53 protein-coding genes (1 of these 53 cut by a window edge) are annotated in these 56,517 nt (G+C 63.2%); 28 read left to right on the top strand and 25 right to left on the bottom strand.

The genetic code is table 11. From position 1 onward, the window contains the following. Positions 1-291: 291 nt before the first annotated feature. A complete protein-coding gene (locus tag AADW18_RS14455; RefSeq protein WP_337344284.1) occupies positions 292-2,313 on the bottom strand; it encodes a TonB-dependent receptor in 2,022 nt (673 codons plus the stop codon). Positions 2,314-2,829: 516 nt separating this feature from the next. After that, positions 2,830-3,267: a transposase gene (locus AADW18_RS14450; protein WP_337344094.1), complete on the bottom strand. Its 438-nt coding sequence runs from the start codon at positions 3,265-3,267 to the stop codon at positions 2,830-2,832. 733 nt (positions 3,268-4,000) lie between these two features. Here AADW18_RS14450 and AADW18_RS14445 point away from each other — a divergent pair. Next, positions 4,001-4,582 carry a diffusible signal factor-reguated Ax21 faimly protein gene (locus AADW18_RS14445; RefSeq protein WP_337344093.1) on the top strand — a complete coding sequence of 194 codons (582 nt, stop codon included), beginning with the start codon at positions 4,001-4,003 and terminating at the stop codon, positions 4,580-4,582. A 328-nt stretch (positions 4,583-4,910) separates the two neighbouring features. Here the strand turns inward: AADW18_RS14445 and AADW18_RS14440 are convergent, their stop codons facing one another. The 5 genes from AADW18_RS14440 to AADW18_RS14420 all read right to left on the bottom strand — a co-directional run bounded on the left by AADW18_RS14440 (position 4,911) and on the right by AADW18_RS14420 (position 8,098). Continuing rightward, entirely contained in the window at positions 4,911-5,933 is a 1,023-nt protein-coding gene (locus AADW18_RS14440) for an NAD(P)H-dependent glycerol-3-phosphate dehydrogenase (RefSeq protein ID WP_337344092.1), read from the bottom strand. Positions 5,934-5,984: 51 nt separating this feature from the next. Continuing rightward, positions 5,985-6,503, bottom strand: coding sequence for a protein-export chaperone SecB (gene secB, locus AADW18_RS14435; RefSeq protein ID WP_337344091.1), 519 nt, complete (start codon positions 6,501-6,503; stop codon positions 5,985-5,987). Between the two features lie 113 nt (positions 6,504-6,616). After that, complete coding sequence (locus AADW18_RS14430; RefSeq protein ID WP_337344090.1) at positions 6,617-7,060, bottom strand: rhodanese-like domain-containing protein; 444 nt, start codon at positions 7,058-7,060, stop codon at positions 6,617-6,619. A gap of 119 nt (positions 7,061-7,179) precedes the next feature. Continuing rightward, positions 7,180-7,605 carry a hypothetical protein gene (locus AADW18_RS14425; protein WP_337344089.1) on the bottom strand — a complete coding sequence of 142 codons (426 nt, stop codon included), beginning with the start codon at positions 7,603-7,605 and terminating at the stop codon, positions 7,180-7,182. Positions 7,606-7,639: 34 nt separating this feature from the next. Further along, positions 7,640-8,098 (bottom strand): YiiD C-terminal domain-containing protein, encoded by a 459-nt coding sequence (locus AADW18_RS14420; RefSeq protein ID WP_337344088.1) that lies wholly within the window; start codon positions 8,096-8,098, stop codon positions 7,640-7,642. 16 nt (positions 8,099-8,114) lie between these two features. Here AADW18_RS14420 and AADW18_RS14415 point away from each other — a divergent pair, with 16 nt between their 5' ends. From AADW18_RS14415 to AADW18_RS14405, 3 genes are read left to right on the top strand one after another with little or no spacing between them, the layout of a single operon-like run. Beyond that, positions 8,115-8,885: a uroporphyrinogen-III synthase gene (locus AADW18_RS14415; protein WP_337344087.1), complete on the top strand. Its 771-nt coding sequence runs from the start codon at positions 8,115-8,117 to the stop codon at positions 8,883-8,885. A 37-nt stretch (positions 8,886-8,922) separates the two neighbouring features. Further along, on the top strand, positions 8,923-9,954 hold the full coding sequence (locus tag AADW18_RS14410) for a uroporphyrinogen-III C-methyltransferase (RefSeq protein WP_337344086.1): 1,032 nt from the start codon (positions 8,923-8,925) through the stop codon (positions 9,952-9,954). Further along, positions 9,951-11,213: a heme biosynthesis HemY N-terminal domain-containing protein gene (locus tag AADW18_RS14405; RefSeq protein ID WP_337344085.1), complete on the top strand. Its 1,263-nt coding sequence runs from the start codon at positions 9,951-9,953 to the stop codon at positions 11,211-11,213. The genes AADW18_RS14410 and AADW18_RS14405 overlap by 4 nt, the downstream gene beginning before the upstream one ends. 126 nt (positions 11,214-11,339) lie before the next feature. On the opposite strand, the gene AADW18_RS14400 is transcribed toward AADW18_RS14405, so the two are convergent. Further along, the gene (locus tag AADW18_RS14400; RefSeq protein WP_337344084.1) at positions 11,340-12,620 is read right to left on the bottom strand and encodes an acetyl-CoA C-acetyltransferase; all 1,281 of its coding nucleotides are present in this window, start codon (positions 12,618-12,620) and stop codon (positions 11,340-11,342) included. A 97-nt stretch (positions 12,621-12,717) separates the two neighbouring features. Between AADW18_RS14400 and AADW18_RS14395 the strand changes: the two genes are divergently transcribed. Beyond that, a complete protein-coding gene (locus AADW18_RS14395; RefSeq protein ID WP_337344083.1) occupies positions 12,718-13,608 on the top strand; it encodes a hypothetical protein in 891 nt (296 codons plus the stop codon). A 58-nt stretch (positions 13,609-13,666) separates the two neighbouring features. On the opposite strand, the gene AADW18_RS14390 is transcribed toward AADW18_RS14395, so the two are convergent. The 7 genes from AADW18_RS14390 to glnA form a co-directional block, all read right to left on the bottom strand. After that, the gene (locus AADW18_RS14390; RefSeq protein ID WP_337344082.1) at positions 13,667-14,242 is read right to left on the bottom strand and encodes a superoxide dismutase family protein; all 576 of its coding nucleotides are present in this window, start codon (positions 14,240-14,242) and stop codon (positions 13,667-13,669) included. A gap of 318 nt (positions 14,243-14,560) precedes the next feature. Continuing rightward, a complete protein-coding gene (ntrC, locus tag AADW18_RS14385) occupies positions 14,561-16,006 on the bottom strand; it encodes a nitrogen regulation protein NR(I) (protein WP_337344081.1) in 1,446 nt (481 codons plus the stop codon). Further along, a complete protein-coding gene (locus AADW18_RS14380) occupies positions 15,996-17,072 on the bottom strand; it encodes an ATP-binding protein (RefSeq protein ID WP_337344080.1) in 1,077 nt (358 codons plus the stop codon). The genes ntrC and AADW18_RS14380 overlap by 11 nt, the downstream gene beginning before the upstream one ends. 37 nt (positions 17,073-17,109) lie before the next feature. Further along, the gene (gene amt, locus AADW18_RS14375; protein WP_337344079.1) at positions 17,110-18,678 is read right to left on the bottom strand and encodes an ammonium transporter; all 1,569 of its coding nucleotides are present in this window, start codon (positions 18,676-18,678) and stop codon (positions 17,110-17,112) included. A 15-nt stretch (positions 18,679-18,693) separates the two neighbouring features. After that, entirely contained in the window at positions 18,694-19,032 is a 339-nt protein-coding gene (locus tag AADW18_RS14370; RefSeq protein WP_056880236.1) for a P-II family nitrogen regulator, read from the bottom strand. Positions 19,033-19,084: 52 nt separating this feature from the next. Next, positions 19,085-19,213 (bottom strand): hypothetical protein, encoded by a 129-nt coding sequence (locus tag AADW18_RS14365; protein WP_337344078.1) that lies wholly within the window; start codon positions 19,211-19,213, stop codon positions 19,085-19,087. A gap of 174 nt (positions 19,214-19,387) precedes the next feature. Continuing rightward, positions 19,388-20,797: a type I glutamate--ammonia ligase gene (gene glnA / locus AADW18_RS14360; RefSeq protein WP_337344077.1), complete on the bottom strand. Its 1,410-nt coding sequence runs from the start codon at positions 20,795-20,797 to the stop codon at positions 19,388-19,390. 215 nt (positions 20,798-21,012) lie between these two features. Here glnA and AADW18_RS14355 point away from each other — a divergent pair, with 215 nt between their 5' ends. Next, positions 21,013-21,810: an undecaprenyl-diphosphate phosphatase gene (locus AADW18_RS14355; RefSeq protein ID WP_337344076.1), complete on the top strand. Its 798-nt coding sequence runs from the start codon at positions 21,013-21,015 to the stop codon at positions 21,808-21,810. 237 nt (positions 21,811-22,047) lie between these two features. On the opposite strand, the gene AADW18_RS14350 is transcribed toward AADW18_RS14355, so the two are convergent. Together AADW18_RS14350 and AADW18_RS14345 are read right to left on the bottom strand one after the other, a co-directional pair. Further along, positions 22,048-22,329: an EF-hand domain-containing protein gene (locus tag AADW18_RS14350; protein ID WP_337344283.1), complete on the bottom strand. Its 282-nt coding sequence runs from the start codon at positions 22,327-22,329 to the stop codon at positions 22,048-22,050. Between the two features lie 140 nt (positions 22,330-22,469). Further along, a complete protein-coding gene (locus AADW18_RS14345; RefSeq protein WP_337344075.1) occupies positions 22,470-23,672 on the bottom strand; it encodes a fatty acid desaturase in 1,203 nt (400 codons plus the stop codon). A gap of 190 nt (positions 23,673-23,862) precedes the next feature. Here AADW18_RS14345 and AADW18_RS14340 point away from each other — a divergent pair, with 190 nt between their 5' ends. The 4 genes from AADW18_RS14340 to AADW18_RS14325 all read left to right on the top strand — a co-directional run bounded on the left by AADW18_RS14340 (position 23,863) and on the right by AADW18_RS14325 (position 29,133). Next, a complete protein-coding gene (locus AADW18_RS14340) occupies positions 23,863-24,690 on the top strand; it encodes an ATP-binding cassette domain-containing protein (RefSeq protein ID WP_337344074.1) in 828 nt (275 codons plus the stop codon). A gap of 53 nt (positions 24,691-24,743) precedes the next feature. Next, a complete protein-coding gene (gene mutM, locus AADW18_RS14335; RefSeq protein WP_337344073.1) occupies positions 24,744-25,556 on the top strand; it encodes a bifunctional DNA-formamidopyrimidine glycosylase/DNA-(apurinic or apyrimidinic site) lyase in 813 nt (270 codons plus the stop codon). A 100-nt stretch (positions 25,557-25,656) separates the two neighbouring features. Further along, positions 25,657-26,223: an ECF-type sigma factor gene (locus tag AADW18_RS14330; protein ID WP_337344072.1), complete on the top strand. Its 567-nt coding sequence runs from the start codon at positions 25,657-25,659 to the stop codon at positions 26,221-26,223. Between the two features lie 105 nt (positions 26,224-26,328). Continuing rightward, complete coding sequence (locus AADW18_RS14325; RefSeq protein WP_337344071.1) at positions 26,329-29,133, top strand: serine/threonine-protein kinase; 2,805 nt, start codon at positions 26,329-26,331, stop codon at positions 29,131-29,133. 9 nt (positions 29,134-29,142) lie between these two features. Here AADW18_RS14325 and AADW18_RS14320 read toward each other — a convergent pair whose 3' ends face one another. Beyond that, on the bottom strand, positions 29,143-29,766 hold the full coding sequence (locus AADW18_RS14320) for a thymidine kinase (protein WP_337344070.1): 624 nt from the start codon (positions 29,764-29,766) through the stop codon (positions 29,143-29,145). Positions 29,767-29,842: 76 nt separating this feature from the next. Between AADW18_RS14320 and AADW18_RS14315 the strand changes: the two genes are divergently transcribed. The 3 genes from AADW18_RS14315 (at position 29,843) to AADW18_RS14305 (ending at position 32,940) form a co-directional block, all read left to right on the top strand. Next, positions 29,843-31,822 (top strand): UvrD-helicase domain-containing protein, encoded by a 1,980-nt coding sequence (locus AADW18_RS14315; RefSeq protein ID WP_337344069.1) that lies wholly within the window; start codon positions 29,843-29,845, stop codon positions 31,820-31,822. A gap of 68 nt (positions 31,823-31,890) precedes the next feature. After that, positions 31,891-32,382: a GNAT family N-acetyltransferase gene (locus tag AADW18_RS14310; protein ID WP_337344068.1), complete on the top strand. Its 492-nt coding sequence runs from the start codon at positions 31,891-31,893 to the stop codon at positions 32,380-32,382. Positions 32,383-32,397: 15 nt separating this feature from the next. Next, the gene (locus tag AADW18_RS14305) at positions 32,398-32,940 is read left to right on the top strand and encodes a DinB family protein (protein ID WP_337344067.1); all 543 of its coding nucleotides are present in this window, start codon (positions 32,398-32,400) and stop codon (positions 32,938-32,940) included. A 31-nt stretch (positions 32,941-32,971) separates the two neighbouring features. On the opposite strand, the gene AADW18_RS14300 is transcribed toward AADW18_RS14305, so the two are convergent. Beyond that, entirely contained in the window at positions 32,972-33,640 is a 669-nt protein-coding gene (locus tag AADW18_RS14300; RefSeq protein WP_337344066.1) for a DUF480 domain-containing protein, read from the bottom strand. 113 nt (positions 33,641-33,753) lie between these two features. Between AADW18_RS14300 and AADW18_RS14295 the strand changes: the two genes are divergently transcribed. The 4 genes from AADW18_RS14295 (at position 33,754) to plsB (ending at position 39,450) form a co-directional block, all read left to right on the top strand. After that, a complete protein-coding gene (locus AADW18_RS14295) occupies positions 33,754-34,638 on the top strand; it encodes a 5'-nucleotidase, lipoprotein e(P4) family (RefSeq protein WP_337344065.1) in 885 nt (294 codons plus the stop codon). Then, the gene (pyrF, locus tag AADW18_RS14290; RefSeq protein WP_337344064.1) at positions 34,635-35,354 is read left to right on the top strand and encodes an orotidine-5'-phosphate decarboxylase; all 720 of its coding nucleotides are present in this window, start codon (positions 34,635-34,637) and stop codon (positions 35,352-35,354) included. The genes AADW18_RS14295 and pyrF overlap by 4 nt, the downstream gene beginning before the upstream one ends. A gap of 410 nt (positions 35,355-35,764) precedes the next feature. Further along, complete coding sequence (locus tag AADW18_RS14285) at positions 35,765-36,694, top strand: hypothetical protein (protein WP_337344063.1); 930 nt, start codon at positions 35,765-35,767, stop codon at positions 36,692-36,694. A 149-nt stretch (positions 36,695-36,843) separates the two neighbouring features. Next, positions 36,844-39,450, top strand: a complete 2,607-nt coding sequence (plsB, locus tag AADW18_RS14280) for a glycerol-3-phosphate 1-O-acyltransferase PlsB (protein ID WP_337344062.1) — start codon at positions 36,844-36,846, stop codon at positions 39,448-39,450. Positions 39,451-39,564: 114 nt separating this feature from the next. Here plsB and AADW18_RS14275 read toward each other — a convergent pair whose 3' ends face one another. Both AADW18_RS14275 and AADW18_RS14270 read right to left on the bottom strand, forming a co-directional pair. Then, positions 39,565-40,278: a hypothetical protein gene (locus AADW18_RS14275; protein WP_337344061.1), complete on the bottom strand. Its 714-nt coding sequence runs from the start codon at positions 40,276-40,278 to the stop codon at positions 39,565-39,567. Positions 40,279-40,594: 316 nt separating this feature from the next. Then, complete coding sequence (locus tag AADW18_RS14270; protein ID WP_337344282.1) at positions 40,595-40,801, bottom strand: YdcH family protein; 207 nt, start codon at positions 40,799-40,801, stop codon at positions 40,595-40,597. 67 nt (positions 40,802-40,868) lie between these two features. On the opposite strand from AADW18_RS14270, the gene ttcA reads away from it, so the two are divergent. From ttcA to AADW18_RS14255, 3 genes are all read left to right on the top strand, one after another. After that, positions 40,869-41,774 carry a tRNA 2-thiocytidine(32) synthetase TtcA gene (gene ttcA, locus AADW18_RS14265; protein WP_337344060.1) on the top strand — a complete coding sequence of 302 codons (906 nt, stop codon included), beginning with the start codon at positions 40,869-40,871 and terminating at the stop codon, positions 41,772-41,774. 160 nt (positions 41,775-41,934) lie between these two features. Beyond that, on the top strand, positions 41,935-42,840 hold the full coding sequence (locus AADW18_RS14260; RefSeq protein WP_337344059.1) for a recombination-associated protein RdgC: 906 nt from the start codon (positions 41,935-41,937) through the stop codon (positions 42,838-42,840). A gap of 201 nt (positions 42,841-43,041) precedes the next feature. Beyond that, entirely contained in the window at positions 43,042-43,836 is a 795-nt protein-coding gene (locus tag AADW18_RS14255) for a SprT family zinc-dependent metalloprotease (protein WP_337344058.1), read from the top strand. A gap of 697 nt (positions 43,837-44,533) precedes the next feature. On the opposite strand, the gene AADW18_RS14250 is transcribed toward AADW18_RS14255, so the two are convergent. Next, entirely contained in the window at positions 44,534-45,421 is an 888-nt protein-coding gene (locus AADW18_RS14250; RefSeq protein ID WP_337344057.1) for an alpha/beta hydrolase, read from the bottom strand. After that, positions 45,418-46,380: a ferrochelatase gene (hemH, locus tag AADW18_RS14245; protein ID WP_337344056.1), complete on the bottom strand. Its 963-nt coding sequence runs from the start codon at positions 46,378-46,380 to the stop codon at positions 45,418-45,420. Before hemH ends, AADW18_RS14250 begins: the two co-directional genes overlap by 4 nt. Before the next feature lie 203 nt (positions 46,381-46,583). On the opposite strand from hemH, the gene AADW18_RS14240 reads away from it, so the two are divergent. From AADW18_RS14240 to tatC, 4 genes are all read left to right on the top strand, one after another. Next, positions 46,584-47,444 carry a lipid-binding SYLF domain-containing protein gene (locus AADW18_RS14240; protein WP_337344055.1) on the top strand — a complete coding sequence of 287 codons (861 nt, stop codon included), beginning with the start codon at positions 46,584-46,586 and terminating at the stop codon, positions 47,442-47,444. 82 nt (positions 47,445-47,526) lie between these two features. Further along, positions 47,527-47,763 (top strand): Sec-independent protein translocase subunit TatA, encoded by a 237-nt coding sequence (gene tatA / locus AADW18_RS14235; RefSeq protein ID WP_337344054.1) that lies wholly within the window; start codon positions 47,527-47,529, stop codon positions 47,761-47,763. A 176-nt stretch (positions 47,764-47,939) separates the two neighbouring features. Beyond that, a complete protein-coding gene (gene tatB, locus AADW18_RS14230; RefSeq protein ID WP_337344053.1) occupies positions 47,940-48,395 on the top strand; it encodes a Sec-independent protein translocase protein TatB in 456 nt (151 codons plus the stop codon). Continuing rightward, positions 48,376-49,125: a twin-arginine translocase subunit TatC gene (tatC, locus tag AADW18_RS14225; RefSeq protein ID WP_337344052.1), complete on the top strand. Its 750-nt coding sequence runs from the start codon at positions 48,376-48,378 to the stop codon at positions 49,123-49,125. Before tatB ends, tatC begins: the two co-directional genes overlap by 20 nt. Positions 49,126-49,318: 193 nt before the next feature. Here the strand turns inward: tatC and AADW18_RS14220 are convergent, their stop codons facing one another. Together AADW18_RS14220 and AADW18_RS14215 are read right to left on the bottom strand one after the other, a co-directional pair. Continuing rightward, positions 49,319-50,191 carry a BPSS1780 family membrane protein gene (locus tag AADW18_RS14220; RefSeq protein ID WP_337344051.1) on the bottom strand — a complete coding sequence of 291 codons (873 nt, stop codon included), beginning with the start codon at positions 50,189-50,191 and terminating at the stop codon, positions 49,319-49,321. 25 nt (positions 50,192-50,216) lie between these two features. Next, entirely contained in the window at positions 50,217-50,954 is a 738-nt protein-coding gene (locus AADW18_RS14215; RefSeq protein ID WP_337344050.1) for a glutamine amidotransferase, read from the bottom strand. 71 nt (positions 50,955-51,025) lie between these two features. Between AADW18_RS14215 and glyQ the strand changes: the two genes are divergently transcribed. From glyQ to AADW18_RS14195, 4 genes are all read left to right on the top strand, one after another. Beyond that, entirely contained in the window at positions 51,026-51,955 is a 930-nt protein-coding gene (glyQ, locus tag AADW18_RS14210; protein ID WP_337344049.1) for a glycine--tRNA ligase subunit alpha, read from the top strand. A 147-nt stretch (positions 51,956-52,102) separates the two neighbouring features. Further along, entirely contained in the window at positions 52,103-54,199 is a 2,097-nt protein-coding gene (gene glyS, locus AADW18_RS14205) for a glycine--tRNA ligase subunit beta (RefSeq protein WP_337344048.1), read from the top strand. Between the two features lie 249 nt (positions 54,200-54,448). Next, positions 54,449-56,266 (top strand): autotransporter assembly complex family protein, encoded by a 1,818-nt coding sequence (locus AADW18_RS14200; protein ID WP_337344047.1) that lies wholly within the window; start codon positions 54,449-54,451, stop codon positions 56,264-56,266. Beyond that, positions 56,263-56,517 carry the 5' end (the start) of a translocation/assembly module TamB domain-containing protein gene (locus AADW18_RS14195; protein WP_337344046.1) on the top strand. Its footprint extends 3,564 nt past the window's final position, so only the first 255 of its 3,819 coding nucleotides appear in the window; its start codon is at positions 56,263-56,265; the stop codon falls past the right edge of the window. Before AADW18_RS14200 ends, AADW18_RS14195 begins: the two co-directional genes overlap by 4 nt.

Raw genomic sequence — 56,517 nt, 5'->3', positions numbered from 1 at the left:
CGTCTCAGCTGCGGGTTTTTGCGCACCTGTTGTAGGAGCGGCGTCTCGCCGCGAGCTTTTCCGAGCAGAAGCCAGAGCAATCAAAGCTTATTTGTTCGCCATCTGTACGCGCTGCGGCGCGCTCCTGATCGCGCCCATTGAGGGGCAATCGTGGCGCGGAGCGGCGTCTCGCCGCGAGCTTTTCCGAGCAAAGGCCAGAGCAGTCAAAGCCTATTTGTTCGCCATCTGTACGCGCTGCAGCGCGCTCCTGATCGCGCCCATTGAGGGGCAATCGTGGCGCGGCGCAAGCTTTCATTGGATGCTCTTCCACTCGGCGCCGATCAGGAATGTGCGATCCGGGCCGGGTTCGTAGAAGCGGCTGTTGCCTTCGTTGACGATGACTGAGCCGATGTAGCGCTGCTCGAGAACGTTGTCGATGCGGGCGAAACCGCGTAGCGAACCTCTGCCCAATCGCCAGCGGTGCGACAACTCCAGGTGCAGCAGCGCATAGCCCGGTGCCGATTCGCTGCCAATATCGTTGACGGATACTTCACCTACAGCGACTGCTTCCATCGCTGCCTCCCAGTCTTGTGACCGCCATTGCAGGCGGCCAAAGAACTGATCGCGGGCTGTGCCCGGAATTCGCGTACCGGCGACGACGAGTGTGTCCGGCACCGTGCAGCCGGTGCGATTGCAGATCAGGAAATCGTCGCGGAATTCGGCCAACAGGCGTGTGTACGCCAGCTGTAGCCGCCAGTCTTCGCTCAGAGAGGTTTCGAACGAAGCCTCTAGCCCTTGGCGCCGCGCACGACCTACGTTGCGATAGGTGCTGCGTCCACCGACATTGCGCGCTACTGCCAGTTCGTCATCGGTATCGGCACGAAACAGCGCCGCTTCCCAACCGGCCCCGATGCCGTTGCGCCATTTCATGCCCAGCTCGATATTGCGGCTGACCGCCGGCGTGAGGTCGAACGCCAGTCCGGCGCCACCATCGGTGCGATACCCGAGCTCATTGAAAGTCGGCGTTTCGAAGCCGCGCCCAGCGGACAGATAAACGCGCAGCTGATCGCTGGCTTGGAACATCATGCCGGCGACTGGCGTGGTTTCGGCATAGCGCACGCGGCCGCTGTCGTCCGGATTGGGGGCATTTACATAATTGTCGTTGGAACTGAATCGCACTTCGCTATGGCGTACACCCGCCAGCAACGACCAGCGCGGCGCCAGTTGCCACCATGCTTGCGCGAACTCGTCCACGTTCTCGACCTGGTTACGCTCGTCGCGCCGCAAGGCGCCGCGCACGCCCAGTGTCGTACCGACGAAGTTTTCATAGCCGCGCCGATGCTGGCGCAGCCGTTCGGCGTTGCCGCCGACCGTCCACTCGAACGGGCGCCCTGCCAGTTCTCCTTGCCACGACCAACGTGCATCCATACCGGCATAGTTGCTGTCCAGGTCGATCACGCCGCCGGAGTTCAGCGGATTGGCTTGCGCCCCTACCGGCAACGCGAGGAACTGTTCGACCCGCCGTTGGCCGGTGTAGCCGACCAGCTTCAGCTCGTGGCCGTCGCCGAAACCTTGCGTATAGACCGCACCCCCCTGGTCCTGCCGCACCGTCTTGCGCGTATTGAACTGTTCGGCGACCGCGGTGACCTGACGTGGGTCCTGCCGCACCTGCTCGTGCGTCAATCCCAAAGGATCCTGCGCCTTGGGCATGTCCAGGTGATTGAAGACCAAGGTCAGCTCGGCATGATCATTCAGATCAATGTCGAAGCGCACATTGGCAGACTCGCGCCGCGCCGCGCTATGCCGACGATAGCCGCCCGTATCGAACACAGACGCGGCCAGGTTGAATCCCACGCGCCCCTGCCGGCCGAGCCAGCGCGCGGAAGCGCCATAGGTGTCGTCGCTGGCGGCAGTCGCGCGGATGGTTAACTCATCGGGCTCCTGCCCGATCGCACTGAACAGCTGCACCACGCCTCCGGAAGAATTGCCGTAGAGCGCTGAGAACGGACCGCGGATGATTTCGACGTGATCTCCGCCGGCCAGGCTGAAATGCGACAGCTGCCCCTGCCCGTCCGGCATGGTGGCGGGAATGCCGTCTGCATAGAGGCGCACGCCGCGCACACCGAAGGTGGAACGCGCGCCGAAACCGCGGATCGAAAGCTGGGTGTCCTGCGCGTAGTTCTGCCGGTCGCGCGCGAGTAGACCGGGCACTCGGCCCAGCCGTTCGGAAAGATTCGTCCCCGCCGTGGCGCTCTCCCCACGCAGATCAATGACGTCGATCGAAGCCGGCGTGTCGAAAGCCGACACGCCACGGAGGCGAGGCGTCTCCACCATCACGCGATCAAGCGTAACGGCACCTTCGGAGCCAGCGTTTTCGCCAATCGTCGTATGTGCCACGGCCTTGTTCGCCAAAGCAGATTCTTGTTCCACAACTGCCGTTTCATTGCCGGCGAACGCTTCCCGCTGCGCCTGGAGAGAAACGACGATCAGCAGCACCAGCAGCGGCGTGAGACGTGACGCCATAGGTATCTCGACTCGCCTTGGGGGGAGATGCGATAGCTTACCCTCAAGGCTGCATCGCCAGGTATGCGCATGTACCTGCGTTCGAAGCCGGGTCAAGAAGCGAGGAGTTAGAGGCGCAACAACAGAAAGGCAGTGAAGAATGAAGCTGGCTGCTTCTTCCATGGTGGCGAATCATCAGCCGATTGAATAACTGCATTTCCGGTTCGCCGCGGTCCTCCTTGATCTGCAGGGTGAAAGCCCAGCATTAGCAACCACTCAAATCTCCGCATCTGACGAGCCTGCGGGCTGCTGAAGGACACGATCGCGGCTTATCCTGACAGATGCTGTTTACCACTGCATGTCATTGGCGGAATCGCTTCCCTTCGGAATCTTGCGTGCCCGGCGTGACGCCAGATAGGAGGCCGCGCGTCTTTGAAGACGTTCTGCGCTTTCTTGGTTATCCAGCACCGTAGCCAGCTGATCCCAAGTGCAAGCGATCGCCCATCGACCGAAGCGCACATAGACGGTATGCCATTTGCCGTATCGGGCGGGCACGTGGTTCCAGCAAAGCTCGTTGTCGGTAACCCACAACACCACTTCGATGAAACGGCGGGTTTCGACGCCTTTCAATGCCCGTGATCTGGTCTTGCCGCGAAGACGTTTTGTGATTTTCTCCCAGGATGCATCATCCATGGGATTAATCGCGGGCAGGGTCAGCACCGCTTCTTCCGACTGCAACTGTGGCTCCATTGTGTCGAGAGAAATCTGTTGGCGGATCATTTCCATGGGGTACCTCTTGCGAGTTCGTTGGATACACGGGTAACAGCACACGGTTGGAGAACCACATCTACCGATGTGGCCGATGCAAGCAGCCATCACTCTGATGGCATAGCTCCCATCGAATGGGATTCGATCGGTATCAGTCCTCTCTCGTTCTGTACCGACGGAATGTCGAATCGCCGCCATCAACTCATGAGAGCGAAAGAAGTGACTTGACTCTCGGCCATTCTTCTCGGCGTGGCCATCGGAGCAATACAAGAAGTACGAAACGTGAGCGGCGCGCACGTGCGCGTGCGATTTCTTCCGCCTATTCAAGTGGTGCTCAACCGCCTGCGAATGCAGGCAGCGGCATGAAACCAGAACGCATGATGCAAGCGAGGCGGATCTACTGAGGGCGCGTTGGTTTAATCGAGGGACAGCGGAACGAGTTCCGTTCCATATGCGCAGGCTGCATTGGTCTTTTTCCTTCGAAGCGAAGAACAGCGGAGCGAGCTCCGTCTACTTGCGCGACGCTGCTTTTATGGAGATCGGCGATGCCACTCCGCGAGCAGACCAGACGATGGCGATCACGTCACGGATGTGCCGAAAGTTCCTCAACGGATGGCCTAATTTATGTACTGGTCAGTTTGGTATTCAGGGCGCATTGCAGTGGAAAACGGATACTTCACTCCACGGCGGCGCTTCACTAATGACACGCCGCTCAGACCAAGAAAACACACAACAAGAAAGAGGTTCATTCATGAAGAAGTCTTTGCTTGCCCTGACGTTGCTTGCTGCTGCCCCTTTCGCCGCTTCCGCGGCCGAGGGCGTCTCGTATAACTATGTGGAAGGCGGCTATACCGCCACCAACATCGACGGTCCGGATGCCGATGGCTGGGCCCTGAAAGGCTCGGTGGCAATCGCTCCTAATTTCCATGTTTTCGCCGACTACAGCAGCCAGGAAGTCGAGGACGTCAATGTCGATTTCGATCAGTGGCGCGTGGGTTTGGGCTACAACCACGAACTGTCGCAGCGCGTCGATCTGCTGACCCGCGTGGCTTATGAAAAGGCCAAGACCGACAGTTTCAACGTGGGCAACGTGCGCGTTCCCAGCTTCAGCGCGGACGGCTATAGCGTCGAGGTGGGCGTCAATAGCGCACTGACCAATCGCTTGAATGGTTATGCGCTGGCCGGTTACGAAGACGGCGACGACTACGAAGGCGAGTTCTACGGCCGTCTGGGCGCGCAGGTCAAGTTCACTCCGAACTGGAGCGCGTCGGCCGACGTGAAGCTGGTCGATGGCGACACTCAGTATTTCGTGGGTCCGCGCTTCAGCTGGTAAGCGATAAAGCAACAACGGTGTTCCGCGGCGTGTCCCTCTCTCCCCACGTCGCGATCCAAAGCCCGGCGCCTTGCGCCGGGCTTTTCTTTTGGGGGCGAGCGGCTGCAAGCCGAGCTCACCATAACTGCTAACCCGTTTAGCTATTGAAGGGCTTTCACGACGAAGCTGGTTAAAGCGCTTCTACCGCCGTGTTCGCTCATCCGCGAGTTATTGTCTGGAGCTCGGCACTGGGTCCCGGCGTGCGCCGGGATGACGGAGTTTGTAAGTCGGAGGCAGGTCTTTCCTTCTCTTTATTAGGAGAAGCAAAAGAGCTTTTTCGTTCCCCGCCTTACTTGAACAACGTCTCCGGATATTCCGGCTTCTGCTCTCGGGCCAGCAGTTGCTGCAGGCCATCGGACGGTGCGAGTTCGCCGTGCAATACCGCGCGCACGGCGCTGGAAATGGGCAGGTCGATGTCGTGGCGCTCGGCTTGTCGCATCACTTCGTCGGCGGTTTGTACGGATTCGACCACCTGGCCGATTTCGCGCACGGCATCGCTTAGATTCTGTCCTCGGCCCAGTGCCAAGCCCAGCCTTCGATTGCGCGAGAGATCGCCGGTACAGGTCAGCACTAGATCGCCCAATCCAGCCAAACCCATCAGGGTTTCCGGCTTGCCACCGATGGCGGCGGACAGGCGCAGCATTTCGTTCAAGCCACGGGTGATCAGGCCAGCGCGCGCATTCAACCCCAGCTGCATGCCATCGGCGACGCCGGTGGCCACGGCCAGCACATTCTTCATCGCACCGCCAAGTTCGGCGCCCACCATATCGTCGCCGGTGTAGGCCCGGAAAGCGGGCCCGTGCAGCGCATCGGCAACGGACTGGGCGAAGCCCACGTCGCTGCCATGCACGGTCACCGCGGTTGGCAGGCCCAACGCGACTTCCTTGGCGAAGGAAGGACCGGTGACGACCGCCAGCGGAACATCGGCGCCAAGAATGTCTTCGGCTACTTCATGAAGAAAACGGCCGGAGCCGGTTTCGAAACCTTTCGTAGCCCAAGCGACGCCGGCTTTAGCGGGACGCAGCGGCGCCAGCATGTGCAGGGTCTGGGTGAAAGCATGCGATGGCACGACCACCAGCACCTGGTCCGCATCGGCGAGCGCCGCGGCCAAGTCGGTTGTGGCACGGAGATTTTCCGGTAGCGGAATGTCCGGCAGATAACGGGAATTTTCGTGCTGCTGGTCGATCGCCGCAGCGATCTTGGCGTCGCGCCCCCACAACACGATCTGATGGCCGTGCCGCGCCATCAGCGCCGCTAGCGCGGTGCCCCAGGAGCCCGCGCCCAATACCGCGATTTTCAGCGAATCGGCCATCCGTCAGCCCTTTCGACTCACGGATGCCATGGCAGGATCGCGCCGCACGGATCAGGCGTTGCCGGCTGGTTCCGTGGTGGCCAGGCCACCATTGTCGGTCTGGGAAGCACGCTGACGCAGTGTTTCGGCGTAGAGCGCCTCGAAATTGATCGGCTGCAGGAAGAACGGCGGGAAACCACCGGCCTGGACCAGATCGCTGACCAACTGGCGGATGTAGGGGAACAGGATGTTGGGGCATTGGGTTCCCAGCAGCACGTCGACCGCCTGCGCTTCCAACCCGACCAGACCGAAGATACCGGCCTGCTGCACTTCCGCCACATAGGCGGTCTTGTCGCCGGCCTTGCAGGTCAGGGTCACGCCCAGCACCACTTCGAATACGTTCTCGTTCAAGCGCTGCACGCGCTGGTTGAGATTGAGCTGCAGCTCGGGCTGCACGTTTTCGCTGAAGATCGCGGGTGCGCCGGGGACTTCGAAAGAAACGTCCTTGACGTAGATCTTTTCAACGGTGAACGCGGGACCCGCGGCTTCGGCGACCGGCGCAGCCGCGCCGTTGGTGGTTTCGTCGGACATCTCTTACTCCGGAATTAGGTATAAAAATGAAACGGTGAATGAGCGATTATCACATGTCATGGCGGCGAACCCGTGGCAGTTCAAGGCCAGCGCCGGAGACAAAACAGCAGTGATCAGCGGCCTTTGACCAGCGGCAGATCGGCCTGTTGCCAAGCGGCGATGCCGCCGTCCAGCCAGTAGACCTGTTCGAAGCCAGCCTTCTTCAAACGCTTGGCCGCACCGGCGGAGGCTTGGCCGGTCCGGCAGACCAGCACCACGGGCAATGCCTTGGCTGAAGCGACCAGCTTGCTTTCCGGGTCGAACTGGCTGGGCAGTACGTTCTTGCTGCCCGCAATGTGGCCTTTCTCGAAATCGTTGATGGCGGACAAGTCCACCACCAGCGCGTTCTCACGATTAATGAGACTTGTCAGCTCGGCCGGGCGCAGCGCCTTGTAGCCGCGGAACAGACGGGCGATCTCGGTGTAGATGATCGCCAGCGTCAGGCCCACGAGCGCCAGCGAGAGAATCTGGGTGAGTTGATTACGGCCGGCAAAGGCCAGCAATTCTTCGAAGTTCACAGAGTATGGACAGCGACGGAACGGGCGGCGATTGTCGCATAGGAAGCGCTGGCCGGTGGCGGGCGCCCCAACACTCAGTTCGTGCCGTGGTGGGTCTAGCCTCGCCTATTCGCTTCCGCTCATTCGCCGGCCCACAAGTCCGGCAGCCCAACCACCAGCCACCAGCGCTTGGCCTCGGGGTCCCAACGCCACCGTTCGCGGTACCGCAGCGTGCGCTCGGCCATGGTGTGCTTGTTGATGACGCGCAACTCGATGGTGCGGAACACAGTCTGGTCCGGTTCCACGCCGGCACTGATATCCCGGTAGCCGGAAACCTGCACCTGCTGGTAGCGCTCGAGTTCCAGGTCGGTCATTGGATGTTCTTCGCGATAGGCCGGATCGACCGCCTGCCAGGCGTTTTCGAAATCTCCCCAGCGGATAGACGCCGCATAGGCATTTTGGACTTGCTCCAACTTGCCACGTTGCTTGGCGGCCGCAAACGCGCTGGTGGACGCCACTGACGTCACCAGCATTGCCAACAGCACTACCCGAAAGAACCTGCCCATGCCCCGCCCCTGTTACCGAAGATCAGACCGAATGCTACCGCTTTACGATGGCGACGAACCGCCCCGTCAGCGTGGTGGCGACGCCGCCTTCCGGCAGCGGTACCTGCGCCTCCACCTGAATGCGGGCGCGGCCGCGCTGCTTCAGTGTCTCCAGGAACGTTTCCCACGATTCGCCAGGCGCGAAGCCGGCTTCCGCTTCCAGGTCCGCGTACAACGGTGCCAGATACCGAACCGTGCTGTCGGCCACATAGACCTCCGCCTTCAGGCCAGCCAGTTGCAGCCGCAAGGTCACCAAGCCCCAACCTGTCACCGTCATCAGCGACGTCAGGCTTCCGCCGAAGGCGTTGCCTTTGTCATTCACGTTGGCGGACAAAGGCGCGGTAAGCCGAAGGCGCTCGCCGTCGTAGCCCGCCACATCCACCTGCATCGCCGCCACCGGCGGCATGCCGTGGCAGTAATCGCGCAAGGTTTGCAGCGCGGCATCAACACTCATCGAACATAATCCGTCTATGGCTCTTCAGCGACCGCCGGCATGGTACGTCATCTCACTTCGCCCACAAGGCGAGCACGCGGGACTGCGGCAGGCTGCGCGCCGCCATGGCGCGATGTTGCTGGCGTTGTCGCCGTGGCGGCTGCGGGCGCTGGACGATCCCGATACACGAGACCACTTGCGGCGGGCACTGCACGCGGAGTACCTGTTGTTCACCAGTCCGGCCGCTGTCCGCTTTGCCCAACGGTTGCAGCCACTGAAAACCAGCGCGAGGCAAACATGGCTGGCGGTGGGTAGCGGCACCGCGTCGGCGTTGCGGCGGGCAGGCGTGACGAACGTGCGCGCGCCGGTACGGATGGACAGCGAAGGCTTGCTTGGCCTGCCTGAACTACATGATTTGCGCGGCCGAGCGCTGGGCCTGATCACCGCACCGGATGGACGCGACCTGCTTACAACCACTCTCACTGAACGCGGCGCCCGCCTGCTGCGCGCCGATGTGTACTGGCGCGAGCCTGTCGCGCTGGCCACTTCGGCGCTGGAAACTCTGCGCGCGACGTCGGCACCGGCCTGCCTGCTTCTCAGCAGCAGCGGCGCGCTGGCACGGGTGATGGAGCGGCTGCCCTCCGACCTGACCGCACGGCTCCGGGAAACCACCGTTATCGCTGCCAGTGCGCGACTGATGCAATACGCGCACGATATCGGTTTCCATGACGCCGAACTGGCGGCCGGCCCACGCCCTGCACAGATGCTTTTCGCCGCCGAGGACGCGATCTTGCGCCGGTTCCGTTAGCATTTGAATAACCGGCCTGACGATTCAAGGACGCAGTGTGAACGACGACGACACTCCCACTCCCCGCCGGCGTAGCTATGGCGGTTTGATCCTGCTGCTCCTGGCGCTGGGCCTGCTTGGCTTTGGCGTTTGGCGCGGCTGGGTCTGGTGGCAGGTGCGCGACGCGCAGGCTCAAGCCGAGGAGGAGGCGGTACAACGTATCGCTGCGCTGGAAGCACGCATGGAAGCGCTGCGCCGCGACCAGCGTGCGCAGACGCAACGTATTCAAGATGCTGCCGCCACCAACCGCGTACTGCGCGATGAAGTCCTTGGACTAGGCCAGCGAGGCGCGTTGCTGGAAGAGAGCGTCGCCAAGCTGACCGATCCCAATCGTCACGGTCCACAGGCATTGCGCTTGGACGAGGCGGAGTTTCTGCTTTCGCAGGCTTCGCAACGCCTGACCGTCGCCGGCGATCTGAAGGGTGCTCGGCACGCGTATGAATTGGCTGCCGGCGCGCTCGATGGCGTGGACGATCACCGCATGCTGAATCTCAAGCAGGTGCTGGCGCAGGAGCGCACGGCGGTCGATGGGTTGTCCACGCTGCCGAAGACAGCGTTATCGACGGACCTTGATCATCTTGCCGCCGCTTTGACCAAACTGCCGCTGGAAGCGCCCCAACCCCAAACGCAGCATCGTCCTGCCTGGCAACGATTGCTCGCGCCGCTGGTGGACGTCCGCCCTTCGCGGGCGGGCGCGATCGTTGCGCCTTCTGATCGCACCGCTGGCGAGGCTGCCTTGCAGATCGAAATCAGTCTGGCGCGTGCCGCTTTGGAACATAACGATGCGGAAGGTTTTCGCGCGGCGCTGAATCGCGTGGATGCTTGGCTGCCGCGGCTGTGGCCTGATTCGCCGCCGTTGCGGCAAATACGCGTGCGTCTGGAAAAAATGCGTGCAGCGCCATTGCAACCGGACCTGCCGGTACTTGGCAGCACCCTGGAACAGTTGCGAGCCGCGCGCAATGCTACCCCGCAGACGTTTTCGCCCGCACCATCTATCTCCGCCAACGCCGGTCCGGAGCTGCAACCATGAAACTGTTCCGTAGCGTGGTTTTTCTGCTGGTGCTGCTGCTGGCTGGCGTCGTCGCCGCGGAATGGTTGTCGCAGGATTCCGCACGCGATCTTGGGAAAGTCTTCGTCCAGTTCGGCGGCTACGATTGGACAACCAACGTCCCGCGCGCGTTGCTGGCGCTATTGCTGGCCGGATTTGCGCTTTGGCTGCTGTGGAAGATCGTTACGCTGCCGTTCCGCGCTTGGGGACGCTATCGCCGCAAGCAGGCGCGTGCGCGTTTGATCGAAGGACTGGAAGCGCTGCACGGTGGACATTGGCAGCGCGCCGAACGGTTGTTGGAACGCGCCGCGGAGGACGATGAAGTCAGTGTGATCGCTCGCATCGCCGCGGCCCGCGCCGCCGACGGCCGCGGCGACGAGGCCGCCGCCGCTCAACATCTGCACGCAGTAGCGGAGCGCAACGCCAGCGCCCACGCGGTCGCAGCTGCGGATCGCGCGTTGGTGCAATCGCGTCCAACCGATGCCTTGGTCGCGCTGGATGCGAGCAGTGCGCAGCCGTTGCCGCCGCGCGGTCTCGCCCTGCGCACCGAAGCATTGGCTGCCGTGGGCCGCGCCGGTGAAGCGTATGGACTGCTGGGTCCTCTCCGGCAACAGCGAGCACTGACGACGCCGGCACTCGCCGACCTGGAAGCGCGCTTGGCAACGCAGTCGCTGCGCGAAGCCGCCGATGCGAATGTCCTGGCGGAACGCTGGGAGGTGCTGCCAAAAACCCTACGCAGCGAACCTAGCGTAGTCGCTGCTTATGCCGAACGTGCGGCCACGTTGCGCTGGGATGATGCTGCGGCGCGCAGCCTGGAACAGGCGCTGGACACGCAATGGGATGAATCGTTGATTGCGCTGTACGGGCGCCTGCCGATCGGAAAACTGGACTCGCGACGCGCCAGCGCCCAACGCTGGCTGCAATCTCACCCCGCCAGCCCCGGCTTGCTGGTGGCGCTGGCGCGGCTGGCCCGCCAGCAGGGCCAATGGGGGCAGGCGCAGGAGTTCCTGCACCGCGCGTTGGCGCAAGGCGCTGGTGCCGAAGCGTGGGAAGAAATGGGCGATGGTTTTTCCGCCGCGGGAGAAGATGCTTTGGCGCGCCTGAGCTATGCCAATGCACTGAAGGCGGCGCGCGGTGAAGCCGGAATGCCGCTGCCGGGGCGCGACCTCAAGCAGAAGATATTCGACGAAGCCGTGGTCGAGGAACGCGACGAACATGGCATGCCGCGATTGAGGTCGTAGGGTGGAGCCGAGCACGGAGCGCCTCCCTGTGGGAGCGACGCAAGTCGCGATCGGAAACATCAACGTCGCGACTTAGGTCGCTCCCATAAGGACTACTTCATCCGTGCGCTTATAGAGCCAAGCGCATCATCGCTCGATAATCGCCACCACGCCCATGCCGCCCGCGGTGCAGATGGAAATCAGGCAGCGGCCGCCGCCCCGTTGTTTCAACTCCTTGGCGGCGGTGGCAACAATGCGGGCGCCGGTCGCGGCGAACGGATGTCCGGTGGCCAGCGATGAGCCGTTGGGGTTCATCTTGGCGGGGTCGATCCTGCCCAGCGGCGTGTCCAGGCCCAGGCGATTGCGGCAATAGTCTTCATTCTCCCAGGCGCGCAACGTACACAGCACTTGCGCGGCGAAGGCTTCGTGGATTTCGTAGAAATCGAAATCCTGCAAGGTCAGTCCCTGGCGCTTGAGCATTTCCGGCACGGCGATGGTGGGGGCCATCAACAGACCTTCGCCATGCACGAAGTCCACCGCCGCCGTTTGCGCATCACGCAGATACGCCAAGGGTTCGTGGCCGTGTGTCCTGGCCCACTCTTCGCTGGCCAGCAATACCGCGGCGGCACCATCGGTCAGTGGAGTGGAATTGGCGGCGGTCAACGTGCCGCGGCCGGAGGTCTTGTCGAATGCCGGCTTCAACGTCGCCAGTTTTTCCAATGACGTGTCCGGACGCAGGATGTTGTCGCGCTGCTGGCCGCGGAACGGCGCGATCAGATCGTCGAAGAAACCGCGCTCATAGGCAGCGGCGAGCTTCTTGTGCGAGGACACCGCCAGCTCATCCTGCGAATCGCGCGAGATGTTCCATTCCTTGGCCATGTCTTCGCAATGATCGCCCATGCTCTTGCCGGTGCGCGGTTCGGCCACGCCCGGAAATTCCGGCTTCAGTTCATTGAACTTGAAGCCTGAAGCCAGCGTCTTGATCTTGTCCTGCATCGTCTTGGCGCGATTGGCGGCCAGCAGGCGGGCACGCAGCTTCTTGCCATAGACGATCGGTACTTCGGAAGTGGTATCGGAACCGCCACCAATACCGGAATCGATCTGGCCCAGGGAAATCTTGTTGGCGATCGTGATGATGGAATCCAGGCTGGTGCCGCAGGCACGTTGCAGCGTTATCCCCGGCGTGAGCGGCGACAGGCCGGATGACAAGGCCGCTTCGCGCCCCAGATTCCAATCGCTGGAATGCTTGATCACCGCGCCCATCGCCACTTCGCCCAGTTGTTGGCCGTGCAGGCCGAAACGCTCGACCAGGGCGCCCAGCGTGCGCACCGACATGCCCAGGTTGCCGACATCCGCATAGGCCGTGTTTTGCCGGCAGAACGGAATGCGGACGCCGCCCAGGATGGCGACGGGGCGTGCTGCTGGCATGGAAGACCTCATCAAAAAGGGGGCGATTCAGACGCCGCGGCTGCGGCTGGCATAATGTCAAGTGTAATGCCCCCCTACACGGCCGCCAAACGTTGACATGACTCAAGACCAAACGGACCGCCACGCAAAGGGTGTATTGGCGCTGGAGCTGTCCGCCGGCACCGCGCCACTACGCGCGGCGCTTTCCTCCAATGACGCCGGAACTCTGGCCGAACGATTGGGCCGGGACTTGGCCAAGTTGGTGCCGGCGGTGGCGGAATTGGATCTGACATTGGCCGCCGCGCATTTCGATCCCGCTGAAGCGCTGCGTCCTGGCTGGCCTTTGCATAAGCGCTTGGAAGAACTGCGGCGGCGTGCGCCTGGGCAGCCTTCACAGGCAGAAGCCCGGTTGATCGCCTTCGGTGCTGATGGGGCCGGCGATGTGCCGATGCCGTTTCAGGCTGACCCGGGCCTGCAGGGTGGCCGTCTGCGTGTGCTGCCCTTCTTGTTGAGCGGCGATGACCATACGGTCCACGCAGTCGGCGAACGGTTGGAGGAGATCCTGCTGGAGGTTGGCATGGCACAAGCCGACACCGCGTTGCTTGCGCAAGAAGCCTTCGGCGCACAAATCGAACATGCTCGCTATCTCACGCTGCACGATTTGGCGGCGATGACCGCCATGCAGTACGGCAATGAAGGATTGCAGAGTTTGTGGCCGGTGCTGGAAGTCGCGTTAATGGCGCCCGACGAAGAAGCGTGGCTGGATACTCCGCCGGAGCCGCTGCTGCGCTACGCACAGGGCGAGGCGCAGATCGCGCTGTTCGAGCCCTGTGGATGGCGCCTGCGCTATGCGCCCGACATAGAGGATGACGACAAGCTGGAACGCGGCTATCAATATTTCCTTGCCCGTCAGCAGCAACTCGCCGCCGTGTTGGAAGCACACGGTATTCCGGTCACCTTCGCGCATTGTCCCGGCAAAGCGGATCCGCGCGAGGCGCTGGAGTCCTGATTGACGTGGCCGCTGTTGCAGGAGCGCCGTCCCGGCGCTCCTACCTGGGGCCTGGTGACTACTGAATAACCTTGATCACGCCGCAAGCCACGCGCGCGCCTGCGTTGCCGGCTGGTTGGCTGGCATAGTCGTCTGGTGCGGCATGCACGATCAATGCGCGGTTGGCGATGTCATTGACGGCGCCGCCGCCCAGCGTGACGCCTGTCAGATGCACATCGATCTTCGCTACACCTTCGGCATCGGTCGTGATGTTGTTCATGTCGCCAGCGTGATGCGCGCCCGCATCCGTCTTGCCATGCGGAGTATTGAAGGGATTGAAGTGCGGACCGGCACTGGTGGCGTCGACCGCGCTGCAGTCGCCCTTCTCGTGCACATGAAAACCGTGCGGGCTGCTGGGCGGCAACCCGCCGACCACGCCGGTGATATGCACACCTTTGCCCATCGGCACCAGCGTGACCTTGCCGCTGACCAGGCTTCCGGAGGCGGAAGCGAGATTGGCGACCGCCTGCTTGGCGGTGCTGGTGGTCGGTACTTCCGCCGCCGGCGCGGCGGGGGCAGCCGGCTTGGGAGAAGTACCGCAAGCGGTGACAAACAGAACGGTAGCAACGGCGGCGGTCTGCACGGTGATACGCATGGAAATCCTCCTTTCTGTGGATGCGGCACTCAAGCAGCGTGAGTGCGTTCTTTCTCTCGCGGTCTGGGTGAGGGCAAGGATGGAATGACGCACCGTAACCGCAGCGCCATGTGTATGCAATGAAAGGCATGCGGCACAGACCAGCGTCATGGTCGCCGCTTTGCCGGCCGCTGTGTAGCAGCGGCGTCTCGCCGCGAGCTCTTCCTTGATGTGCGGTAGGAGCAAAAGCTCGCGCCGGGGGACGACGCTCCTACATGGTTTTTCAAGATCCGCGCGTGCAACACGCGCGCTACGGCTGGTGATTTCGGCAACTAAGCGTTACGAACGCTTGCGGCCTGGGCCCAGCTTGCGGGTGACGGTATTGCGGCCGACGCCAAGCCGCGTCGCCGCTTCTGCGCGTCGGCCGTGCGTGAACTGCAGCGCCACTTCCAACAACGTTTTGTCGAAACGTTCGCGCGCTTCGGCGTGCAGCGATTCCGCGCCTTCCGACAACCGCCGGCGTGCCCAGCCCGCCAGTGCGGCGTCCCATTCTTCGACCTGCGCCGAAACCGCCGTGCCTTGCGAGAGCGCGCCCTCCATGTCGGCCAGGGTGATGATGTCACCGGGCGCCAGCGCCGCCAGCCGCCAGCACACGTTTTCCAGTTCGCGCACATTACCGGGCCAGTCGTAGGCTTGCAGTGCGCCCAGCGCGGTGGGCGCGAAGCGTTTGCTGGGAATATCCAGCTTGCGGGTGGCGATGGCGAGGAAGTTCTCGGCCAGTTGCGGCACATCGCCGCGGCGTTCGCGCAGTGGCGGCAGTTGCAGCCGCACCACGTCCAATCGATGCAGCAAGTCCGCACGAAAACGCCCTTCGGCCACCAATGCTTCCAGGTGTTGATGGGTGGCGGCGATCACCCGCACGTCCACGCGGATCAACTCGCGTCCGCCGACGCGGAAGAACTCGCCTTCGGCCAATACGCGCAACAGCCGCGTCTGCAGCGGCAACGGCATATCGCCGATCTCATCCAGGAACAACGTGCCACCATCGGCCTGTTCGAAGCGGCCGATGTGCCGGCGTTGCGCACCAGTGAATGCGCCGGCTTCGTGGCCGAACAATTCGCTTTCCAGTAGTTCGGCCGGAATGGCCGCCGTGTTCAAAGCGACGAAAGGCTTGCGCGAACGCGGCGACTCCTGATGCAGCGCGTGTGCCACCAACTCCTTGCCGGTACCGGTCTCGCCGTTGATCAGCACCGACAATGGCGCCTGCGCCAAGCGGCCGATGGCGCGGAACAGCGCGCGCATGGCGGGCGTGTCGCCGATCAGCTGGGGAGTGCCGGTGGCGACAGATCCCGGATCGGGGGGTATCTCGGCCGCTATCGCTGCGTCTGGAAGCGTGCGGGCCGCCAACGCGACGGCGTCATCGAGATCGAAAGGCTTGGACAGGAATTCATGCGCACCGCCACGAAACGCACCGGCGGTACTGGCGACATCGGTATAGGCCGACATCACGATGACGGGCAGGTGCGGGTGACTGGCTTTCAACTTGTCGAGCAGTACCAAGCCGTCATCACCCGGCATGCGCACGTCGGTAAACAACAGATCCGGTGCGCCTCGCGCGCTTAGCGCTTGCAAGGCTGCCGCCGCGCTGTCGAACCCATCCACCGCGTAACCGGCGTCGCGTAGTGCGGTGGCCAGTACGAAGCGTACCGAGCGGTCGTCATCGACCACCCAAATGCGCTGGGCGTCGCCGGGTGCGCCGTGTTCGGAATTCCGTTCAGTGGACATGACGTTCCTCGTCGGTTTCGTTGGACGCCTGCGGCAACAGCAAAGTGAAGACGGTATGTCCAGGCCGCGAGCGATAGGTCAGCGTGCCGCGATGCTCGCGTGCGACCTGCTGTGCCAGCGCCAGACCCAGACCACTGCCTTCGGCGCGGCCGCTGACCAAGGGAAGGAACAAGTGTTCGGCCAATTCTTCCGGCACCCCGCGGCCGTCGTCGATGATCTCCACCCGCAATGCCATCGCATGCAGGTGATCGTGGATGCGCGAGCTGCGTTCCACCCGCGTACGCATGATGATGCTGGCTGCGCCGGCCTGGATCGCGTTGCGCACCAGGTTCCACACGGCTTGCGTGAGGCGGTCGGCATCGCCGGATAGTTCGGGCAGGCTGGGGTCGTAGTCGCGCTGTATGCGCACGGACCAGCCGCCTTCGGTTTCGGCCAGGCGCAACACGCGCTCCAGCACGACATGGATGTTCAGCTCGGCATGGGGACGCTGCGGCGAAGGCGACAGCAGTTGTTCCAGCAGGCCGTTCAAGCGTTCGATCTCGGACTCGATCAAGCCGATCAGTTCGCGCTCGTCTTCATTGTCGTTACGGTGGCTGGCGCGCCGGGCCAGCAATTGCGCCGCGCCCTTCAAGCCGGCCAAAGGATTGCGCAGTTCGTGCGCCAGTCCTTTCAGCGCCGCACTCAGGGCGTTTGGCAACGCCTGGGCAGGATCTATGGCCGGAAACTCATCCACCGGATGCGCCTCCAGCAGCCAACCGTCGCCGTCCAGCCGCGACAACCAGCCTTCCGCGAATACGGGCGATTCGCCAGGCATGCCCAGCGCCATGCGATGCAGGCGCAGCACGTCGCGATCGGTGTTTTCCAAAAAACGGGCCATGGCATCGCCTTCTATTTCGAGCGCCGCCAGGGGTTGCCCCAGCAAACGCCGCGTACTGACGCCCAACCAGCGGGCGAAGGCGGGATTGACGCCCCGGATATGTCCGGCGACGTCCGCCCAGGCCACCGGCGTGTTGAGTGCGTCGGTGGTGGGGTCGAAAGGCACAGTGGAAGAACCCGGGGACGTCATTGCACCAGTTTAGTGCAAAGCCGTCCCCGGTTACTGATCAGGCCTCGTAGGCCGATTCGCCATGCGAGGTGATGTCCAGACCCTCGCGCTCGGCTTCTTCCGGCACGCGCAGGCCTACCGTGTATTTCACGATCAGGTAGGACACCAGCGCCACCACACCGGACAGCACAACCGTGATCAGCACGCCCTGCGCCTGGATCCACACCTGCGAACCGATGGAGTACTCGGTCAGCGCGGTCTCGGTCACGTAGTCCCAGATGCCTGCACCGCCCAGCGACGGGGCCGCGAACACGCCGGTCAGCAACGCACCGGTGATACCGCCCACGCCATGCACGCCGAACACGTCCAGGCTGTCGTCAGCGCCGAGCATCCGCTTCAGGCCATTCACGCCCCACAGGCACAGCACGCCGGCGATGGCGCCGATGGCCAGTGCGCCGTTGAGGCCGACGAAACCCGCCGCCGGCGTGATGGCAACCAGACCGGCCACCGCACCCGATGCCGCACCCAGCAGCGACGGCTTGCCCTTGGTGATCCATTCCACCAGCGTCCACGCCACTACCGCCGCGGCCGTGGCCAGGAAGGTGTTGACGAAGGCGATAGCCGCCACGCCGCCCGCTTCCAGCGCAGAACCGGCGTTGAAGCCGAACCAGCCGAACCACAGGATCGAAGCACCGACCATGGTCAGGGTCAGGTTGTGCGGCTTGATCGCCTCACGCCCGTAGCCCGTGCGCTTGCCGATCACGAATGCGCCCACCAGGCCCGCGATCGCGGCATTGATGTGCACCACGGTGCCACCGGCGAAATCCAGCGCGCCCTTGGCGAACAGGAAACCGGACTTGGACAGCGCGGCGGTCGCGGCATCGGCGTCGGTGAATGCATCCGGGCCGGGGAAGAACCACACCATGTGCGCCATCGGCAGATAGGCGAAGGTGAACCACAGCACGGTGAACAGCATCACGCCGGCGAACTTCACGCGCTCGGCGAAGGCGCCGACGATCAGTGCACAAGTGATGCAGGCGAATGCGCCCTGGAACACGAAGAACGCCAGCTCCGGGATGTACACGCCCTTGGTGAACGTCGCCCCGATGGACGCGGCGTCCAGTCCCTTGGCGAACAGGCGATCCCAGCCACCAAAGAACGGCGTGCCTTCAGTAAAGGCCACGCTGTAGCCGTATAGCGCCCAGAGCACGGCGACCAGCGAGAACACCGCCAGATTCTGCACCAGGATCGACAGCACGTTCTTCGAACGCACCAGGCCGCCATAGAACAGCGCGAGCCCGGGCAGCGTCATGAAGATCACCAGCGCCGCGGACATCAGTACCCACACGGTGTCAGGTTTGCTGATGGAAGGAGCAGGCGCCGCTTCTTCAGCGGCAGGTTCGGCAGCAGCCGCTTCGGCAGGCGGTGGCGCAGCAGCTGATGCGGCGGCGTCCGTGGCAGGAGTGGGAGCGGCTTCGGCCACGGCGGGTGCATCGGTAGTTGGCGCAGCCGCAGCGTCTTGCGCCACCGCGTTCACTGCAACACCAGCCGCCATCACGCCGCATAGCGCGGCCAGGCACAACATTTGTGCACGGGTTTTCCACCCGGAGAACAGTCGAGTCTTCATGTAGGGCTCCGAGGTTTAAAGTGCGTCCGCGCCGACTTCGCCGGTGCGGATGCGAATGACCTGATCGATGGTAGTGACGAAGATCTTGCCGTCGCCGATCTTGCCGGTGCCGGCGGCTTGCTGGATGGCCTCGATGACGGCATCCAGGCGCTCGTCGGTGACGACGGTTTCGATCTTGATCTTGGGCAGGAAATCGACGACGTACTCGGCGCCGCGGTAGAGCTCGGTGTGGCCCTTTTGCCGACCGAAGCCTTTGACTTCAGTGACGGTGATGCCGGACACGCCCGCTTGCGACAAGGATTCTCGTACCTCGTCAAGCTTGAACGGCCGGATGATGGCGGTGATCAGTTTCATGCGCATACCCCGATGGTGGATGGAACCGGCCGGCCAACGCCGGCCGGCAAGTTCAGTACACCTGCGTGCGCAACCCCCTGGCGCTCACGATGTCGGTGCGAAGCGATGCACGAACCGCAGCCGTTGCCACCGCGGTGACTTGCGGCGAGAACGGATGACGTGGGAGGGAGGTGCGGTTCATGAATCTCTCCTGGTGTTCCCCGTGGGCTGTTGCGATCTCCATGACGCGATAACAGATGGGTCTTGCGGTGTTGCCCCGGCTCCCCAGCCGGGGTGAGGGTGCGGCGATGGCGACGGGTGGGAGGGGTGGGCCGTCGCCATCGCCGCAAGAACTCGGCTGAAGCGGTTGCTTCGATCAGTTCGCGTAATACAGCTGGTATTCCAACGGGTGGGTAGCCGCGCGGAACTTGGTCACTTCCTGCATCTTCAGTGCGATGTAGCCGTCGATGAAGTCGTCGCTCATCACGCCGCCGGCCTTGAGGAACTCGCGATCCGTGTCCAGCGCTTCCAGGGCCTGATCCAGGCTGGAGCAAACCTGCGGGATGTTCTTCTCTTCTTCCGGCGGCAGGTCGTACAGATCCTTGTCGCTCGGTGCGCCCGGGTCGATCTGGTTCTTGATGCCGTCCAGGCCGGCCATCATCAACGCGGTGAAGGTGAGGTAGCCGGTCTGCAGCGGATCCGGGAAGCGGATCTCGATGCGGCGCGCCTTCGGATTGGACACCCACGGAATGCGGCACGACGCCGAGCGGTTGCGCGCCGAGTAAGCCAGCATCACCGGCGCCTCGAAACCCGGAACCAGACGCTTGTAGCTGTTGGTACCCGAGTTGGCGAACGCGTTGATCGCCTTGGCGTGCTTGAAGATGCCGCCGATGTACCACAGCGCCATCTGCGACAGGCCGCCATAGCCGTCACCGGTGAACAGGTTGGTACCGCCCTTGGCGAGCGACTGGTGCACGTGCATGCCGCTGCCGTTGTCGCCGACGATCGGCTTCGGCATGAAGGTCGCGGTCTTGCCGTTGCGGAACGCCACGTTCTTGATGATGTACTTCATGGCCAGCAGCTCGTCGGCTTTCTTGACCAGCGAGTTGAACTTGGTGCCGATCTCGCACTGGCCGGCGGTAGCCACTTCGTGATGGTGCACTTCGACTTCGATGCCGATCTGCTCCAGCGTCTTGCACATCTCCGCGCGGATGTCGTGCAGCGAGTCGACCGGCGGCACCGGGAAGTAACCGCCCTTCACGCCGGGGCGATAGCCGCTGTTGCCGCCTTCGTACTTGGTGCCGCTGTTCCAGGCCGCTTCTTCGGAATCGATCTTGAAGAAGGTGTTGCCCATTTCATTGGCGTAGCGCACCGAATCGAAGATGAAGAATTCCGGCTCCGGACCAAAGAACGCCTGGTCGGCAATGCCGCTGGACTTCAGGTAGGACTCGGCGCGCTTGGCGACGCCGCGCGGGCAGCGCGAGTAGCTCTGCATGGTGGCCGGGTCCAGCACGTCGCACACCAGAATGACGGTGGGGTCGGCGGAGAAGGGGTCCAGATACGCGGTGCTGGGGTCCGGCAGCAGCACCATGTCGGATTCGTTGATGCCTTTCCAGCCACTGATCGAACTGCCGTCGAACATCTTGCCGTCTTCGAACAGGGCAGGCTCCACGATGTTGGCCGGGAAAGTCACGTGGTGCTGCACGCCCCGAACATCGGCAAAGCGCAGGTCGACGAATTCGACCTTGTTGTCCTTGATCAGCTTTTCAACATTGTCCGCAGACATCTTGGAACCTCAGGTTGGATATGAACGTGCCTGCTTGAGAGCAAGGGACGTGCCAACCTCATGGAACCAATAACTCATTGATTTTGTTGGCGTGCTGACCAAATGTAACAACGATTTTGCACCATTGTGGTTCAACATCCCACTATTGATCCCCAATCTGGGGCGCAACAGTTTTCCTCTATCCTTGAAAGCCTCGACCCCCAACCGACTTGTCCATGACCGATCTTCTTGCCGCCCTGCTGCTCGGCATCATCGAGGGCCTTACTGAATTCCTCCCGATCTCCAGCACCGGCCACCTTCTGATCGTCCAGCACTGGCTGGGCGCGCGCTCGGACTTCTTCAACATCGTCATCCAGGCCGGCGCCATCCTGGCGATCACGCTGGTGTTCCGGCAGCGCCTGTGGGATCTGGCCACAGGCTGGCGCGATGCGGCCAACCGCGACTACGTGGCCAAGCTCATCGTCGCGTTCCTGGTGACGGCGCTGGTGGGATTGCCGGTGCGGCTGGCCGGCTGGGAGTTGCCCGAGACGGTCACGCCAATAGCCTGGGCACTGATCCTGGGCGGCGTATGGATGCTGGTGGCGGAGCATTTCGCCGAACGCCGTGGCGACGACCAATGGCAGATCACCTGGAAAGTGGCCGTACTGGTCGGGCTGGCGCAGGTGGTGGCGGGCGTATTCCCCGGCACCTCGCGTTCGGCGGCGGCGATCTTCATGGCGATGCTGGCGGGCACCAGCCGCCGCTCTGCCGCTACGGAGTTCGTGTTCCTGGTCGGCATCCCCACCATGTTCGCCGCGAGCGGCTATGCGTTCCTGGAACTGCTGATGGAAGGCGATGTGAGCCAGGAGAACTGGGCGGCCGTGGGCCTGGCCTTCGCAGCGGCAACGGCCACCGGTTTTGTCGTAGTGAAATGGCTGCTGGGCTACATCAAGGCGCACCGTTTCACCGGCTTCGCGGTGTACCGGATCGTGCTGGGCGGATTGCTGTTGCTGTTGATGCCGGCAGGAAGCTGAAGCTTTTCTCGTAGAGCGGAGCTTGCTCCGCTGCTCTTGCTCGGAATGCTCGATCGAAAAGCAGCGGAGCAAGCTCCGCTCTACGAGAGGTGATGCCGGCGGGGAGATGCCTGGCTGCTGCCGAGCGACCTTCGCTTTTTGTAGGAGCGCCGTCCCGGCGCGAGCTCTTGCTGCCGGATCGCGGTAGAAGCAAAAAGCTTGCGCCGGGACGGCGCTCCTACCTGGTGGGTGCGGACATCATTGCGGTGGCGCCGCCAGCTCCCTGGCGCTGAGGTATCCGTCGCCATTCGTGTCCTGCTTCTTGAACGTGGCGGCTAACCGCTCGCGGTGCTGATCGCGGGTGATGGATTGTCCACGGCCACCCGGCAGCTCATCGGCGCTGAGCACGCCATCGCGGTTGCTGTCGCGCGCATCGAAGGCGTAACTCATCCAGTCAAGGAATTCGGTCGGGCCAACGCGGCCATCGTGGTCGTTGTCCATGCGCGCCAGATAGTCGCTGGTGGCGTTGACCTGAGCCATCGCCGCGATCGGCAGGAAAATCAACAAACCTACGACGTAGGAGCGCCGTCCCGGCGTGAGCTTTTTATCCAACAATGCAAAAGCTCGCGCCGAGACGGCGGTCCTACCGTGATCGCGAGCATTTCGGCTAGGAGGCGGCATCAATGCGCCGCCAACGCGTAACCCTTCAAGCGCGCGGAATAATCCTGCAGCACGCGGATGCCGCTGGCTTCGGCCTCATGGCACCAGGCCTGCAACTGCTTCAGCCGCTCGCTCGCGTCATTGCTGCGCGCTTCCAGCAAGGCGGCGAGGCTGGCGCGATATTCGACCAGTGTGCGAATGCGCGGCCGCTGAGATACCCAGCGCTGCAACTGCTCGCGTGCATCCGGCTTCAACCAGCGGCCATCGTCGACCAGTCCCTTGCGCAAGCGACGTGGCAGCAGCTTGCGCAGCTTCGCACCGGCCAGGGCGGCTTCCTCTTTCAATGCCGGCTTCAGCACGTTGCGCTGGTAGTCGGTCATGGCGAGGAAGCGATGTGAAAGCAACGCTTTCAACGTGTCGGTATCGGGCACCGAGATGTTCGGCCGAATGTCCAGAGTGGGCGCGACGCGCAGCACCTTCGCCAGTCCGACCTTCTCCAGGCCTTTGATCATCGCCCAACCGATGTCGAACTCCCAGCGGCGCATCGAGAAGCGCGCGGAACTGGGAAAGGCGTGATGGTTGTTGTGCAGTTCTTCGCCGCCAATCCACACCGCCCACGGCGTGAGATTAGCGGAGGTGTCGGCGGATTCGAAATTGCGGTAGCCCCACCAATGGCCCAGGCCATTAACCACGCCGGCGGCCCAGAACGGAATCCACGCCATCTGGATCGCCCAGAGGGTGATACCGGGGATGCCGAACAGCGCGAAATTGATGAACAACAGCGCGGTAGGCCCCATCGTGGCATGCGGCGTATACAGGTGACGCTCCAGCCAATCGTCCGGCGCGCCCTTGCCGTATTGTTCGATGTCGGCCCGCTGCCAGCGCGCTTCACGGTACAGCTCGACGCCGCGCCAGAACACATTCTTGATGCCCTTGAACTGCGGGCTATGCGGGTCTTCCTCGGTTTCCACCTTCGCGTGATGCTTGCGATGAATGGCGACCCATTCCTTGGTGATCATGGACGTGGTGAGCCAGGTCCAGAAACGGAAGAAATGATTGAGCAGCGGGTGGAAATCGACGCCGCGATGCGCCTGGCTGCGGTGCAGATACAACGTCACCGAGAAGATAGTCAGCTGGGTGAAAACCAGCAACACGACCAGCAGGCCGGCCCAACCGAGACCCGCCAGGCCCCCGATGAGGAAGTTGTACAGTGAATCAGGCATTGCAGGAGCTCCAGGGCAAAGGCGCCAGCGCGGATCAGTGGGGGCCAGCCGCATAATAATGGCGTTTGACAGGTCAAACTTCACCCGTCGCCAGCGTATGGTATTCAGGCCGTGTGAGTGCATGTGAATGTGCCGCGCTACTGGCTATGGAAGCAGACGACCGGCACCTATTTCCTCACAACAGAATCAAATGCCCTCCTCCACAGATCCCGCGCTTTCGCACGTTTCTTCTCCTTTGATCGAACTGGATCGCGCCACGGTGGTGCGGGGTTCGGCGGTAGCGCTGCATGAGCTATCGCTGCGGATCGCACTTGGCCAGCACACGGCGTTGCTGGGCCCAAACGGCTGTGGCAAATCCAGCTTCATCAAGCTGATCAATCGCGAGTTGTACCCCTTGGCGCGCGAAGGCGAGACACCGGTAAAAGTGCTGGGCCTGGCGCGCTGGAACGTCAGTCAATTGCGTACGCAACTGGGCGTAGTGACCGGCGACCTTACCCGCGACCTGCTGGATATGCCGCAGCTGACGGTGATGGACGCCGTGCTGAGCGGTTACTTCGCCACTTTCGTGCTGCCACCGGACTGCGAACCCACGCCGGAGATGCACGCTAGCGCCCGTGGCGCATTGGCGCGGATGGACGCTGTAGCGCTCGCCGATCGCTACCTGGCCGAACTTTCCACCGGTGAAACGCGACGGGTGCTGATTGCGCGCGCCTTGGTGCACCGTCCGCGGGCCTTGCTGCTGGACGAACCCACCACCGGACTGGACCTGGTTTCGCAGCAGCATTTCCTGAGCTTGCTGCGCGAGCTGGCGCGGCAAGGCGTCACCCTGGTGCTGGCGACCCACCATATCGAAGAGATCGTCCCGGAAATCGGCCGGGTCGTGCTGTTGCGCGGAGGGCGCGTCGTCGCGGACGGCTCACGCGAAGACACGCTCACTTCCGAAAACCTTTCGTTCGCCTACGGCGGGCCATTACACATCCGCCGCGAAGAAGACCGCTTCTACGCCAGCCATCACTGACGCACGCCCGCTTTCGCTTTTCTGCTTTTCCACTTCCCCATTCCCGGCTCTCCATGCCCGAACTACCCGAAGTCGAAACCACCCGCCGAGGTCTGGCGCCGCATGTCGAAGGCAAGCGCGTCAGCGGCGTGACGCTGCGCCGGCCCGACCTGCGCTGGCCAATCCCGCCAGAGATCGCGCGTGAGCTGCCCGGCCAGCGCATCGCCGCGGTGCACCGGCGCGCCAAGTACCTGCTGCTGGAAGCGGACACCGGCAGCGCGCTGCTGCATCTGGGCATGTCGGGCAGCCTGCGGGTGCTACCCGCCAGCACGCCAGTCAGCGCGCACGACCACGTCGACGTCGCGCTCAGCTCCGGCCGGGTACTGCGCTTCAACGATCCGCGCCGGTTCGGCAGTCTGCTGTGGCAGCCGCAGGGGCAGGTACATCCGCTGCTGCAAGGGTTGGGGCCGGAGCCGTTGTCCGACGACTTTGATGGCGACTATCTGTTCGCACTCAGCCGCGGTCGCAAGGCACCGGTGAAGACCTTCCTGATGGATCAGGCGGTGGTGGTGGGCGTAGGCAATATCTATGCGGCCGAAAGCCTGTTCCGCGCCGGCATATCCCCGCTGCGTGCGGCGGGGAAGGTCTCGCGCGAGCGCTACGCCGCCCTGGCGGACGCCGTGAAGGCGATCCTGGCCAACGCGATCATCCGCGGCGGCACCACCCTGCGCGACTTCATCAGCCCGGACGGCGCTCCGGGATACTTCGAACAGGAACTCCTGGTCTATGGCCGCGGCGGCGAACCTTGCCGCCAATGCGGCCGGCCATTGAAACAAGCCAGCATCGGTCAGCGCGCCACCGTCTGGTGCGGCCACTGCCAGCGATGACCCTCGCTTGGCCATAGGACAATCGTCTCCGTCCCTATCAGCCGATACGCAGACGTCAGGTTTACCGCTATATTCTGGCCCTGGCGTCGAGGGGAAACAGATGGCCGACTCATCCGATATCACGCTCTGGCTGGACTCGGCCCGCAAAGGGGACCGTGCCGCGCTGGACCGTGTGCTGTCCACGCTTTACCAGGAACTGCACACCATGGCGCGCCGGCAGCTGTCGGGCCAGCATGGCTACACACTGGACGCCACCGCCCTGGTGCACGAGTCCTACCTGAAGCTCATCGGCACCGGCGGCAACGCCAAGTTCGAAGACCGCGCGCACTTTTTCGCCTACGCCGCCTCGTCGATGCGCAGCGTGGTCGTCGACTACGCGCGCAGCCGCCTGGCGCGCAAGCGTGGCGGTGATCTCAAGCGCGTGGCCGATATTCCGGAGGAAGTGGAAGGCGGCATTCGTGTGGACGAAAACCTGCTGGCGCTCAACGCCGGCCTGGACCAATTGGCGCAAGCCGATGAGCGTCTCGCCAAGGTCGTCGAACTGCGCTACTTCGCCGGTTTGTCCGAGCTGGAAATCGCCGAGCTGCTGCAACGTTCCGAACGCAGCATTCGCCGCGACTGGCAGAAAGCCCGTCTGTTCCTGCTTGCTGCGATGCAGGAAGACTAGGCCTGTCATGAAGTTGGGGATGAGCACGAAAGTGGCGGTCGCAGTGCCATGCACTCTTGCACCTCATCCCCATGTGCGTAACCCGCTCCAAACCGGGTAGCCCACATGGACGTTGAGCGCTGGCAACGCCTGTCCCCTCTGCTGGACGTACTGCTGGAACTGGAACCGCCCGCGCGCGCGCAGCGGTTGAGCATCCTGCGCGCCGAAGATCCCGCGTTGGCCGAGGAGCTGGAAAAATTGCTGGCGCTGGAAGACGGCAGCGAAGAGTTCATGGGGCAGCCGTTGATGGATCACCCCGGGCAGCTGCAAGCCGGCACCATGATGGGTCCGTACCGGCTGGAGTCGATACTGGGCGAAGGTGGCATGGGCATGGTGTGGCTGGCCACCCGCGCTGATGGCATGTATCACCACCTGGTCGCGCTGAAGCTGCTGCGGCCGGGATTGGCCGATCCCAATTTGCGTCTGCGCTTCACTCGCGAACGCGAAATCCTGGCACGGTTGGCGCATCCCAACATCGCACGACTGATGAATGCCGGCATCGGCAGCGAGGGCCAGCCTTACCTGGCGCTGGAATACGTGCAAGGCGTGCCGATCACCGACTACAGCGAGGCCCGCAAGCTGTCGCTGGACGCACGCTTGGACCTGTTCCTGCAGGTCTGCGAAGCGGTCAGTCATGCGCATGCCAATCTGATCGTTCACCGCGACCTCAAGCCTTCCAACATCCTGGTGACTCCCGACGGCCAGGTGCGGCTGCTGGATTTCGGCATCGCCAAGCTGCTGGACGACCCCGAGCCGGTGCCGGCCCATCCACGCTCGGAGGTGCGCGCTTTCACCCTGCACTACGCGGCGCCGGAGCAGGTACGCGGCGAACCGGTTACCGCCATGACCGACGTGTATTCGCTGGGCGTGGTGCTGTACGAACTGCTGGCGGGCACCAAGCCTTATCGCCTGCGCAGGCAGACCGACGCGGAGTGGGAAGAAGCCATTCTTGCGGTCGAGCCGCTCAAACCTTCGGTGGCCGCGCAGCGCGGGCCCGATGGCGGCCGTACCCAATGCCTGGAAACCCGACGCAATGCGCGGCGGCTTGCCGGCGATCTGGACGCCATCCTGCTGAAGACGCTGGAGAAGCCGCCGGAACAGCGTTATCCGTCGGTGGAAGCGCTGGCATTGGATCTGCAGCGCCACCTGAAAGGCCGGCCGGTGCACGCGCGTCGGCAGACCTTGGGTTACCGCGCCGGCAAATATCTGTCACGCCACCGCTGGTCACTGGCGGCGGGCAGTTTTGCGACGCTGGTACTGCTGTCCGCACTGGGCGTCAGCATCTGGCAGGGACAGCAAGCGGTGCGTGAAGCCACGCGCGCGCAAGCCATGCAGGATTTCGTCATCGGCTTGTTCGACAACGCCGGTGCCGCGCAACAGGGCAACGCGTTCGATGTGCGGGAATTGTTGTCCGCCGGCGAGCGCCGCGGCGAACACGAACTGGCCCATCAGCCGCTGGCGCACGCCGAGCTCCTGGGGGTGATCGCACGGCTGCGCATCGGCCTGGGCGACTACCGGGAAGCGAACGCCCTGCTGGAAAAGCAAAGCCGTTTACTGGTCGGTCTGGATGCGGTACCGCAGAGTCTGCGCTTGGAATCGGTCATCCAGCGCGGGCGCGTATTGCGACTGCTGGGGCGATCGCGGGAATGCCTCGCATTGATGGCGCCACTCGAGTCGCAAGCGTCGCGCATGTTGTTGCAGCTGCCTCAGCAAACAGCGGAATTCCTATCCCAGAATGGCCGCTGCCGGCGCGCGGTTGGCGAACGCCAGGCCGCACGTCCGTTGTTCGAACGCTCACTAGCCATTCGCCGCGACCTGAAAGACGAAACCGGTGTGGCCGAGAACATGCTGGATCTGGCCACGCTGGACAGCGACTCGGGCAATTCCGAAGGCGCGATCCGTCGATATGGCGAAGCGCTGGCTCATCTGCAGCGGCATGCGGGAGACCGCCATCCATCCACCGTCGATATCCAGCGCAGTCTGGCCGTCCTGTATCGCAATCGTGGCGAGACCCAGACCGCGCTGAAGACACTCGACAGCGCACTGGCGTTGGCCAACGATATCCACGGCCCACAACATCCGAACACCATTGCCGTCCGCCGCCAGATGGCTGCGGTGCACATCGATCTGGGCCGTTTTGACGAAGCCGAGGAACAGATACGCAAGCTGCACGACCTGACCATCGCCGCACAAGGACCCGCACACCGCGAATCGGCGTCCAGCTGGAATTCGCTGGGCATCCTGGCTTGGGAACGCGGCGACGCAAAAGCCGCTATCGAACGGATAGGGCGCGCAGTGGATATCTGGCGCGGGCCCGACAGTGTCCAGCAACTGCCGGGCGGCCTGTTCAACTACGGCATGGTCCTGCACAGCGCCGGCCGAGAGGACGAAGCATTGGCCGCACTGAACGAATCGCGCCGCTTGCGCGCCGCCTTGTTCGGCGCCAGCCATCCCCTGGTGGGCGATACCGATCGCATGATCGGCGAGGTACTTGCGGCGAAGGGCGATGGCGAAGGCGCGATGGAGCACTTCGACCTTGCGCTCAAGCTCACCCGCGTCGGCTATGGATCCGGGCATCCTCGCACGTTGTTCGCAGAACTCTCGCTGGCGCGCTACCTGGCCAAGCACGGCGGATCGGCGGAAGCGCTGGCGCAGTTGGATGCACTGGCAAAGACGCCGGGAGATGGCAGCGAAGCTCCCAAACTACGCTGGCGCGCCCGCACCTACGCCGCGGAAATCCGCTGCGGCAACGGCGAACGCGACCGCGCCAAACGAGACCTGGATGCGCTGATCGCGGAATTGCGGGTAGCCCAGCCAAATGGCGGACTGATTCCCCGCGAAGCCGAGCAACTTCGGATGCGTTGTGGTTGACTGATCAGCCTACGCAAACGGGAGCGGCGCCTGCAGCGGATCGATACGTCCTTCGCCGCGTGCGATTTTCTTGTACTCCGCGCGGCTGACCGACACGTAGCGTTCGTTGCCGCCGATCTCCACTTGCGGCCCTTCCTGCACGGCGTGGCCACGCTCATCGACACGCACGGTCATCGTGGCTTTCTTGCCGGTGTGGCAGATGGTTTTTATCTCTATCAGCTCATCGGCCCAGGCCAGCAGATACTGGCTGCCTTCGAACAATTCGCCGCGGAAATCCGTGCGCAAGCCATAGCAAAGCACCGGAATGCCCAACTCGTCGACCACTTCGCTAAGCTGCCATACCTGCGCGCGACTGAGGAACTGCGCCTCGTCCACCAACACGCAATGCAGCTTGCCTTGCGCGGCGATGTCGGCCCGTATCACCGCCTCCAGATCGGTCTCGCGCTCGAAGGTCACGGCTTGAGCACTCAACCCAATCCGCGACGCCACCGTGCCGCTTCCGGCGCGATGGTCCAGCCGGGGTGTCAGGATTGCCGCCCGCATCCCGCGCTCGCGGTAGTTGTGTGCGGATTGCAACAACGTGGTGGTCTTTCCGGCATTCATCGCCGAATAGTAGAAATAGAGTTTGGCCATCCGGCGATTTTAGCGCCTGGAGTGCCTGGAATGGCCCGCGCCGTCCGCTACAATGCCTGCCCTCGCGGACGACACGATGCACGGTCTCAACCCCCCCCAACGCGCCGCCGTTGCGCATACCCACGGCCCCCTCTTGGTGCTGGCTGGTGCCGGCAGCGGCAAGACGCGGGTGATCGTGGAAAAGATCGCGCATCTGATCTCGTCCGGGCGCATCCCGGCCAAGCGCATCGCGGCCATCACCTTCACCAACAAATCCGCCAAGGAAATGCGCGAGCGTGTCAGCAAGCGCATCAAGGGCGATGCTGCCGAAGGGCTGACCATCTGCACCTTCCACGCGCTGGGGCTGAAGTTCCTGCAGATCGAACACGCCGCTGCTGGCTTGAAGCGCGGCTTTTCGATCTTCGATGCCGATGACAGCGCCGCCCAGCTGAAGGATCTGATGACCGGCGCCAAGCCTGATGCGGTGGAAGCGGCCAAAGGACTGATCTCGCGCGCCAAGAACGCCGGGCTTTCGCCGGAAGAAGCCATGGCGGCCGCGCAGACCACGCGCGAGCGGGAAGCGGCGCAGCTGTACGCGCGCTACCAGGCGCGGCTATCCACGTTCAATGCCGTCGACTTCGACGACCTGATCCGCCTGCCGGTGCAGATCCTGGAAGGCAATGCGGAAATCGCCGCTGGCTGGCGCGAACGCATCGGCTACCTGCTGGTCGACGAATGCCAGGACACCAATGATGCGCAATACCGCCTGCTCAAGATGTTGGCCGGTACGCGCGGCGATTTCACCTGCGTGGGCGACGATGACCAGAGCATCTACGCGTGGCGCGGCGCCAATCCCGACAACCTGCTGCAGATGGCCAAGGACTACCCCAAGCTCGAGATCATCAAGCTGGAGCAGAACTACCGCTGCAGCAATCGCGTGCTGCGCGCGGCGAATACGCTGATCGCCAACAATCCGCACGAGCACCCGAAGAAACTCTGGAGCGACCAGCCCGATGGCGAACGTATCCGCATCTGGGAATGCCGCGACAACGAGCACGAAGCCGAGCGCATCGCAGCAGAAATCGCCTTCCTGAATACCGCGCGCGGTGCGCCATGGAGCGATTTCTGCATCCTGTTCCGCGGCAATCATCAGTCGCGCCCTCTGGAAAAAGCGTTGCAGCTGGTGCGCGTTCCTTACCATCTGACCGGGGGCACGGCTTTCCTGGAACGTCAGGAAGTAAAAGACGCACTGTCATGGCTGCGGTTGCTGGTGAATCCCGATGACGATGCGGCGTTCCTGCGCGCGGTGCAGTCGCCCAAGCGCGAAGTCGGCGCCACGTCGTTGGCCAAGCTGGCGGAAATGGCCCAGCACGCCCACATGCCGATGTCGCGCGCCGCCGAGTCGATGGGCGCGTTGAAGGCATTGCCGCCACGGGCGGCGAACGGACTCAGCGCGTTCAACGATATCGTTCGCGATCTTCGCCATCACGCCGACGAGCTACCGCCGGCCGAACTGGTGAAGCGCCTGAGCGAACGTTCGGGCCTGCTCGCGGAACTTCGCGCGCAGTGCAAGGATGACGCTTCCTTCGCCCGCCGGCGTGCCAACCTGGATGAACTGGCGGACTGGTTCGAAGGCGGCCCCCGCGGCAGTAGCGCCGGCGATCTGGCTGCGCAACTGGCTTTGCTGTCGCGCAACGACAAGGACGACGGCGGTAACCAAGTGCGGCTGATGAGCCTGCATGCGGCCAAGGGCCTGGAATTCCGCTATGTCTTCATCATCGGCTGCGAGGACGGCACGTTGCCGCACGAAGCCAGCCTGGAAGAAGGCAATCTGGCCGAGGAACGTCGCTTGATGTACGTCGGCATCACGCGCGCAAAGGAAGCGTTGTGGCTGAGCTACAACCGCGAAACGCGGCGCTTCGGCGAGCGGATGCGCCTGCAGCCCAGCCGGTTCCTGGACGAGTTGCCGCAAACGGAGTTGCAGCGCGATGGCGCCGACCCGGTGGCCGATGCGGCACGCAAGAAAGAAAGAGCGAGCGCGGGCCTGTCGGCCATTCAAGCATTGCTGGATGGATGATGCGTCCCGGCCTTTGAACATATCGTCTTGAGACAGCAGGCGCCTTGAGGCAGCAGGAGTACGTCACGATGAACACCACGACCATCCGCGACGCGGTCGATACCGATCATGCGGCGATCCTCGCCCTGAATCTGGAATCCGAACATCTACTGAGTCCGATGGACGCCGAGAGGCTGCGCCAGCTGGATACACAAGCCGCCTACCACCGTATCGCGGTGGACGATGACGGCGTCGGCGCCTTCCTGCTGGTCTTCCGCGAAAGTGCCGACTACGACAGTCCCAACTATCGCTGGTTCTCCGAACGCTACGACCGCTTTCTTTACATCGACAGGATCGCGGTCTCGGCGACCCGGCAAGGACGCGGATACGGCGCGGCGTTGTACGACGATCTGTTTGCGTTCGCGCGTGCCGCCGGTATTGCGAAGGTGGTTTGCGAGTTTTATTCGGAGCCGCTCAACGAGGTGTCCCAGCGTTTTCATGCGCGCTATGGCTTTCGCGAAGTCGGGCGGGAATGGCTGGCGAACGGCAAACAGGTCTCGTTGCAGATAGCCGAGCTTTGAGGAACCGTAACCATCATGTCCATGCATTCTCATTACGCGCTCCTCGCCGACTACAACCAGTGGATGAATCGCAAACTCTACGACGCCGCGGCGAAGCTGCCACATGAGGCTTTGATCGCAGACCGCGGTGCGTTCTTCAAATCCATCCTGGGCACACTGAATCACCTGGTTGTCGCCGATACGATCTGGCTCAAGCGATTCCGCGCGCATCCGTCGCATCCTGAAGCCTTGGCGTCATTGGATGACATTCCCACGCCATCCGCGCTGGATGCGATGCCTTATCCCGACTTGGCGCAACTGCGCGAACAACGGGAACGATTGGACCAGATCATTCTGGCGTGGACCGATTCACTGGACGAAGCGATGCTGGGATCGGCACTGGATTACACCAGCATGCAGGGCGTGGCGGCGCGACGCGTCGTGTCCGATGTGCTGGCACATTTCTTCAATCACCAGACCCATCACCGCGGGCAGGTCACCACGCTGCTGTCGCAAGCAGGTGCGGATGTCGGCGTGACGGATCTGCTGGTGCGCACACCAAACGCACTGGACTCCTGAAGTCGGTGAAGCGTCGGGGCGTTGCCCCGAACTATTCGCCCAAGCGAGTCTGCAGCTGCGCAAGTTGCTCGCGCAGTTCAGCCACTTCGGCTTCCAATGCCTGTAGTCGCTCCTCCAGTTCCGGCGACGCCGCCGACGCCATCGAACCAGCCGACGCTCGTGCGGCGATCGCCTCGACGTCCACCGGGCCATTCAACAAGTGCATGTAGCGATCTTCGCGCTGTCCTGGGCCACGGGGAATTTGCACCGCCAACGCGGGCTGGCGCTGGATCAACCTGTCGAGGTGATGGCGGAGGTCTTCGATATCGGCGAATTTGAATAGCCGCTCGCTGCGCGCCAGCAGTTCAGGCGCGGTCTGCGGCCCGCGCAGCAGCAATAAACCTATCAACACCACTTGCTGCTTCGGCAGCCCGAAATAGGTGCCGGTCCGGTGTTCGTAGCGCTCGGCTCGCGTGGAAAACACCTGCCGTGCCAGCGCCTTTTGCTCCAGTTGACGCAAGGTGTGGTTCACCTCGCCGGTATCGAGCGACATCACCGGATCGCGCGCCGTTTTCTGGTTGGCAGCCGATTGGGCTGAATTGACGGTCAGTGGATAGGTATCCGGCGTCGTGGCCTCTTTCTCGATCAGGCATCCCAACAGACGCGCTTCGTTGACGGTCAGTAGCGGCAGGTCACGCGAGGTCTCGCTGGCGGTTTCCATAAGGTCTTCTCCCTGTTATAGCGCGTCAGGATAGCCCACCCGCATTGCGCCAAATTGACGCGATTTCATTTTCAGCCGGTAAACTGCGCAGGTTTTCATCTCCAGAATCGACCATGCGCCTGCTTGTACTCGCCGCCTGTACTGCCTTCGCCCTATCCGCCTGCAAGCGCACTGAAGCACCCGGAGCGGCCGCGCCGGCCGCCGCTCCGGTGACCGGCGCCAGCAGTTCCCACGACAATCTCAACGCCGTCGCCTGGGTGCAGACCTCGGTGGAGTACAAAGCGCTCAGCGAGCAAACCTATCGTGCGGCCGCCGATCATCTGGATGCGGCGCTGAAGGAAAAGAACTGGGATGCGCTGGTGCCGGACGAGCGCGGCAACAGCATCGCCGGGCTGAAGCCAGCGGTGATCATGGACGTGGACGAAACCGTGCTGGACAACTCGCCCTATCAAGCGCGGCTGATTCGCGACGGCAAGGAATACGACGAAGTGAGCTGGGACCAGTGGGTCGCTGAAAAGAAAGCCAAACCGCTGCCGGGCGTGGTCGATTTCGCCAAGGCCGCCAGCGCGAAGGGCGTGACCATCCTGTACGTGTCCAACCGAGCCGTGCATTTGAAGGACGCCACGTTGGCCAATTTGCGCGCCGCGGGCTTGCCGGTACCGGACGACAGCGTATTCCTGGGCCTGGGCACGACCGTGCAAGGCTGCGAACAGAATGGTTCGGAAAAGAATTGCCGCCGCAGGCTGGCCGGGCAGAAATACCGGGTGCTGATGCAGTTCGGCGACCAGATCGGCGACTTCGTGCAGGTGCTGGCGAATACCCGCGACGGCCGCGACCCGCTGTATGACGAATACGCCGATTGGTTTGGCGAGCGTTGGTGGATGCTGCCCAATCCGACCTACGGCTCTTGGGAGCCCGCGCTGTTCAACAACGACTGGGCGCTCCCAGCAGCGGCACGCAGCCAGTCCAAGCGCGACGCCCTGGACTACGCGCCGTGAGCGCGCGCGCGCCTTTGCGCCTTGGCAATCACGAACGCCTGATCTTCGCCCTCGATGCACCGAGCGGCGCCGACGCGCTGGCGTGGGTGGAGCGGCTGGGCGACTCGGTGGCGTTCTACAAGATCGGCATGGAACTGCTGGCCTCCGGCGAGTACTTCGCCGTGCTGGACGCCTTGGCCAAACGCGACAAGCGCGTATTCGTGGATCTCAAGTTCTTCGATATTCCCGCTACGGTGGCGGGCGTGATCCGTGGACTGTCGCGCTGGCCGGTCACCTACTGCACCATCCACGGCTGGCACGCCGGCATGATGGAGGCCGCTGCAGCGGCGCGCAGTGGCGAACTGCGGCTGCTGGCAGTCACCGTGCTGACCTCGATGGATGGCCCGGATCTGCAGCGGATGGGTATCGACGGGACCCCGGAGCAAGTCGTCGTCCAGCGCGCACTGGCGGCGCAAGCGGCCGGCATCGATGGCGTCATCGCGTCCGGCCAGGAAGCCGGGGTCATCCGCGCCGCAACCGGGCCAGGCTTCGATATCGTCTGCCCCGGCATCCGCCCGGGCGGGCCCGTCGGCGACGATCAGAAAAGAACCGTGGGCGTGGCCGAGGCCTTCCGGCGGGGCGCCGACGCCATTGTGGTGGGCCGGCCCATCAGTCAGGCAGCTGATCCGCGTGCGGCGGCCGAAGCTATTCAGCGCGAAATAGCGGACTGTTTTTAAAAAAATCAAATAGTTACATACATATAATTCAGGTATTGCATTAAATTACCTGGCTCGGTAGTCTTGCCGCGTCCGGCTTCGGCCGGAAATGTGCCACAACATCGTCCTCCGGCTTCGGCTGGATTTGAGAGGCCCTCTGCTTTCGCAAGAAAGCATGGCCTCTTTTTTTATGGGCGGGGGCGTGTCTGAGAACCTGTTCCCAGTCGCGGCGATCCAGAGCCTGCCCCGCGCCTGATGCGGGCGGCGCGTGGCGGAGCCGGAGCGCAGGTACCCGGACACGAGCACCACAGGCGCGCCAGATGGCAAGCGCAGCAAGACTTGAACAGGTTCTGAGAGGGAATGAGATTCCTGCCCTTGCCCGGCGAGCGGCTTGCGGCAAAGATGTGGGTCGGCTGGGGAGTCACCGCGTCATGTTCAAACGTCTGTCCTTGCAAAGATCGGGTCTTGCGGCCTTGCCGCTGTTCGCCCTGTTGGCGATAAGCGCGTGCAAGCGCGAGCCGGCCGAACTCGCCGGCGCCGCCAGTGAGCCAGCCGCCGCGGTGCGTCAGCTGGCACATCACGTCCGGGCCAATGACCTGGTTGGCTTCGCCCGAACAGCCGTGCCGCCCGCCCAGTACGCCCAACTGGAAGTCGCCTGGCGCGAGAACCGTAGTCGCTGGCCGCTGACAGAGCTCCCGCTGGAGGACAAGCTGGCGCCGATGCTCGCCGTGTTGGCGGCCAAGGATTCGGAACGGCGGCTGCAACGCCAATTCGATAGCCAGTTCGCCCGCCAGGATCGCGACCTCAAGGCCGCGGCCCGGTCGCTGGGATTGTTCGGCGTGCAGTACGTGAAGAACGAAGGCAACTACACCCCGGAAGAACGTGACCACTACGCCCAGATCATCCGCGCGCTGAGCGAATGGGCGGGAGAGGCGCCGCTCGGCGATCCGCAACACGCACGCGCGGCCATCGCGCGACTGGCCATCGCGGCACGCAAGACCGGCTTGACTAGCGAGGAAGACCTGGCGGCCGCCGGCATGGAAGGCAGCCTGCGCCGGCTGAGCCCATTTTTCGCCGAAGCCAAGGCGGTATCGGACAGCTACGGCTTGCCGCTGGACGCCAGCCTCGCCGACCTGCGCACCGGCCTGGTCGAACAGAAGGGCGACAAGGCGACCGTGCGTATCCACTATCCGCTGGGTGGGCAGGAGATCGACACCATCGCCAGCCTGGAGCTGCGCGACGGCCGTTGGTATCTGAGCGATTACTTGCGCCATGTGGAACAGTTGCTGGCGGTTCCCGCACCCATGTCCGCCGCCGCTTCCGAGTTGCCTGCCACTCCCACGCCATCGCCTGCTCGCTGAAGGCAAGGCTCGCCCCGCCTTGCGCGCATCCGCACCGATCCTCGCGGAAACGACGGCCTTCATCCACTAAAGTCACAAGAGCTTGACGATCCGCCCCGTCGCACGGCTTGGCGCCCCCGCTTCCCAGACCTCCACGTTGCTGGGCCATAATGCGTCGGATGTCTGAACAAAATCCCCTGCCTTTTCCGGACCCGCCCGCTCCGCCAACGCCGCCTTCCAAGTCGGCGCTCGTGACCGTGCCCGCCAAACCGGCCAAGCGCCCATGGTGGGGACGCCTGCTGAGCCGGCTGGCGGATCCCTGGCTGGCACTGAACATCGAACCGGAAATCCCTCGCGAACTGATCGACGAGCGCCCGGTCTGTTACGTGCTGGAAGACTACGGGCTGTCCAATGCGCTCATCCTGGACCGCGCCTGCCGGGATGCCGGCCTGCCTTCACCGCTGGTGCCGCTGCCGGTGCCGGGCGATCCGCTGGGGCGCAAACGTGCCTACGTGGCATTGTCGCGCCGCAATGCCAGCGCACTGATCCCCGAAACCGGCAGCGCGAAGACGCATTCCGGATCGCTCGCCCGCCTCTTGCAGGCGCACCGCGTCAATCCGAACCTGGATGTGCAGTTGGTGCCGGTGTCGATCTTCGTCGGCCGCGCGCCGGACAAGCAGAGCGGCTGGTTTTCGGTGCTGTTCTCGGAAAACTGGGCGATCGTCGGCCGCTTCCGTCGCCTCTTGGCCATTCTGTTGAACGGCCGCGGCACGATCGTCCGGTTCGCGGCACCGGTGTCCTTGCGCGACGCCGTCGCCGAAGACCTGCCGCCGGAACGCACGGTGCGCAAGCTCTCGCGCGTGCTGCGCACTCACTTCCACCGTATCCGCGAAGCGGTGATCGGGCCGGACCTGTCCACTCGCCGCCTGCTGGTGGACCAGGTGCTGGCTGCCGACCCGGTGCGCGAAGCCATTGCAGACCAAGCCCGGCGCGACAATTCCAAGGCAGAAGACGCGTGGAAGAAAGCTCACGCGTACGCATGGGAAATCGCCGCGGACTATTCCAACCCGGTGGTGCGCTCGGCCAGCTTCCTGTTGTCGCATGTGTGGAACCGCATCTACGACGGCGTGCTGGTGCATCACCTGGACCGCTTCAAGGAAGCGGCTCCCGGCCACGAAGTCGTTTACGTGCCGTGCCATCGCAGCCACATGGACTATTTGCTGCTGTCGTATCTGCTGTACGAGCGCGGCATCGTGCCGCCGCACATCGCGGCCGGCATCAATCTCAACCTGCCGGTGATCGGCACCTTGCTGCGCAAGGGCGGCGCGTTCTTCATGCGCCGCAGCTTCCGCGGCAATCCGCTGTATTCGGCGGTGTTCACCGAATACGTGGCGCAGCTCGTTTCCGGCGGTTATTCACTGGAGTACTTCATCGAAGGCGGCCGCTCGCGTACCGGGCGGTTGCTACCACCGAAGGGCGGCATGATTTCGATGACCGTTCGCGCCTTCCTGCGCCAGCCGAAGAAGCCGGTGCTGTTCCAACCGGTCTACATCGGTTACGAGAAACTGCTGGAAGGCAACAGTTACCTGGACGAGCTGAGCGGCCGTCCCAAGGAAAAAGAATCGATCTGGGCGCTGCTGTGGAGCATCCCCAAGGTGCTGCGTCAGAACTATGGTCAAGTGGTGGTGAACTTTGGCGAGCCCATCGCCCTGAACGACGCATTGGCGCAACACGCACCGGAGTGGAGTGGCACGCCGCTGGGCGAAGAGGAACGGCCTGCGTGGCTTTCCGCCACGGTCGACGCGCTGGCCGACCAGATCCAGGTGCATATCAACCGCGCGGCCGACGTCAATCCGATCAACCTGCTGGCGCTGGCGCTGCTGTCCACGCCCAAGCACGCGATGGGCGAAGCGGATTTGATCGCACAGATCGAACTGTCGAAAACACTATTGGCCGAGCTGCCGTATTCCGATCTGGTCACCGTCACCCCGCACACTCCCGAGCGCATCATCGCGCACGGTGAGGAAATCAATGTGCTGCGCCGGGTCAAGCATCCGCTGGGTGATGTGCTGAGCGTGGTGGATGACGACACCGCCGTGCTGATGAGCTACTACCGCAACAACGTGCTGCATCTGTTCACGGCATCGGCGTGGATCGCCTGTTGTTTCCAGAACAACCGCCGCATGAGCCGCGCCGGCGTATTGCGACTGGGCCGCGGTTTGTATCCGTTCCTGCAGACGGAACTGTTCCTGCCGTGGACCGAGGACGAGTTCGCCGAACGCATGGACCGCACCATCGATCTGTTCATTCGCGAAGGCCTGCTGCAACAGATCAACGACGACGACGGTGGCATCCTGGCGCGCAACGCCGGGCAAACCGATGAAGTGTTCCGCCTGCGCGCTATCGGCCATTCGCTGCAACAAGCGTTCGAGCGTTACTACATCGCCATTTCCGTGCTGGTGAAGAATGGCCCGGGCAAGTTGGGCGCGGCCGAACTGGAAAGCCTGTGCCAGCAGGCGGCGCAGCGTTTGAGCCTGCTTTATGCGCCGGCGGCGCCGGAATTCTTCGACCGTACCCTTTTCCGCGGCTTCATCCAGAAAATGCGCGAGCTGCGCCTGGTATGGCCGGACGAAAACAGCAAGCTGTTGTTCGACGAGCGCCTGGATGCCTGGGCCAAAGACGCCAAGGCCATCCTGGGTCGCGAACTGCGCCACACCATCGAACGCGTCAGTCCGGAAGCCGCGCGGCCCGAACCAGGGCCGGAACCGCGGGATTGAGAGCACAAACCCTGTAGGAACGGCGTCCCGCCACGAGCTCTTCCTGTCAGATCGCAGCAGAGCAAAGAGCTCGCGGCGGGACGCCGCTCCTACAAGAATTCGGTGGTGGCGATGTCACCCCGCGTGACTGAACGTCCGCGTCAGCCATGCCTTGGCGGCCACACCCAATTGGTCGTCCTTTACCAGTCGATACAGAGGCGAGCCGCACTCCAGCAAATGCGGCGCGTCCTCGATCACCAGCACCATGCGCAGAAGACCGGTCCCGCCGGGCAGGATGACCGGGGGCAGGTATTCGCGGAAACCGTAGTATTCGAAAACATCGTGCAGATACGGCTCGCAGGCGATCAGGCAGAAGCGGGTCCGGTTTTCCAGCAGCCGGCGGTAGGTTTCCTCCATCAATCGATCCATCACCGGCTTGACGCGATGGTCTGCCTGCACGGCGAACCGGGTGCCGACGGCCACCCGGTCCAGCGGCCAGGAGTGGGCGAACGGGTCGATCTGAAACAGGCTGCCGTATTCCACTTGCACCGCGCTTGGACCGAAATCGTGCAGACGCAGCGTCGCGATGGTGGTGGCGCCCTGGTTGATCGCCAAGGTAGCGCCACAAGCATCCAGGCCGTCGGCGATGCGTTTGCTGCGATCGCTGTAGGGTCCGCCCTGCTCATGGAAATAGACATCGCGGCGCAGGCGCTGCACGTCGCCCAGGCTTTCGCCCGCGGCGATCCATTGCACCTGCAGCTCGGCGGACAGGTGCTGATCGCCTGTCCCAGCCGGAACGCTCCGCTGGACGGAGGTCGGGTCGACGCGGGCTGGATTGTCCTGATGCATACGGCTCCTGCGCTGGCATGGCAGATCCACGCGGCGGGTGAATACGGCTACAAGTCCCTCAGGAGGCGCTTGCCGCCGTCAAATGTGATGAGTGTCTCGCTATCGAAGCAAGCATCGGGCCAACTTTCACGGCCATCGCCCGGGTATGGAAAAGCCGCCGACGTAAGGCGGCGGAGCGCGGGCAGCCGGCACCTGCCAGGCAGGCAGCCAGTCAACTGGAGCGGTGCGGCCGCCCTGCCGAGTGACGTGCTGCGTCAAATTCGGCCGGGTTGGGCAGTTGGGGCGACCCGGCAAGCGCGGCGAAGCCCTACAGGCCTCAGGCCGGCTCGTCGGGAATCAGTGCGCTTTCCAGCCGGTTGATGCAGTCCTTGAGCCACAGCTTTCGCTTCTTCAAGCGCTTGATGGTCAGCTCATCGGCTTCGATGTCCGCCAGCAGGCGAGAGATGGCATCGTCGAGCTCGCGGTGCTCCAGCTTGAGCGTCGCGATACGTTGACTGATTTCGGAGGGATTTAGAGGTTCCACGCAGGCAGCGTACACCGGCCAGGCTGCGTCCGTCATCGCCGCCACGCCCGGTACAATGGACGATCTTATGACCGCTTTTCTGCCCCTTCCCGACCCCAGCCGCGCACGCCTTGCCAATCCGCGGCGCGAGGCGCGCGAACACACGAAACTGGGCAAACGGATACGCCGCCAAGTAGGCGAGGCCATCGCTGATTTCGGCATGATCGAGGACGGCGACAAGGTGATGGTCTGCCTGTCTGGCGGCAAGGACAGCTACACCCTGCTGGACATCCTTCTGCAGTTGCAGAAGAAAGCACCCGTGGCTTTCGAGTTGGTCGCCGTCAACCTGGACCAGAAGCAGCCGGACTTCCCGGAGCACGTGCTGCCGGAGTATCTGGAATCGGTCGGCGTGCCGTACAAGATCCTGGAACAGGACACGTATTCGGTAGTGACGCGCGTGGTGCCGGAAGGCAAGACGATGTGTTCGCTGTGCTCTCGGCTCCGGCGCGGCGCTTTGTATGCGTACGCGGAGGCGCAGGGCTTCACCAAGATCGCGCTCGGCCACCACCGCGACGACATGGTGGCCACGTTCTTTCTTAATCTGTTCTTCCACGCCAAGCTGGCCGGCATGCCGCCCAAGCTGCGCAGTGATGACGGCAAGCACGTCGTGATCCGTCCCCTGGCGTACGTGCGCGAAGCGGATATCGCCGAGTACGCGGTTGCGCGCCAGTTCCCTATCATTCCCTGCAACCTGTGCGGAAGTCAGGAGAATCTGCAGCGCAAGCAGGTGCAGAAGATGATGGCGCAATGGGAGCGTGATACGCCTGGCCGCATCGAACAGATCGCCCGCGCGTTGGGCGACGTCCGGCCTGCACAGTTGGCCGACCCCAGGCTGTTCGATTTCATGGCGTTGGGCCGTCTCGGCAATGCGTCGCTGCCCGCCGTTTCCGCCTGGTTGGCGGAGTCGCACGCAGAAGCTGATGCGCCTCCCTGATCCACACCTCGTCATCCCGGCGAACGCTGGGATCCATACGCTTCTTGCTTCTCACGCCGTACGGGTGAAGCAAGAATCAGATGGGTCCTCTCCTACGCGAGGATGACAAAAGAGATGCTTACCGCTTTTCGTCTCCCCCTTTCTCCTTCCTGGTCCTTCGATGTTCTTTCGCAACCTGACGTTTTTCCGCTTTCCCACCACTCTCGATTTTGAAACCCTCGATACCCTGCTGCCGGAGGCGCAGCTCAAGCCGGTCGGTCCATTGGATCTGTCATCGCGTGGCTTTATCTCGCCATTCGGCCGCGGTGAGGAAGCGCTCTCGCACCGCATCGGCGATTCCATCTGGCTGACCGTCGGTGGCGAGGACAAAATTCTTCCCGGTTCGGTGGTCAACGACCTGTTGGCCAAGAAGCTGGAGGAGATCGAACAGAAGGAAGGCCGCAAACCTGGCGGCCGCACCCGCAAACGGTTGAAAGAAGACCTGGTGCATGAACTGTTGCCGCGTGCCTTCGTCAAACCGTCCCGCACCGATGCGCTGCTCGACCTGGAGCATGGATTCGTCGCCGTGGACACTTCATCGCGCAAATCAGGCGAAAGCGTGGTCTCGGAAATCCGCCGCGCGATGGGCAGCTTTCCCGCGCTGCCACTGAATGCAGAAGTGGCGCCACGATCCATCCTGACCGGCTGGATAGCTGGCGAACCCTTGCCGGAAGGTCTGAGCCTGGGTGAGGAATGCGAAATGAAAGATGCGATGGATGGTGGCGCCGTGGTGAAATGCCAGAACCAGGAGCTGCAGAGCGATGAGATCGCCAAGCACCTGGAGGCGGGCAAGCAGGTCACACGCTTGGCGCTGATCCTGGACGATCACGTGTCCTTCGTCCTTGGCGAGGACCTGATCGTGCGCAAGCTGAAGTTCCTGGAAGGCGCGGTGGACCAGTTGGAAAGCACCGAACGTGAAGATCTGCGCGCCGAACTCGACGCCCGCTTCGCGTTGCTTAGCGGCGAGGTGAAACGGCTGTTCCTGGTGCTGGAAAGCGCCCTGAAATTGAGCAAGGCTGAGACCTAGAAGCGGGAAGCGGGAAGCGGGGAACAGGAAATTCCAATCAGCGTCATCCCAGCGGACGCTGGGATCCATTTTGATCTGCAGCGGCTGTCATAACTTCGTAGCGAACAACGACAAGTGGATCCCAGCATTCGCTGGGATGACGGCCACAGTTTCCCTTCATCTTCGCCACACGCCACTCTCCGCTTATGCGATCCTTATCCCATGCCCGGCCTGTTCCGCCGCCTGATCGCCCCACGGTCTCCGCATAGCATCGAACGCGATGTTGTCGCGGTAGCGTTGGCGGATGGTCGCACCATCGACGTTCAGCGCGTGCGCGATCCGCGCGCCAAACGCTTGAAGCTGAGCGTGGATGAACGCGGCGCGCGATTGACATTGCCGCTGCGCGCCAGCCTGGTATCGGGCGAACGCTTCCTGCATGAGCATCGCGGTTGGCTAACTGCGCAAATCGCGCACCATCAACCGGACGATGCCGCCTGCGCATTGATTCGTGGCCAGACGACCTGTCTGCCACTGCGCGGCGAATCCGTGCCGCTCTACTGGCACGAAGGCCGCTACGCCAAGATCGAACGCGACGATGGCGGCCTGCATTTCCAACTGCCCGCTCGCACTAACGATGCCATGCTGCCGCGAACGCTGCGCGCGTTCTACGAAGCTGAAGCGCGCGCCGATATTGGCCGTTTGTTACCGAAATATCTCACCGGATTGCCACGCGCACCGTCGCGCTTCCGCCTGAAGATCATGTCCACGCAGTGGGGTTCGCTGGCCCCGGATGGTTCGTTGGCTCTGGACCTGGCGTTGACGCTGGGCCGCCCCTCGGCGTTCGAATATGTGTTGGTGCATGAACTCTGCCATTTGATTCAAGCCAACCACTCTCCCGCCTTCTGGCGCGAAGTAGAGACGCGTTTCCCCACCTGGCGGGATGAACGCGAGTACTTTCACGCCGAAGGACGACGCTTGAAGTCCGTGCTGCATCGATTGTTGTCCGCTGCGAAATAAGCACGTAGAGCGGAGCTGCGCCAATCCGTCGTAGAGCGGAGATTGCTCCGCTGCTCTTGGCCCACTGGCTCCGGAGGCACTCAGCCGAGCAAGCTCGGCTCTACTCGACACGCCGAGCCAATCCGTTGTAGAGCGGAGATTGCTCCGCTGCTCTTGGCGCACCGGCTCCGGAGACACTCAGCCGAGCAAGCTCGGCTCTACTCGACACGCCGAGCCAATCCGTCGTAGAGCGGAGCTTGCTCCGCTGCTCTTGGTGCACAGGCTCCGGAGACACTTAGCCGAGCAAGCTCGGCTCTACTCGAGGCGCCGAGCCAATCCGTCGTAGAGCGGAGCTTGCTCCGCTGCTCTTGACCCACTGGATCCGGAGGCACTTAGCCGAGCAAGCTCGGCTCTACTCGACACGCTGAGCCAATCCGTCGTAGAGCGGAGCTTGCTCCGCTGCTCTTGGCCCACTGGCTCCGGAGGCACTTAGCCGAGCAAGCTCGGCTCTACTCGAGGCGCTGAGCCAATCCGTCGTAGAGCGGAGCTTGCTCCGCTGCTCTTGGCCCACCGGCTCCGGAGACACTCAGCCGAGCAAGCTCGGCTCTACTCGAGGTGCCGACCAATCCGTCGTAGAGCGGAGCTTGCTCCGCTGCTCTTGGCGCACCGGTTCCGGAGACACTCAGCCGAGCAAACTTGGCTCTACCAGGTACGCGGATTACTTTGCAGAAGCGATGTCGGTATTGCTGCCGCTATCTAGATTCTCAAAGAAGCCGCCAATCGCCGTCGCCACGGCAACAGGATTTTCCATATGCAAATGATGGATGCCGGCAATGACCTGCAGCCGGCCCCGCGGGAGCAAACCAACCCGGTGCGTGCGCAATGGTTCCGGAAAATAGCTTTGCGGCGGATCGGCGTAGATGACGGTCGTGGGGCATTCGATATCGGCGATGAGGCGGCTGATCTGCGCTTCATCCAACCGCTGCGGAGTAGGCAAGGTCAGGCGCGGATCGCTGCTCCATACGTAACCGCCCTCGACGGGTCTGATCCCGCGCTCCACCAACAATCGCGCCGCGGGCTCGCCCAATTGGTTGGCTTGCATGCGCGCACGCACGGGAGCCGCCAGGTCGGCGAAGACGCGCAGGCTTTTCCCCGGCAATGCGCGGGCGGCGGCAATCGCTTCGCGCCAGCGAGCCGCTGTCCGTTCCACGGTTTCGGCCAGGCCGCCCAGCGCCTCGATAGCGACCAATCGCTCAATGCGGTGCGGGGAAGAGGCCGCCACCAGGCTGGCGATGCCCGCACCCATCGAGTGGCCAAGCAGCGAAAAACGCTGCCAGCCCAACGCATCGGCGATATCCAGCACTGCGTTGACGGCCACGCCACCGGTGTACTCCGCGCCGGGCCCCAAATGCGCGCTGCGGCCGTGGCCGGGCAGATCCGGCATCACCAGGTCCAGCTGCGGAAGATGTTCCGCCAACGGAAAGAAGCTGGCGGCGTTGTCCAGCCAGCCGTGCAACGCAAGCACCTTGGGGCCGTTCGGATCACCCGCCCTCAACGCGGCGATGCGACCGAGCGGGATATCGAGGAATAGCTCGCGCCGGCTCACCGATTCGCTTCCGCCGCGTGGCGCGCCAGCGCGATCAATGCGTCGGCATGCGCGGGCGATTCGTTGAGGCACGGGATGTAGCGGAGTTCGCCGCCGTGTTCGGCAAAGCGCTCGACGAACCCGATGCCGACCTCCTCCAGCGTTTCCAGGCAATCCACCGCGAAGCCCGGGCAAACCGCATCCACCCGGCGCACACCGCTTGCAGCCAGCTGATCCAGTACTTTGTCGGTTGCCGGTTCCAGCCAGCGTTCGCGGCCGAAACGCGACTGATAGGTCAGCGTCCACTCGTCATCACGCAGCCCCAGCGCCTGCGCGATGGCTTGGCTACTGGCTTGGCAACGTTGAGGGTAGGGATCACCGGCGTTGGCGACCCGCTGCGGCAGCCCATGAAAGGAAAACAACAGATGCTCGCCGGCGCCATGGCGTTCGCGCCAGTGGCGGATCGAATCGGCCACCGCCCGCACCCAACCCGCATCCGTGGAGTAGTCGTCGATCATCGCGGTCCGCAGCCCCTCGCCTTCACGCGCCACCACGTCGCCGACCGACGCGGTGGTGGTGGTCGAATACTGCGGATACAGCGGCAGCACCACCACGCGCTCGATGCCGGCCTGGCGCAATTGCCGCAGCACGCCGGCCAACGCCGGCTGGCCGTAACGCATGGCATGGACCACCCGCCATTGCGGCGCTCGCTGCTGCATCGCTTCCGCCAGCCGGCGGGTATAGACCGCCAGCGGCGAACCCTCGGGCAGCCATACCTGAGCGTACTTCTTCGCTGCCTTGGGGCCACGCAGTGGCAGGATCAGCAAATGCAGCAGCGGCCACCAGAGCCAGCGTGCCAGCTGGACCACGCGGCGATCGCTCAGGAACTCGCCGAGATAGCGGCGCACAGCCGGCGCGGTGGGCGCTTCGGGCGTGCCTAGATTGACCACGACGAGCGCGGTAGCGGGTGCGTTGGACATGCCGGCATTGTCGCAGAGCCGAAAGCCTCCTGAAGAAGCGTCAGCCATCGATTTTTCGAAACGGCCGCCCTGTCATCGCCTATCGCCGAGCGCGTTGAGGGCGACTGGCTTCCGGCCGCGCGCCTCAGCCGCGATTCATCCCCGCGCTCCTACTTTCGCCCCATTGCAGTATCTTGCTGTCCGTTCGCTTTTCGGAGATCGCCATGACCCCTAATTGCCGCGTCCGTCGCGTGTTGCTTCCGGCCGCCTTGCTGCTCGCTGCCTTCTTGTCCGCCGGCCAAGCCTTGGCGGGTCCGAAGGAAGACGATCGCGCCGTCAATGCGGTCCGGGTGCTGAAGGAAATCCAGAAGATTCCGGAGCAGGGCATTCCCGACAAGCTGCTGGATGAGGGCAAGGCCATCATCGTCATTCCGGACACTTTGAAGGCCGGACTGGTGTTCGGCGGCCGGCGCGGCCACGGCCTGATGTCGGTCAAGAACCCCGACGGCACCTGGTCCAATCCCGTATTCGTGAAACTCACCGGCGGCAGCGTCGGCTTCCAGGCCGGCGTGCAGTCGTCGGACGTGGTGCTGGTCTTCCGCAACGATCGCAACCTGGACAACATCGTCAACGGCAAATTCACCTTGGGCGCTGACGCCGGCATTGCAGCCGGCCCGGTCGGTCGCAATGCATCGGCCTCGACCGATGGACAGTTGAAGGCGGAAATCTGGTCGTGGTCGCGTGCGCGCGGCCTGTTCGCCGGCGTAGCGCTGGATGGCGCGGTGTTACAGATCGATGACGATGCCAACTTGGCGGTCTATGGCAGCGCCGCCACGCCACGCGCGATCTTCGAAAGCCGCAGTGGCGCGCCATCCGATGCGGTGGTCGGCTTCCGCGATCAGCTGGAAGAAGCCACCGCCATCGCTCGCAGCGGCCGCGGCACGCAACGCACCTCCGCTCCGGCTGCCTCAGTCACGCCAGCGCCGCAAACCCCGCCGGTGGCTGAATCCCAGCCGCAGACGCAGGGCTTTCAGCCCGTTTCCGACGACGAAATCAAAACCGAACCGCTGAACGGCAACCCATGACGTCCGTTATGGGGCATCGATACGTAATCTGGACCCGCAGCTGCGTTATCCTGAGCACCCTTACTTTTACTGCGAGTACACCATGGGCGGTTTGAGCATCTGGCATTGGATCATTGTGCTGGTGGTCGTACTGCTGATCTTCGGTACCAAGCGCCTGCGCAATGCCGGCCAGGACCTGGGCGAAGCGGTCAAAGGCTTCAAGAAGGGCATGAAGGAAGAAGACAAGCCCACCGGTCAGCTCGGCGATGAGTCCCGCAACGATCAGACGCGGAGCGGAGAATCCAGCAGCTCGAAAGAACGCGACCGCGACGCCAGCTGATCGGCAGTTCGGTTTTTTTGCGCTCTCGGCAGTTCATGTTGCCCGACCCTTGCCCGCCAAGCGATTGTGCGCGGCGCGGCGGGTCGCTGCGTGAGTGCTTACCCGGTGCGTGGTCGTTACGTTCTCTCATGCCCCGCATGAGTCTTTTGTCTGGCATCCGCAGGCTCTGAATCGTCATGTTCGATATCGGCTTCAGCGAATTGTTGATTGTCGCGATCGTGGCTTTGATCGTGCTCGGCCCCGAACGTCTCCCTAAAGCCACGCGCTTCGCGGGCTTGTGGGTGCGGCGCGCCCGTGCGCAATGGCATTCGGTAAAAGATGAACTGGAGCGCGAATTGGCGGCTGAAGAGCTCAAGCGAGGTTTCCAGGACGCCAAGGACGCGATCAGCGATACCGAGCGCCGGATACGCGATAGCGGCACCGAGGTCGAACGCGAATTCGACGCCATCCGGCAATCGGTGAAAGACGATCCGGATGGCAACCGCGTCGAACCCGACGACGGTGATGACGCCGACAAGAGCGGCTATGCCGCCGATGCACTGCCGGCGATGGAAGACGAGCAGGAGTCATCACATGGGGCGAAGCACGAGAACCAACCGGAGGGCGAAAGCGATGAACCGCGAAACGTCTGATCCGGAATCGGAAAGCAGTTTGATCGAACATCTGGTCGAACTGCGTTCGCGCCTGATGCGCGCACTGATGGGTGTGGGCGTGGTGCTGGTGGTGCTGTTGCCGTTCACCAGCCAGATCTACACCTGGCTGGCGATGCCCCTGGTCCAGCGGCTTCCCGTTGGCCAGACCTTGCTGGCGATGAATCCGGCGGGCGCATTCTTCGCACCGGTCAAGCTGACCTTTTTCGTCGCGCTGTTCTTCGCCGTTCCCTGGCTGCTCTATCAAGCGTGGGCGTTCGTGGCGCCAGGCCTGTACCAGCGAGAGAAAAAACTGGCGATGCCACTGCTGGCCTCGTCGGTGGCCTTGTTCTACATCGGCTGCGCGTTCGCCTACTTCCTGGTGTTGCCTTCGGTCTTCAGTTTCCTGGTGAAGTTCAAGCCGGACATCATCGCCATCACGCCAGACGCCGGGTCGTATCTGGATTTCGTGCTGCTGATCTTCTTCGCCTTCGGCGCCAGTTTCGAATTGCCGGTCGCCCTGGTGATCCTGGTGGCGCTGGGCTGGGTTACTCCACAGCAATTGAGGGAAGGCCGCGGCTACGCCATCGTCGCGGTATTCGTCCTGGCCGCCATCATCACGCCACCGGACGTGGTGTCGCAGTTGATGCTCGCCATCCCGATGTGCCTGCTGTACGAAGCCGGGATCATTGCCGGGAGTTTGTTGAAACCGAAGGAAGTCGAGGCGGAGTAAACGCCGCATCTCGCATCCACTCACGTAGAGCGGAGCTTGCTCCGCTGCTCTTGGCGCATCGATCAGTCGAGCAAATTACGAAAGCGCCACAGGCAATTCGCTTATCCCTGCCGTTGCGACGGCCTCACTGCTACTGGTCCCGTACTATCGCGAGGCGCAGCTCGGCTACAAAAAGCGCAAGGCGCAGCCCTACTCAGACTTCGATATGTGTTGCTGTTTGTGGGGATGCCGATTGCGCCCCCATCATCTGCCGCCACGCGTAATAAGCCGCGCCCGCCAATACCGGCATCAGTACCGCCATCAGCATCAGCTGCCAAAGCAGCATCGCCAATGTGGCGCCCATCAGCAGTTGCAGCAACGATGCGACCAGGAGCAGACCGATCGAAATAGCAAAGATCGCGATACCCGCCAGCAGGTAGAACACCAGCATGGCCGTCCAGTTATGCAGGCATGCACGCAAGCTGTTGCGCATCGATGTCAGCGCATCGTTTCCGGAAAAAATAATTTGCGGCGTGGCGACGAAGGTCATCCATTTCACTGCGACGAAGCTCACCAGCACCAGCAGGACCCACAGCAGCAGACGGCCGACCGGCAGCCCTTCCAGCATGGACGGGTCAGCCTTGCCACCGCTTTCGGCGATCACCTGCATCTGCGCCATCACATCGCTCAGGTGCTTCAGCTGCTCGGTACCGACCACCACGAACAGCAACCCTCCGAGGATCAGCGCAGCCAGCGCTTGTGGCAGCAGCGTTGCCAACAAGCTGCGTGCATGGCCGTCGCGCACCGGTTGCAGCAGATGCCCCGACAGCGCCGGGCGGTCCTGGTCGACTTCGCGTACCGCAAGAATCATCCCGGCGAAAAACAACGGGCCTGCCAGGATCAACAGGAATTGCAGGCCATACATCAACACGGGAACCGAGATCGCCACCATCATCACCACCAGCGAGACCAGCCCCCACAGCACCGCCAGCCTGCCCAATGCCAGCGGCGCCTTGCGCAACAGCGCGAATCCGCCCAGCAGCCATTCCGCACCGGCGCCGGCCGGTACCTTGTTGATCATCGACATCAGGGTTCCGATTTCGGTTTGTGGGTCAGCGGCCGTGCAGGCCGCGCGCATGCTTGACGAAGCGCCGCAATAGTTTGCGGGCTTGCGGCGCCGCCGTCACGTTGCGGACGATCGTTTTGGGACACCGGCCTTCCCGCCGCAGGTGTTCCTCGCGCGCCAGGACATAGCCGCGCATGTGATGAGTAGCGAATTCAGGATGGAACTGCACGCCCCAGGCACGATCTCGCCAGCGGAACGCGTGGCAGCCGTCCTGCTCGGAGCGGGCCAGCACGGTGGCGCCTTCCGGTGGACGCATCACGGTCTGCACGTGGGTGGCGTGCGCGGAGAATCGCGCTGGCAACCCGGTGAACAGCGGATCCGTCTCGGCGTGCGGATGCAGATCGATGGCGACCGTGCCGGATTCGCGCCCCGTCGGGTTATCCGCCACCTCGCCGCCCAACGCATGCGCCAGCAGCTGGTGGCCGTAGCAGATGCCCAGCAGCGACATGCCGTCGTGGGCCGCGTCGCGCAGCCAGTCGGCGCTACGTTCGCTCCAGTCCGCGCGGTCGGTAACAAACGCGGCCGAACCGGTGACGATGACCCCCGCGAAGCCCTCTCGGCGTGGCAGGGCATCGCCGCGTTCGACATTCGCCACCACGGTTTCGTCGGCCTCGAGCCCTGCCGCTACTCGAATCCAATGGGGGAAGCCGCCATAACGCCGCATCGACGGCACCGGCTGACCGGTTTCGACGATGAGAAAAGGGGCTCTCGCGGTGGCTTTCACGGGCGCAAACGAAGGAAGGGCGTGGGGTTCCCCGTATACTAGCCCGCTTTTCCGCAGTGCACGATAACCCGATGGCCGAACCCTCGAATCCACCGGTAACTTTCCAGGGACTGACCTTCCAAGGTTTGATCCGGACCCTCAATGAATATTGGGCTTCGCAGGGCTGCGTGCTGATCCAGCCGCTGGATATCGAAGTCGGCGCGGGCACTTTCCACCCCGCCACCTTCTTGCGCGCGCTAGGCCCTGAGCCGTGGAACGCTGCCTACGTGCAACCCAGCCGCCGCCCCACCGATGGCCGCTACGGCGAAAACCCCAACCGCCTGCAGCGTTACTACCAGTACCAGGTGGTGATGAAACCCAACCCCGACAACATCCAGGAGCTTTACCTGGATTCGCTGAAGGCGCTGGGCATCGATCCGCGCGTGCACGACCTGCGCTTCGTCGAGGACAACTGGGAATCGCCCACCCTGGGCGCCTGGGGCCTGGGCTGGGAAGTCTGGCTGAACGGCATGGAAGTCACCCAGTTCACCTATTTCCAGCAAGCCGGCAGCCTGGAATGCCGGCCGGTGCTGGGCGAGATCACCTACGGCCTGGAACGGCTCTGCATGTACCTGCAGAACTGCGACAACGTCTACGACCTGGTCTGGACCGAAGGTCCGCAGGGCATCGTCACCTACGGCGACGTGTACCACCAGAACGAAGTCGAACAAAGCACCTACAACTTCGAATACGCGGACGTGGCCGAGATGTTCCACCGCTTCGACGCCTGCGAAGCCGAAGCGCTGAAACTGGTCGAAGCCGGCCTGCCGCTGCCCGCCTACGAGCAAGTTTGCAAGGCAAGCCACAGCTTCAACCTGCTGGACGCACGCCGCGCAATTTCCGTCACCGAACGCCAGCGCTACATCCTGCGCGTGCGCAAGCTGGCGCAGGCGGTGGCCGAAGCGTATTACGCTCAGCGGGAAAAGCTGGGTTTCCCGGGGTTGAAGAACGTCACCGCTTAAGTCCCTCTCCCCTCGGGAGAGGGGTTGGGGAGAGGGTTCGGCGAAGTCCTGGTGGTTCGCCGCCATTGACTCCGCCGCACCTCATCCGGCGCTTCGCGCCACCTTCTCCCAGAGAGAGAAGTGAACCGCTTTACAAGGCTTGTTGATATGAGCGAACAAAAACCCCTGCTGATCGAACTCGGTACCGAAGAACTTCCCGTCAAGGCATTGCCCGGGCTGGCGCAGGCATTCTTCGACGGCGTGGTCGACGCATTGAGCAAGCGCGGTGTCGCGTTCGAACGTGGCGACGCCAAGCCGCTGTACACGCCTCGCCGATTGGCCGTGCTGTTGCCAGGCGTCGCAATCGAACAACCGGAACAGAAATCGGAAGTGCTGGGGCCTTACCTCAACATCGCGCTGGATGCGGATGGCCAGCCGACCAAGGCGTTGCAAGGTTTCGCACAGAAAGCCGGCATCGAATGGACGCAGCTGGAACGCAGCACCGACGGCAAGGGCGAGCGCTTCGTTCACCGCGCGGTGAAGCCGGGCGCCAAAACTGCCGACCTGCTGCCGGACATCGTGCGCGAGGCCATCGCCTCCATGCCGATTCCCAAGCCGATGCGCTGGGGCGATCACGACTACGCCTTCGCGCGGCCGGTGCACTGGCTCGTGCTGTTGCTGGGCCGTGACGTGGTGGACGCGGAAGTGCTGGGCGTACGCAGCGACCGGATGAGCCGCGGCCATCGCTTCGAACACGGTAAGCCGGTGTGGATCGGCCAACCCAGCGACTACATCGAAGCACTATGCGCCGCACGCGTGCTGGTCGATGCCGATGAACGACGTGCGCGCATCGTGCGCGAAGCGGAACGCGCGGCGAAGCAGGCCGGCGGGAGCGCACGCATCACCGATGACAACCTGGAACAGGTCGTTTGCCTGGTCGAATGGCCGTCGGCGGTGCTATGCAGTTTCGACAAAGCGTTCCTGGCGGTGCCGCAGGAAGCATTGATTGAAACGATGGAAGTGAACCAGAAGTTCTTTCCCGTGCTGGACGACAGTGGCCGCCTGACCGAGCGTTTCATCGGCATCGCCAATATCGAATCGCAGGACGTGGCCGAAGTCAGCAAAGGCTACGAGCGTGTGATTCGCCCGCGCTTTTCCGACGCCAAGTTCTTTTTCGACGAAGACCTCAAACAAGGCCTGGCGTCGATGAATGAAGGGCTGAAGACCGTCACTTACCAAGCCAAGTTGGGCACCGTCGCCGACAAGGTCGCTCGCGTTGCCGCACTGGCCGAAGCGATTGCGCCGCAGGTGGGTGCCGATCCCGTGCAGGCGCGCCGCGCTGCCGAATTGGCCAAGGCCGATCTGCAATCGCGCATGGTCAACGAGTTCCCGGAACTGCAAGGCATTGCAGGCCGTCACTACGCGCTTGTGTCTGGCGAACCAAAGGAAATCGCATTGGCTATCGACGAGGCTTACCAGCCGCGTTTCGCCGGTGATGACATCGCGCTGTCGCCACTGGGCAAGGTGCTGGCGATTGCGGAACGGCTCGACACGCTGGCGGGCGGTTTCGCCGCGGGGTTGAAGCCGACGGGAAACAAGGATCCGTTCGCACTGCGGCGGAATGCTTTGGGTTTGGCGCGGACGATGATCGAGAGTGGCTTCAATTTGAATCTGCGCGAGCTGATCGACACCGCCATGGAAAAATTGCCGGCCGGCGTACAACCTGCGGCTGACCGGAATACCGAAACGCTCGGTTCCGATCTGTACGACTTCATCCTCGACCGCCTGCGCGGCTACTACGCGGATAAGAACGTACCGACCCAGCATTTCAATGCCGTCGCCGAACTACGCCCCGCATCGCTGTACGACTTCGACACCCGCATCGATGCCATCGGCACGTTTGCCACACTGCCGGAGGCCGAAGCGCTGGCTGCGGCCAACAAACGCATCAACAACATCCTGAAGAAGGCCGAGGGCGAGATTCCTCGCGCCATCGATCGCGAGCTGCTGAACGAGCCGGCGGAAAGCGCACTGGCGGAAGCGGTGGAAGCCGCTATCGGTGACACCGACGACGCCCTGCATCATCACGATTACGTCGCGGTGCTGAACCGCCTGGCTCGCCTGCGTCCGCAAGTGGATGCGTTCTTCGACGGCGTGATGGTCAATGTGGATGACGCAGCGGTGCGCAATAACCGGTTGGCGCTGCTGAAGCGACTGGCCGACCGTTTCGGCGCGGTGGCCGCCATCGAGCATCTGTCGAACTGATGCTCCTCTTGTAGAGCGGAGCTGCGCCCCGCGATAGGGCTGGGTCGGCATCGATGAGGCCGTCGCAACGGCAGGCGATAGCGAATAGCCGCTGAAAGGCGCTCTCGTAGAGCGGAGCGCCATCCACCGAGCAACGACTGTTCACCGGTCATGTGAGAAGCGCCGAGGCACATGAACCAGCCAAACCTTTCCTGTCCGTTTCTCATCTTCCTTTTACCCGAATTCCCGTTCGCCGGTTATCCTCCCCGGATGCGAAGACTCCCCCACCTCGCCGCCGTTCTCACATTAATTGTCGTCAGCAGCCCAGCATGGGCCGCTGCCACCGTCGATAGGATTCATATCGCAGGTCTGGACAACGAATTGATGGTGGAAAACGTCAATACCGCGCTGTCGCTGAACGAAACCATCGGCCGCAGGATGGGCGAATCGCGCTTGGAGTATCTGCTGGGCGAAGCGGACGACGAAGTGCGTGAAGCCTTGGAACCGTTCGGCTACTACTCGCCCACCATTACCGTCGAAGCGCCGCGTAGCGATGGCGCCGAGGACGAACACATCACGGTCACCATCACCATCGACAAAGGCGAGCCGGTACGCGTGCGCCGCGCCGATCTGGTTATCGAAGGCGAAGGCGGCGACGACCGTTACTTGAAGGAGGACCTGGCCGACTTCCAACCGCGAAAGGGCGAAGTCTTCGACCACACCACGTATGAAGCCAGCAAGCTGAAAATCGTACGGCGCCTGGCGGATCGCGGCTATTTCGATGCCGACTTCACCGACCGCAAAGTCGAGGTCACGCGCGCCGATCATGCCGCCGATATCCATCTCGCCTGGGCCAGCGGCATCCGCTACGACATGGGTCCTACCACTTTCCATCAGAGCCAGTTCGAGCCAGGCTTGCTGGACAAGCTGGAGTACTGGGAGGAGGGCAGCTACTTCCACCAAGGCAAGCTGGACCGCCTGCGCGAATCACTGGTGGGCTTGGATTATTTCAGCACCATCGATATCCAGGCCGATCCGAACAAGGCGGTGGAAGGACGCGTACCGATCGACGTCAACCTGACCTTGGCCAAGCGCAATATCTATACCGCCGGCGTTAGCTATGGCACGGAAAGCGGCGCCGGTATCCGGCTGGGACTGGACCGCCGCTATCTGAATTCGCGCGGGCATAAACTGTCCACACAGCTGGACTATGCGCAGAAGCGCAAAACGCTGCTGACCCAGTACCGCATTCCCGCATTCAAATGGCTGGATGGCTGGTACACGGTGGCACTGCAGGCCAGTGACGAACAAACCGATTACATCGATCTGCGCCACCTGGAATTGATCGGCAGCCGCAGTGGACAACTCGACGACGATTGGACGGCGATCGCCTCCATCCACGCCGTGCGCGAACGCTGGAGATACGTGGAAGAAGGATCGGAGCCGGAAGAGAATACGGCGCCCTATCGCTATGCCACGTTCACTTATCCATCGATACAGGCCAACTATGTCAGCACGCCGGTCGGCTCCAACGCTCCCGAACGGCTGACCGGCTCGGTGCTGCTGCGCGGCGGGCTGGAAGGCGCGGGCTCGGACGCCAACTTCTTTCAACTCCATACGCGCGCCCGCTGGTCACGCGAATTCGGCACCAACAGTGTTTTCATCGTGCGTGCCGAGTACGGCCAGACGTTCACCAACGCACTGGTGGACATGCCGCCATCGCTGCGTTTTTTTGCCGGCGGCGACAACAGCATCCGCGGCTATGCCTGGCGCGAAGTCGGCCCCCGCCGGGGCAAGTACTCACTGGGCGGCAAGAACGTGGCGACCGGCAGCGCCGAATACGAGTACTACCCTGGCGGCGGTGCCTGGGGCGGCGCGGTATTCGTCGATACCGGCAGTGCCTGGGGCGGCGCAGCGGCCGATAGCGACAACGGAACCGAAGGCAACAGCTTCAAGCTGAGCACCGGCATCGGCTTTGGTGCGCGCTGGCGTTCGCCAGTGGGCCCCGTGCGTATCGATATCGCGCATGGACTGGATGACCCGGATTCGCAATTTCAGATCTATCTCAACATCGGAGTGGATTTGTGAGCCGGCCGGGCGAAACGATCACGCCGGAAGAGCGCGAAGCGCACATCGCGGAACTGCGCGCGCGTCGCAGGGCACGCCTGCGCGTACTTGCCGTGCGCAGCGCGATAGGCGCGGTGGCGCTGACGGTGTTGGTGTGCATCAGCCTCTATTGGCTGCTGCAGACCGTGGCTGGCCGCGACGTGCTGCTGGGGCAGATCATGGCGCGCCTACCCGCGAATTCATCGTTGACCTGGCAACGCGTCGAAGGTCCG

The organism is Pseudoxanthomonas sp. CCNWLY206-1 (assembly GCF_039710385.1).
In the GTDB taxonomy this organism is placed as follows: domain Bacteria; phylum Pseudomonadota; class Gammaproteobacteria; order Xanthomonadales; family Xanthomonadaceae; genus Pseudoxanthomonas_A.
This window is presented reverse-complemented; position numbering and strand designations above follow the sequence as displayed.

Coding starts and splice junctions, on each gene's coding strand:
- AADW18_RS14455 (WP_337344284.1), bottom strand. CDS start 2,313: ATGGTGGAGACGCCTCGCCTCCGTGGCGTGTCGGCTTTCGACACGCCG.
- AADW18_RS14450 (WP_337344094.1), bottom strand. CDS start 3,267: ATGGAAATGATCCGCCAACAGATTTCTCTCGACACAATGGAGCCACAG.
- AADW18_RS14445 (WP_337344093.1), top strand. CDS start 4,001: ATGAAGAAGTCTTTGCTTGCCCTGACGTTGCTTGCTGCTGCCCCTTTC.
- AADW18_RS14440 (WP_337344092.1), bottom strand. CDS start 5,933: ATGGCCGATTCGCTGAAAATCGCGGTATTGGGCGCGGGCTCCTGGGGC.
- secB (WP_337344091.1), bottom strand. CDS start 6,503: ATGTCCGACGAAACCACCAACGGCGCGGCTGCGCCGGTCGCCGAAGCC.
- AADW18_RS14425 (WP_337344089.1), bottom strand. CDS start 7,605: ATGGGCAGGTTCTTTCGGGTAGTGCTGTTGGCAATGCTGGTGACGTCA.
- AADW18_RS14420 (WP_337344088.1), bottom strand. CDS start 8,098: ATGAGTGTTGATGCCGCGCTGCAAACCTTGCGCGATTACTGCCACGGC.
- AADW18_RS14415 (WP_337344087.1), top strand. CDS start 8,115: ATGGCTCTTCAGCGACCGCCGGCATGGTACGTCATCTCACTTCGCCCA.
- AADW18_RS14405 (WP_337344085.1), top strand. CDS start 9,951: ATGAAACTGTTCCGTAGCGTGGTTTTTCTGCTGGTGCTGCTGCTGGCT.
- AADW18_RS14400 (WP_337344084.1), bottom strand. CDS start 12,620: ATGCCAGCAGCACGCCCCGTCGCCATCCTGGGCGGCGTCCGCATTCCG.
- AADW18_RS14395 (WP_337344083.1), top strand. CDS start 12,718: ATGACTCAAGACCAAACGGACCGCCACGCAAAGGGTGTATTGGCGCTG.
- AADW18_RS14390 (WP_337344082.1), bottom strand. CDS start 14,242: ATGCGTATCACCGTGCAGACCGCCGCCGTTGCTACCGTTCTGTTTGTC.
- ntrC (WP_337344081.1), bottom strand. CDS start 16,006: ATGTCCACTGAACGGAATTCCGAACACGGCGCACCCGGCGACGCCCAG.
- AADW18_RS14380 (WP_337344080.1), bottom strand. CDS start 17,072: ATGACGTCCCCGGGTTCTTCCACTGTGCCTTTCGACCCCACCACCGAC.
- amt (WP_337344079.1), bottom strand. CDS start 18,678: ATGAAGACTCGACTGTTCTCCGGGTGGAAAACCCGTGCACAAATGTTG.
- AADW18_RS14370 (WP_056880236.1), bottom strand. CDS start 19,032: ATGAAACTGATCACCGCCATCATCCGGCCGTTCAAGCTTGACGAGGTA.
- AADW18_RS14365 (WP_337344078.1), bottom strand. CDS start 19,213: ATGAACCGCACCTCCCTCCCACGTCATCCGTTCTCGCCGCAAGTCACC.
- glnA (WP_337344077.1), bottom strand. CDS start 20,797: ATGTCTGCGGACAATGTTGAAAAGCTGATCAAGGACAACAAGGTCGAA.
- AADW18_RS14355 (WP_337344076.1), top strand. CDS start 21,013: ATGACCGATCTTCTTGCCGCCCTGCTGCTCGGCATCATCGAGGGCCTT.
- AADW18_RS14350 (WP_337344283.1), bottom strand. CDS start 22,329: ATGGCTCAGGTCAACGCCACCAGCGACTATCTGGCGCGCATGGACAAC.
- AADW18_RS14345 (WP_337344075.1), bottom strand. CDS start 23,672: ATGCCTGATTCACTGTACAACTTCCTCATCGGGGGCCTGGCGGGTCTC.
- AADW18_RS14340 (WP_337344074.1), top strand. CDS start 23,863: ATGCCCTCCTCCACAGATCCCGCGCTTTCGCACGTTTCTTCTCCTTTG.
- mutM (WP_337344073.1), top strand. CDS start 24,744: ATGCCCGAACTACCCGAAGTCGAAACCACCCGCCGAGGTCTGGCGCCG.
- AADW18_RS14330 (WP_337344072.1), top strand. CDS start 25,657: ATGGCCGACTCATCCGATATCACGCTCTGGCTGGACTCGGCCCGCAAA.
- AADW18_RS14325 (WP_337344071.1), top strand. CDS start 26,329: ATGGACGTTGAGCGCTGGCAACGCCTGTCCCCTCTGCTGGACGTACTG.
- AADW18_RS14320 (WP_337344070.1), bottom strand. CDS start 29,766: ATGGCCAAACTCTATTTCTACTATTCGGCGATGAATGCCGGAAAGACC.
- AADW18_RS14315 (WP_337344069.1), top strand. CDS start 29,843: ATGCACGGTCTCAACCCCCCCCAACGCGCCGCCGTTGCGCATACCCAC.
- AADW18_RS14310 (WP_337344068.1), top strand. CDS start 31,891: ATGAACACCACGACCATCCGCGACGCGGTCGATACCGATCATGCGGCG.
- AADW18_RS14305 (WP_337344067.1), top strand. CDS start 32,398: ATGTCCATGCATTCTCATTACGCGCTCCTCGCCGACTACAACCAGTGG.
- AADW18_RS14300 (WP_337344066.1), bottom strand. CDS start 33,640: ATGGAAACCGCCAGCGAGACCTCGCGTGACCTGCCGCTACTGACCGTC.
- AADW18_RS14295 (WP_337344065.1), top strand. CDS start 33,754: ATGCGCCTGCTTGTACTCGCCGCCTGTACTGCCTTCGCCCTATCCGCC.
- AADW18_RS14285 (WP_337344063.1), top strand. CDS start 35,765: ATGTTCAAACGTCTGTCCTTGCAAAGATCGGGTCTTGCGGCCTTGCCG.
- plsB (WP_337344062.1), top strand. CDS start 36,844: ATGCGTCGGATGTCTGAACAAAATCCCCTGCCTTTTCCGGACCCGCCC.
- AADW18_RS14275 (WP_337344061.1), bottom strand. CDS start 40,278: ATGCATCAGGACAATCCAGCCCGCGTCGACCCGACCTCCGTCCAGCGG.
- ttcA (WP_337344060.1), top strand. CDS start 40,869: ATGACCGCTTTTCTGCCCCTTCCCGACCCCAGCCGCGCACGCCTTGCC.
- AADW18_RS14260 (WP_337344059.1), top strand. CDS start 41,935: ATGTTCTTTCGCAACCTGACGTTTTTCCGCTTTCCCACCACTCTCGAT.
- AADW18_RS14255 (WP_337344058.1), top strand. CDS start 43,042: ATGCCCGGCCTGTTCCGCCGCCTGATCGCCCCACGGTCTCCGCATAGC.
- hemH (WP_337344056.1), bottom strand. CDS start 46,380: ATGTCCAACGCACCCGCTACCGCGCTCGTCGTGGTCAATCTAGGCACG.
- AADW18_RS14240 (WP_337344055.1), top strand. CDS start 46,584: ATGACCCCTAATTGCCGCGTCCGTCGCGTGTTGCTTCCGGCCGCCTTG.
- tatA (WP_337344054.1), top strand. CDS start 47,527: ATGGGCGGTTTGAGCATCTGGCATTGGATCATTGTGCTGGTGGTCGTA.
- tatB (WP_337344053.1), top strand. CDS start 47,940: ATGTTCGATATCGGCTTCAGCGAATTGTTGATTGTCGCGATCGTGGCT.
- tatC (WP_337344052.1), top strand. CDS start 48,376: ATGAACCGCGAAACGTCTGATCCGGAATCGGAAAGCAGTTTGATCGAA.
- AADW18_RS14220 (WP_337344051.1), bottom strand. CDS start 50,191: ATGTCGATGATCAACAAGGTACCGGCCGGCGCCGGTGCGGAATGGCTG.
- glyQ (WP_337344049.1), top strand. CDS start 51,026: ATGGCCGAACCCTCGAATCCACCGGTAACTTTCCAGGGACTGACCTTC.
- glyS (WP_337344048.1), top strand. CDS start 52,103: ATGAGCGAACAAAAACCCCTGCTGATCGAACTCGGTACCGAAGAACTT.
- AADW18_RS14200 (WP_337344047.1), top strand. CDS start 54,449: ATGCGAAGACTCCCCCACCTCGCCGCCGTTCTCACATTAATTGTCGTC.